This is a genomic window from Deltaproteobacteria bacterium, from assembly GCA_020848905.1.
Classification (GTDB): domain Bacteria; phylum Myxococcota_A; class Polyangia.
Genome location: JADLHG010000038.1, coordinates 57,672 through 115,342 on the forward strand (window position 1 = coordinate 57,672; position 57,671 = coordinate 115,342).

42 protein-coding genes (2 of these 42 cut by a window edge) are annotated in these 57,671 nt (G+C 70.5%); 20 read left to right on the plus strand and 22 right to left on the minus strand.

The genetic code is table 11. The annotated features are described in order from the left end of the window. The 5 genes from IT371_16000 to IT371_16020 form a co-directional block, all read left to right on the plus strand. On the plus strand, positions 1–374 hold the 3' portion of the coding sequence (locus IT371_16000; GenBank protein MCC6749165.1) for a hypothetical protein. The gene continues 166 nt to the left of window position 1, outside the view; only the last 374 of its 540 coding nucleotides appear in the window; the start codon falls outside the window, past its left edge; its stop codon occupies positions 372–374. Positions 375–759: 385 nt separating this feature from the next. Continuing rightward, complete coding sequence (locus IT371_16005; GenBank protein ID MCC6749166.1) at positions 760–1,476, plus strand: hypothetical protein; 717 nt, start codon at positions 760–762, stop codon at positions 1,474–1,476. A gap of 31 nt (positions 1,477–1,507) precedes the next feature. Next, positions 1,508–3,670, plus strand: coding sequence for a TonB-dependent receptor plug domain-containing protein (locus IT371_16010; GenBank protein ID MCC6749167.1), 2,163 nt, complete (start codon positions 1,508–1,510; stop codon positions 3,668–3,670). Positions 3,671–3,784: 114 nt separating this feature from the next. Next, positions 3,785–4,771 carry an NAD(P)-binding protein gene (locus IT371_16015; protein MCC6749168.1) on the plus strand — a complete coding sequence of 329 codons (987 nt, stop codon included), beginning with the start codon at positions 3,785–3,787 and terminating at the stop codon, positions 4,769–4,771. A 134-nt stretch (positions 4,772–4,905) separates the two neighbouring features. Continuing rightward, positions 4,906–7,569: an insulinase family protein gene (locus IT371_16020; GenBank protein MCC6749169.1), complete on the plus strand. Its 2,664-nt coding sequence runs from the start codon at positions 4,906–4,908 to the stop codon at positions 7,567–7,569. Positions 7,570–7,617: 48 nt separating this feature from the next. Here IT371_16020 and IT371_16025 read toward each other — a convergent pair whose 3' ends face one another. The 3 genes from IT371_16025 to IT371_16035 all read right to left on the minus strand — a co-directional run bounded on the left by IT371_16025 (position 7,618) and on the right by IT371_16035 (position 13,149). Beyond that, positions 7,618–9,648, minus strand: coding sequence for a radical SAM protein (locus IT371_16025; GenBank protein MCC6749170.1), 2,031 nt, complete (start codon positions 9,646–9,648; stop codon positions 7,618–7,620). A 64-nt stretch (positions 9,649–9,712) separates the two neighbouring features. Beyond that, positions 9,713–10,642: a hypothetical protein gene (locus IT371_16030; GenBank protein MCC6749171.1), complete on the minus strand. Its 930-nt coding sequence runs from the start codon at positions 10,640–10,642 to the stop codon at positions 9,713–9,715. Continuing rightward, entirely contained in the window at positions 10,639–13,149 is a 2,511-nt protein-coding gene (locus IT371_16035) for a tetratricopeptide repeat protein (GenBank protein ID MCC6749172.1), read from the minus strand. Before IT371_16035 ends, IT371_16030 begins: the two co-directional genes overlap by 4 nt. A 105-nt stretch (positions 13,150–13,254) precedes the next feature. Here IT371_16035 and IT371_16040 point away from each other — a divergent pair, with 105 nt between their 5' ends. The 4 genes from IT371_16040 to IT371_16055 all read left to right on the plus strand — a co-directional run bounded on the left by IT371_16040 (position 13,255) and on the right by IT371_16055 (position 16,668). Next, on the plus strand, positions 13,255–13,596 hold the full coding sequence (locus IT371_16040) for a YhbY family RNA-binding protein (GenBank protein ID MCC6749173.1): 342 nt from the start codon (positions 13,255–13,257) through the stop codon (positions 13,594–13,596). Positions 13,597–13,606: 10 nt separating this feature from the next. After that, the gene (locus tag IT371_16045) at positions 13,607–14,275 is read left to right on the plus strand and encodes a hypothetical protein (protein MCC6749174.1); all 669 of its coding nucleotides are present in this window, start codon (positions 13,607–13,609) and stop codon (positions 14,273–14,275) included. 21 nt (positions 14,276–14,296) lie between these two features. Further along, positions 14,297–15,553, plus strand: a complete 1,257-nt coding sequence (gene murA / locus IT371_16050) for a UDP-N-acetylglucosamine 1-carboxyvinyltransferase (GenBank protein ID MCC6749175.1) — start codon at positions 14,297–14,299, stop codon at positions 15,551–15,553. A gap of 140 nt (positions 15,554–15,693) precedes the next feature. Further along, a complete protein-coding gene (locus tag IT371_16055; protein ID MCC6749176.1) occupies positions 15,694–16,668 on the plus strand; it encodes a M23 family metallopeptidase in 975 nt (324 codons plus the stop codon). Here IT371_16055 and IT371_16060 read toward each other — a convergent pair. The 3 genes from IT371_16060 to IT371_16070 form a co-directional block, all read right to left on the minus strand. Next, positions 16,665–18,341, minus strand: coding sequence for a TldD/PmbA family protein (locus IT371_16060; protein MCC6749177.1), 1,677 nt, complete (start codon positions 18,339–18,341; stop codon positions 16,665–16,667). The genes IT371_16055 and IT371_16060 overlap by 4 nt on opposite strands. Before the next feature lie 101 nt (positions 18,342–18,442). Next, positions 18,443–18,790, minus strand: a complete 348-nt coding sequence (locus IT371_16065; protein MCC6749178.1) for a PilZ domain-containing protein — start codon at positions 18,788–18,790, stop codon at positions 18,443–18,445. A 61-nt stretch (positions 18,791–18,851) separates the two neighbouring features. Continuing rightward, positions 18,852–20,135, minus strand: coding sequence for an adenosine deaminase family protein (locus IT371_16070; protein MCC6749179.1), 1,284 nt, complete (start codon positions 20,133–20,135; stop codon positions 18,852–18,854). Positions 20,136–20,203: 68 nt separating this feature from the next. On the opposite strand from IT371_16070, the gene IT371_16075 reads away from it, so the two are divergent. After that, positions 20,204–21,109 (plus strand): hypothetical protein, encoded by a 906-nt coding sequence (locus tag IT371_16075; GenBank protein ID MCC6749180.1) that lies wholly within the window; start codon positions 20,204–20,206, stop codon positions 21,107–21,109. Next, the gene (locus IT371_16080) at positions 21,084–21,971 is read left to right on the plus strand and encodes a hypothetical protein (protein ID MCC6749181.1); all 888 of its coding nucleotides are present in this window, start codon (positions 21,084–21,086) and stop codon (positions 21,969–21,971) included. The genes IT371_16075 and IT371_16080 overlap by 26 nt, the downstream gene beginning before the upstream one ends. Positions 21,972–21,983: 12 nt before the next feature. On the opposite strand, the gene IT371_16085 is transcribed toward IT371_16080, so the two are convergent. After that, entirely contained in the window at positions 21,984–23,225 is a 1,242-nt protein-coding gene (locus IT371_16085; protein ID MCC6749182.1) for a hypothetical protein, read from the minus strand. 108 nt (positions 23,226–23,333) lie between these two features. Here IT371_16085 and IT371_16090 point away from each other — a divergent pair, with 108 nt between their 5' ends. After that, positions 23,334–25,121 (plus strand): sigma-70 family RNA polymerase sigma factor, encoded by a 1,788-nt coding sequence (locus tag IT371_16090; GenBank protein MCC6749183.1) that lies wholly within the window; start codon positions 23,334–23,336, stop codon positions 25,119–25,121. A 3-nt stretch (positions 25,122–25,124) separates the two neighbouring features. Here IT371_16090 and IT371_16095 read toward each other — a convergent pair whose 3' ends face one another. The 6 genes from IT371_16095 to IT371_16120 form a co-directional block, all read right to left on the minus strand. Further along, positions 25,125–27,182, minus strand: coding sequence for a protein kinase (locus IT371_16095; protein ID MCC6749184.1), 2,058 nt, complete (start codon positions 27,180–27,182; stop codon positions 25,125–25,127). An 18-nt stretch (positions 27,183–27,200) separates the two neighbouring features. After that, positions 27,201–29,039, minus strand: coding sequence for a phenylalanine--tRNA ligase subunit beta (locus IT371_16100; GenBank protein ID MCC6749185.1), 1,839 nt, complete (start codon positions 29,037–29,039; stop codon positions 27,201–27,203). Then, the gene (locus IT371_16105; protein ID MCC6749186.1) at positions 29,030–30,544 is read right to left on the minus strand and encodes a phenylalanine--tRNA ligase subunit alpha; all 1,515 of its coding nucleotides are present in this window, start codon (positions 30,542–30,544) and stop codon (positions 29,030–29,032) included. The genes IT371_16100 and IT371_16105 overlap by 10 nt, the downstream gene beginning before the upstream one ends. Before the next feature lie 96 nt (positions 30,545–30,640). Beyond that, positions 30,641–31,429 carry an SIMPL domain-containing protein gene (locus IT371_16110; GenBank protein ID MCC6749187.1) on the minus strand — a complete coding sequence of 263 codons (789 nt, stop codon included), beginning with the start codon at positions 31,427–31,429 and terminating at the stop codon, positions 30,641–30,643. A gap of 294 nt (positions 31,430–31,723) precedes the next feature. After that, complete coding sequence (argS, locus tag IT371_16115) at positions 31,724–33,679, minus strand: arginine--tRNA ligase (GenBank protein MCC6749188.1); 1,956 nt, start codon at positions 33,677–33,679, stop codon at positions 31,724–31,726. 82 nt (positions 33,680–33,761) lie between these two features. Further along, on the minus strand, positions 33,762–35,423 hold the full coding sequence (locus IT371_16120; GenBank protein MCC6749189.1) for an alpha/beta fold hydrolase: 1,662 nt from the start codon (positions 35,421–35,423) through the stop codon (positions 33,762–33,764). Positions 35,424–35,715: 292 nt separating this feature from the next. Between IT371_16120 and IT371_16125 the strand changes: the two genes are divergently transcribed. From IT371_16125 to IT371_16140, 4 genes are all read left to right on the plus strand, one after another. Beyond that, positions 35,716–37,176, plus strand: coding sequence for a response regulator (locus IT371_16125; GenBank protein MCC6749190.1), 1,461 nt, complete (start codon positions 35,716–35,718; stop codon positions 37,174–37,176). Between the two features lie 107 nt (positions 37,177–37,283). Beyond that, complete coding sequence (locus IT371_16130) at positions 37,284–37,856, plus strand: thioredoxin family protein (protein MCC6749191.1); 573 nt, start codon at positions 37,284–37,286, stop codon at positions 37,854–37,856. 134 nt (positions 37,857–37,990) lie between these two features. After that, positions 37,991–38,404, plus strand: coding sequence for a FixH family protein (locus IT371_16135; protein MCC6749192.1), 414 nt, complete (start codon positions 37,991–37,993; stop codon positions 38,402–38,404). Continuing rightward, positions 38,404–39,342 carry a hypothetical protein gene (locus tag IT371_16140; protein ID MCC6749193.1) on the plus strand — a complete coding sequence of 313 codons (939 nt, stop codon included), beginning with the start codon at positions 38,404–38,406 and terminating at the stop codon, positions 39,340–39,342. The genes IT371_16135 and IT371_16140 overlap by 1 nt, the downstream gene beginning before the upstream one ends. A 6-nt stretch (positions 39,343–39,348) precedes the next feature. On the opposite strand, the gene IT371_16145 is transcribed toward IT371_16140, so the two are convergent. Together IT371_16145 and IT371_16150 are read right to left on the minus strand one after the other, a co-directional pair. Beyond that, positions 39,349–41,442, minus strand: coding sequence for a protein kinase (locus tag IT371_16145; protein ID MCC6749194.1), 2,094 nt, complete (start codon positions 41,440–41,442; stop codon positions 39,349–39,351). Positions 41,443–41,523: 81 nt separating this feature from the next. Beyond that, positions 41,524–42,888 (minus strand): hypothetical protein, encoded by a 1,365-nt coding sequence (locus tag IT371_16150; protein MCC6749195.1) that lies wholly within the window; start codon positions 42,886–42,888, stop codon positions 41,524–41,526. A 243-nt stretch (positions 42,889–43,131) separates the two neighbouring features. On the opposite strand from IT371_16150, the gene IT371_16155 reads away from it, so the two are divergent. Together IT371_16155 and IT371_16160 are read left to right on the plus strand one after the other, a co-directional pair. Then, positions 43,132–45,375: a hypothetical protein gene (locus IT371_16155; protein MCC6749196.1), complete on the plus strand. Its 2,244-nt coding sequence runs from the start codon at positions 43,132–43,134 to the stop codon at positions 45,373–45,375. Positions 45,376–45,402: 27 nt separating this feature from the next. Next, the gene (locus IT371_16160) at positions 45,403–45,828 is read left to right on the plus strand and encodes a hypothetical protein (protein MCC6749197.1); all 426 of its coding nucleotides are present in this window, start codon (positions 45,403–45,405) and stop codon (positions 45,826–45,828) included. A gap of 34 nt (positions 45,829–45,862) precedes the next feature. Here the strand turns inward: IT371_16160 and IT371_16165 are convergent, their stop codons facing one another. Next, positions 45,863–47,824: a hypothetical protein gene (locus tag IT371_16165; GenBank protein ID MCC6749198.1), complete on the minus strand. Its 1,962-nt coding sequence runs from the start codon at positions 47,822–47,824 to the stop codon at positions 45,863–45,865. 116 nt (positions 47,825–47,940) lie between these two features. Between IT371_16165 and IT371_16170 the strand changes: the two genes are divergently transcribed. Then, on the plus strand, positions 47,941–49,293 hold the full coding sequence (locus IT371_16170; protein MCC6749199.1) for a serine hydrolase: 1,353 nt from the start codon (positions 47,941–47,943) through the stop codon (positions 49,291–49,293). A gap of 6 nt (positions 49,294–49,299) precedes the next feature. Here the strand turns inward: IT371_16170 and IT371_16175 are convergent, their stop codons facing one another. The 5 genes from IT371_16175 to IT371_16195 form a co-directional block, all read right to left on the minus strand. Beyond that, on the minus strand, positions 49,300–49,788 hold the full coding sequence (locus IT371_16175) for a TlpA family protein disulfide reductase (GenBank protein MCC6749200.1): 489 nt from the start codon (positions 49,786–49,788) through the stop codon (positions 49,300–49,302). Positions 49,789–49,829: 41 nt separating this feature from the next. Continuing rightward, positions 49,830–50,639 (minus strand): hypothetical protein, encoded by an 810-nt coding sequence (locus IT371_16180; GenBank protein ID MCC6749201.1) that lies wholly within the window; start codon positions 50,637–50,639, stop codon positions 49,830–49,832. Between the two features lie 3 nt (positions 50,640–50,642). Further along, positions 50,643–51,728, minus strand: coding sequence for a hypothetical protein (locus IT371_16185; protein ID MCC6749202.1), 1,086 nt, complete (start codon positions 51,726–51,728; stop codon positions 50,643–50,645). A 74-nt stretch (positions 51,729–51,802) separates the two neighbouring features. Then, on the minus strand, positions 51,803–52,927 hold the full coding sequence (locus IT371_16190; GenBank protein MCC6749203.1) for a hypothetical protein: 1,125 nt from the start codon (positions 52,925–52,927) through the stop codon (positions 51,803–51,805). Between the two features lie 17 nt (positions 52,928–52,944). After that, positions 52,945–54,216, minus strand: a complete 1,272-nt coding sequence (locus tag IT371_16195) for a hypothetical protein (GenBank protein MCC6749204.1) — start codon at positions 54,214–54,216, stop codon at positions 52,945–52,947. A 119-nt stretch (positions 54,217–54,335) separates the two neighbouring features. On the opposite strand from IT371_16195, the gene IT371_16200 reads away from it, so the two are divergent. Beyond that, a complete protein-coding gene (locus tag IT371_16200; GenBank protein MCC6749205.1) occupies positions 54,336–55,709 on the plus strand; it encodes an MATE family efflux transporter in 1,374 nt (457 codons plus the stop codon). On the opposite strand, the gene IT371_16205 is transcribed toward IT371_16200, so the two are convergent. Further along, positions 55,710–57,671, minus strand: partial view of a serine/threonine protein kinase gene (locus IT371_16205; protein MCC6749206.1) — the 3' portion only. The gene runs 360 nt beyond the window's last position; the window shows 1,962 of its 2,322 coding nt (coding positions 361–2,322); its start codon lies off the right edge, out of view — the gene reads right to left on this strand; it ends in the stop codon at positions 55,710–55,712.

Genomic DNA, 57,671 nt, shown 5'->3' on the forward strand with positions numbered 1-57,671 from the left:
GACCGCTGTCGCTGCGCGGCGGCCAAACGCTGACCTTTCCCCGACGGCTCAACGTCGGCACGCACTGGATCGCCGCGGTCTGGTGGCCGCAGTCTCGGCCCAAGGGGTTCGTTCCGCTCCGCTCCGGCGACCTGATCAACACCGGGACCTGCGAGCCGCCGCCCTATCTGGTAGGCGGACCGGCCGAGGAGGCGCTGCACGACGAGTACTACCGCTGTGCGCTCCCCTACGGCAAGCGGGGGGTCCCACGCGTCGTCGTGAAGGAGTCGGACGTGGGCACCACGCTGAAGAACGTGGTCGTGCGGATCAACGCCGAGTACGATCCGCGCTTTGAGGAAGCCACCCCCACGCCCTCCTCGTCCTCGGACCAATGACGCGTTCAGCGCCCCCTCCCGGCGACGGCGCCCCACAGCAGCGCGTCTCGGCAGGCCACCACGCGAGAGAGCTGCGCGAAGCGCCTGCGGCCGGGGTTGCGCTCCCGACCTTCACCCCCCCGCGGAGCGGTCGCAGCCGCTAAGCCCTTGCCGGTGACTCGTGCGAAGCCATCCCCCCGTGCGGGACGCATCCAACGCCTCCAGAGGGCCGCAGACAACGACGACCCACGCCGCCTTCGAGGGGACGACGACGGCCTTACGGCTCTTTGTCGCGACGATGCGCGTCGCAGCCCTCGCAGGCCCCCTCGTGCTCCTGCTCTGCGCGCAGCTTCGTCCAGCGCAGGCAGCGGGGCCTCGGGCGAAGGCCTCGCCACCGCTTCTCGCCATGCGAGGTCCAGCATCGCAGCCGGGCTCGCCGGCTGCCGCAGCTCAGCCTCCCGCGGCGCCGAAGCCGGTCGTCCTCCCGCGCCCGACGGTGTGGGACCGCTTCAGCGGCCTGTACTTCAATCCCAACTACGCCATCACGCACCGCCTCGACTACTCGAAGGACAGCGGATGGAAAAAGTTCGGGAGATTTTCCTGGAACGTCGGCTTGGTTATAATGGGCATCGTCGCCTCCACCGTCTGGCATGAGCTGGGACACTTCATCATGTCGAAGTCCCTCGGGGTAAGTTTCAAGTGGCCTGCCAGCGGGTGGGACGGCATCTTCATCCCGCTCTGGCACATTCCCGACGACACCCCCCGCGACAAGCGCATCGCCATCAGCCTCACCGGTTTCATCTTCGACGCCGTCGCCACCGAAGTTCTGCTCTGGGTGCCCCAGATTCCCAAGGACAACCTGTTCGTCGTCGGCTTCCTGCTGCATTCGATCCTCAACAATCTCCTCTACCCCCTCGTCGACGTGATTCGAGGCGGCTACGGGGACGTTCAGTCGTTGCGGACCGCAGGCATGCCGGTGGTACAGCTCCACGTGCCGCTCGTGCTGCACAGCCTCCTGGCGCTCAGTCGCCTTCTCTTCCTACACACGAAGTTCGCCGCACGCTTCAACCCCTGGGCCGCTCCGAAGTCGGCCGGGGCGAACGTGATCTTATTCAACTGGTAGCTGTAACGAACGTCTGCCGCGGAGCGAGACCATGAAGATAGCCGCCAGGTGGGGGACCGTAGCTCTGCTGATCTCTAGCCATGTCGTGGCCTCCACCGCCTGGGCCGAACCCGTCTCCAAGGAAAAGGAAAAGAAGGCCGACGACACCGCTTCTCTCGTGTTCTCCGCGTCGAAGCTGCCGAAGACGCTCGAAGAGGCGCCGGCGATCATCACGGTCTACGACCACCAGTACCTCTCGAGCTTCGGCTTTCTCACGCTCAACGACCTCCTCAGCACGACCCCTGGCTTCGACGCGCGCCCGGCGAGTTGGTTCGACACCCCGGCCACCCGCGGTCTCACGCACACGGCGCTCCTCCTGCTCGACGGCACGCCGCTCAACTCGCACCTCTCGAACTACTTCCCCGCCGGGCTGGGGCTCGACCTGTCGAACTACCAGCGCATCGAGGTGATCAGCGGCCCGGGCGGCGTGCTCTGGGGATCCCACTCGCTTCTCGGCGTCGTGAACCTGATCAGCCGCAACGGCGCCGACATCAACGGGGTACACGGCCGCGTCGAGTTCGGCTCCTTCGGCTACCAGCGCTATGGCCTAAAGGCCGGCAAGCGGTGGGGAGATCTGGACGCCTATCTCGGGGTCAGCTTCGTCACCGAACGAGGCGCGAACGTCGAGCTGAGCGGCACGACCGCCCGCAGCTTCGCCCACGGAGGCAAGTACCAGGCGGGCACGGACGGCACCACGACGAACAAGTCGGACTACTTCTTCGAGGCCATCGGCAAGGTGAAGTACAAGGACTTCACCCTCTTCGGCCGGATCCCCTACTCGCGGAACTACTTTCAGGCGAGCGAGGAGGGGGGCATCCTCGCCTACCGGGATAACGGCTACCGCCAGAGCGACGACTGGGCGGCCTACCTGATGTACTCCAGCCGGTTCCTGAACGGAGACCTCGGCGTTCTGGCCAAGGGCTACTTCTATCGCAACGTGCTGGCCTTCGATAACCGCCTATGGTCCGCGGGGTCGCCCTACTATCGCGGAGGGTACGGCACCTTCGTTGACGGCGGCACGGCGCTCAAGCTCGGCGGCCTGGCCGAGGTCAACTGGACCTTCTCCCTGCGCAAGATCGTCACGAACACCCTGACCGGGGGTATCGACGCCTTTCGCGAGAGCGTCTCGGGCGCCAGCATTTCCCTGGCCGATGCGAACGGCTACTACGGCACCTTGCAGCCCTTCATCACCGACGCGGCCGCCTTCGTGCTGTCGCCCTACGTCTCCGACGAGGTCCGGCTGCTCGACCGCATCGCCATCTCCGGGGGCCTGCGCTACAACTACTCCGACAGCTACGCCCCCGTCGCGCTGCTTTCCGGCAGCGTCGTCGCGCGTCTGTTCGGGCAGAACTACGCGAAGGTCAACGTCGGCACCGGCCTGCGACCGCCCACGATGAGCGACCGCTTCGGGCGCCAACCCCTCTCCGCGCCGCTCGGACAGTACCAGCGGCCCGACGACGGCGCGGCACCGATGCGACCGTCTACCAGCACGGCCTACCAGTTCGAGATCAACTCCCAGATCCTGCGCGACGTGGGCCCCTTCCGCCGCTTCTTCGTGCGCGGCGACTTCGCAATCACCTCGGTGGAGAGCATCTTCGCGCAGCTGCCGAACCTCTTCGATCCCGAGACCCGCTACGCGCTACCCAAGATCAAGCGCGACATCTTGTCGGCGGAGGCGCGCCTGGATGCCACGTTTCGCGGCGACCACGCGGCCTGGGTCTCCTATGCGTATAACCAGGTACGCCTAAAGGACGTGGAGATCGAGGGAGGCCTGGCGCAGGTGGGACCCCAGCACTCCGTTTCGGCCGGCGGAATGCTGCGCCTCTGGCGCTGGCTGCGCGTGATGACCCGCGCCACGGTGCTGAACGGCATCCGGCGCTCCGTGCTCGCTCTCGACGCCACGGAGACGGCGCGCGGCGGGACGCTGGTACAATCCGACGCGCCGACCGTGTTCCTGCTCTCGGCCGGCTTCACCATCGACAACCTGTACCGCGACCTCTACGTCTCCTTCGTCGGCCACAACCTGGCCAACCAGAAGTACAGCAACTACGCCTTCACCAACCTGTTCGCGGGCGGCGTCGACGACGGCCAGGCGCTCAACTACACGCAACCGGGCATCAGCTTCGTCTTCTCGGCCGGCATGTCTGTCTGGTAGTCGCCGCACCTGGGCTGGGGCTTGAGCGGGACGGTCTTCACTACGGCAAGATGGTGAGGCACAGCTCCGGTTGCACGTGAGCTCGCGACCGGACGGGGTGAGGTGGCAGAGCCAATGGAGCACTACGACGTCGTTGTCATCGGGGGAGGCCCCGCCGGGCTGGCCGCGGCAGCGCGAATCGTCTTTGCTGAGATTCCCGACCACGAGCCTTTCAGCGTGCTGGTTCTCGAGGCGAGCGACGCTCTCGGAGGCGGGTCTCGCTGGAAGCCTCTCTTCATGGGTTCCTCCAAATACTTCTTCACGAAACGCGAGTTAGGACTCCTAATCAAATCCTGCGAGGAGGAGGGAGCCGTCGTCAAGCGGGGAGAGGAAGTCCTGGGCTTTGAGGTACGAGACCCGGATACCTTCTACATCAAGACGTCGCGCTCCGAGTACACCTGCACGGCCGTGGTGTTTGCCTGCGGCTTTCGGCGCTCCCATGCGCAAGAGAGCGAGCTCCACTGGCAAGACCGTGCCCTCTGGTGGGTGCTCGGCGACGGGGCGCTCATTGACAGGTTGCAGCAGCTCCAGGAGGAGCGGCAGGAGGAGGGTGTCGCGATCATCGGTTCGCGGCACGTCGCCCGCCTATGCGCGTCGTGGACGGTGCCGCCGCGTGACGTAAATGTGACCTTCATCGCCGAGCCCCCTGGGGCGGACCCACCAAACCCCTGGGTCCTCGATGCAAGCGTCGTGGACATCAAGGATGTCGACGAACGTATCGTGCTAAAGCTGCGCGATAGCCGCACGGGGAAGGTAGAAGAGATGGCCGTGGGCTCGTTGCTGGTGGATTTCGAATCCTACGAGCGGCAAGGCACCGCAATGCTCTTCGCTGCGGCTCAGCCCTTCGTCGGGCGCGAGGGGTTCATCGAGATCAATCGGCGAACAACGACCTCCGTGCCGGGCGTGTTCGCCGCTGGCGATGTTACGGGGGAACCCTTCTCGATAGCCAAGGCGCTCCACGAGGGTGCCACCGCCGGCTTCGCAGCCTACAGCTATCTCTATGGCAAGAGGCACGGGAGAAAACCCACCCTGTTTCCCTATTATCCAGAATGGACGCACTGAACAAGGGCACCTTGGCCGCGATCCATGTTTGACCACGAATCAACAGCGTCGCGACCGTCACGGAGGTTGCCTTGAAAGACTTGATTCCGGGCACCGGCGGGGCTGCCGCCCACCGCCGGATCCTTCCCAACGGAATGACGTCCTTGCACACCGAGGACGCCTCGACGCCTACCGGAGGGTTCCAGCTCTGGATTCGCGCCGGCTGCGTTGACGACCCCGAAGGCGCTTCGGGGACCGCGCACGCGCTCGAGCACCTCGTCTTCTATTCGGGGGAGGGGCGAAACGACCCCGCACTGGAGGTCGAGCGCTGGGGGGGCTGGAGCAACGGCGACACGGACTACGACTGGACGCGTTACGAGCTCTTCGTCGACTCGGCGCGGCTGCTCTTGGCCGCGAGCACCTTCTGTCGCCGCATCGCGCGACCCGGCTTCCGCGAAGAGGTGCTGGTCGGCGAGAAGAAGGTCATCCAGGAAGAGATCCGCATGTACAGCGCCACCATCCCCCACGTGGAGGCGTTCGATAAGGCGTACGCGCTGGTCTTCCGGCGCCTCGGCTACCGCAACTCGGGGCTCGGAAGTCCCGCCTCGGTGCGAGCGCTGACGCTGGACGGGCTGCGCAGCTATCACCGACGGCACTACGTGCCCGGCAACATGGTGGCCGTCAGCGTGGGGGCCTTTCCCCAGGAGGCGCTCGAGAAAGCGCTGCTCGCGGCCTTCCCGGGAGCCCGACGACGCGCGCCCGCCCCGCTCGAGGTGCCGAACGAGCCGCCTCAACGTGGGGTGCGAGTGGACCTGCTGCGCTCCTGGGCCACGGAACCGCGCCTGACGCTCGCGTTTCGCACGGCCCCGTTTCTCCACCCGGACGCGCCCGGCCTCGAGCTCCTGCTCCGCCTGCTTTCGAAGGGGAGCGCCCCGCTCGTGGGGCAGGCGGTCGTCGAGGCCACCGGGGCCGCACCCTCGCTGACCGGCGAGCACGAGCTCTTTCGACTGAGCGGAGCGATGCGGGTGCTGGTCGAGGCCGGTGGCACCAAGAAGGAGGTCCCCGCCCTCGTCGCCGCGGCCTTGAAAGGAGTCGCGCGGGCCCAGCAGCGTCTTGCGCCCCACGCGCTCGACGATCTGAAACGCGCGCTGCTCATCGAGGGCCTCCTCGACCGCGAGACGGTGGCGCGTCGGACCTACTGGCAGGGCTTCTTCGAAACCATCGCAGGGGACCATCGCCTCGAGCGCTCCTTCTTCGAGGCCATCGTCCGCATCACGCCCGCCGAGCTCCAGGAGCTCGCCCGACGCTACCTGCGCCCCGATCGCCTGACGCTCGTGCTCCAGCTGCCGCGCGGCTGGGTCGGCTCGGCGACGGAGAAGCAGAAGTGGCTCGAGACGCTCCGTCGCGCAGCCGCTCTCCCTGCCGCGACCGACGGCACCGCGCCGGTGCTCCCCCCCTGGGCCACGCCGCTGCCTCCCGAACGCGCTCCGCGAGCGCGCGCTCGAGGGTCGCGCCGACCGGCGTCAGCGGGGCTGAGGTGGAAGGAGGTGAGCCTCCCTTGCGGCGCGCGCCTGGTCACCATGCGACGCACGGCCACGCCCACGGTCGCCCTCGCGGCCAGCTTCCCGGGCGGCCTGCGCTTCGAACGCCGCGGGATGGAAGGGGCCAGCGAACTCCTCGCCGACACCCTGACCGCCGGCGCACGCGGCGTCACCCCGAGGGAGCTCCGCCGGCGCGTCCAGGCCACGGGGTCGGAGATCGCCACCGCCTCCGGCGGCAACACGCTCTCGCTGCAAGGCGTATTCGCGGGGAGCCATTGGCGCGACGGTCTCGGCGCGCTCCTCGACTGCGCGCTCGAGCCCACCTTCCCCGCTCCCACGGTGGCTCGAGCCCGGCTCGCCACCCTGCAGGCGCTCGAGTACCTCGACGACAACATCCTCGGCCTCACGGCCACGCTCTTCAGCCACCGCTTTTATCGCGTCCACCCGTACGGATACGACCCCCTCGGCACCAAGGAGAGTCTCTCGCGCCTCACCCGCGCCCACCTCGCTCGCCTCCACGCCGAGCTCTATCCGCCCTCGCGCCTCAACCTGGCCGTGGTCGGAAACATCGACCCTGGAGAGGTCGAAGAGGTGGTCGCCGCCCGCCTACGGAAAATGAAGCGCAAGGCCACTCCCATGCCCCTGGTCCCGCAGGAGGAGCCGCGGACGGCCTTCGCGTGGACCTTCGACCCCATCGCGACCGACGTGGTGCGTTTCTTCTGGGGCTTCGCCGCTCCCCCCTCGACGGACCCGCACTGGCCGAGCCTTTTGCTCATGGAGAAGGTGCTCGGCTACCAGTCCGGGCGCCTCTTCACCGAGATCCGCGAGCGCCGCGGCCTGGACTACTCGCCTAACATCTTCCTCTCGCAGGCCATCGACCCGGCGCATCTGGCGGTCTCCATCTCGTGCGTTCCCGCTCGCTCGCTCGAAGCCATCCAGGCCCTGACCGCCGTGCTCCGCTCGGCGTTCGAAGAGCCTGCGACGAAGGACGAGCTCGCCGTGGCCAAGGCCTTCGTCCTGGCCGCAGACACCGCGCAAGGCTACGAGACGAACGAGGCCATCGCCCGCTTCCTCGCCATCAACCTGAGCTGCGGTCGCACCGCCGCTTGGATGGCGTCCCTTCCGGCGCGCATCGAGGCGCTCACCTCCGACGGGGTCCAGGGTCAGGCGCGACGCATCTTCGACGCGCGCCGCTCCCTGCTCGTCATCGTGGGTCCGGAAGAGGTCCGGTCGCAGGCCGCGGAGCTGGCCGCCGTGGCGGCGACGCTCGTTCCCTGACGCAAGCTCCCCGACGAGCGCTCCCCGACGAGCGCTCACGCGCACAACCTACTCGTCGCAGAAGAAGGGCCGGTACTCCGGCCGCAGGACCACGTTCTTCTCGTAGAGCAGGTACTCCAGGTAGAAGCTCCCCACGCCCCCGGGGCCACCGCCAACCCTCCGCGCCACGTCGTCACGCAGCTCCTCCACCGTGGCGTAGCGCAGGTAGAGCGCCTGGCAGACCTCCCACGGCGACGGCGCGCTCTCCTCGTCGGTCGGTAGCCCGAGATGCTCCTGCACGGCGTGCACCTCTTCCGGGTGAGTCGCAAAGATCACATAGAGGACGACCGAGGCCACGACGTCCACCAGCTGGCGCTGCTCGGCCGGAGGCGTGAAGAGGAGCTCGAGCTCATCCTCCGGCTCCCCGCGCCGAAGCGGCGCGACGAGTCGCTTGAGCATGCGTCCGGCCTCCGACTCCTCGTCCTCGAAGAAGTCAGCGAGCCCGTACGCCTCGCTCCGCGCGAGAACCGTCTCGAGCAGCGCGCGGACGGCCGGGCGCGAGCTGTGCGCCCCGAGAAACGCGCTCCAGTCCCTCTTCGCCTCGTGACCCGAGGAGAGGAAGGTCTCCGCCGCCCAATCGAAGAACTGCACCAGCTCCGGCCAGCCGCCGAGGCGCTGCACGAGTTCCCTGGGCTGAGCGTAGACCGGCCAGGCCAGCGCGTCCGGGTCGCTCTCGTCGAACGCGAACGTCGCGGCCTTCGTCGGGTCTGTCTCGTCTTCTCGGAAGAGGAGGAGCTCGGAGTCGGCAGGCGCGCAGTTGAGCTTCCCGCCGAGGCGGAAGACCCGCGTGGCCTTCACGACCGCCGCCGCGGGAGCGACCGCGCCGAGGCCCGTCGCGTCAAAGGTGGCGAGCGCTGTCCGCACGTGCGCGGCCGTGGTGAAGGGGGCCCCGAGGAAGTAGAAGATCTTGGCCGAGGCGAGCGCGGGATCGTTTGCCGGTCCGAGCAGGCCCACCTCGTGCACGTCCTTCAGGAACTGCACCACGCGGCGCGCGTCGTAGGGGGCACGCATCTGGCGGAGGTGGTCGTCGCTCAGCGAGTCGATCATGAACATGTCGAGGTGATAGCCCGCCCGCTTGAGGAGCTCGACGGTCTCTCGCTCGAGGGTGGGCAGCAGGTAGCCGGTCCACCACAGCGGCTGCTGCGGCCGACGCGCGTTGAGCTCGATGAAGAGCTCCGCCAGCCGATAAAGGAGCGGTGCCCCCGCGAGGTTATTGAGCTCGGAGGCGACCATGTAGAAGGAGGTCACTCCCCGCGCAGCGAGATACTCAAGGTCGCCACGCACGGCCTCGAGGTCACGCTCGCGCACGGCGCGGCCCTCGACCTCGGGCTCGAGGCAGTAGTAGCAGGAAAAGGGACACCCTCGGCTTACCTCGATCGCCGCCGAATAGCCGTATTGCGCGCTCGGGCCGCCGTAGAAGGCTAGGAGCTCGTTCGTCACCTCGTCGTCGTATTCACGCTCGGCCAATGGAGCGAAGAACCGGCGCGGACTCATGACGTAGCGGTCACCGTCGCGATAGACGAGATTCGCGACGCTCGCCAGGTCGCGCCGCGCCAGAACATCGTCGAAACGCGCGAAGAACTCGTTGGGCTCGCCGCAAACCCCGAAGTCCGGCTCGAGGAGCCGGCAGCAGGCGAGCGGGGAGGCGCTGAAGCCGATGCCCCCCACGACCACGGGCGCCGCCGTCTGTCGCCGGAGGATGGCCATCAGACGGCGCAGGGGCACGAGCGGCAGGTAGCGCGGCTCGTCGGGCGGCGTGAGAAAGCTCGTGCTCGTCGCACCTCCAAGATACTCCTCGATCGCCAGCACGTCCGAGTTGCGGTGGTGGATCCCGACCATCCGCGGTGCGCGAGCGAGCAGACCTGCGATGACCAGCTCCCACTGCGACGGCGGCACCCCGAGCAGGTCGCAGCGTTCGACAGTCAGGCCGTGCTGGCGGGCGAGGGCCGAGGTCTGGACGAAGCCTCCGTAGGCGTAGACGGCCGTCTGCGCGAGGTTCGTCGCGTTGAGCAGGAGCAGGTCCACGGGCCGCTGGCTCACGAAGGCCCTCCTCTCGTCTCGCACCACGCCGCGGACGTAGCGCGGCGGTGCTGCTCGCCGGGCTCTACTCGACCTGGTCCGGCTTCAGGTAGGGCTTGCGAAAGAGGCCGAGCGCCGAGGGGAGCTTCACGTCGGCCTGGTAGTCTGCGAGCACCCGACGCGCCGCCAGCCGGAAGGGCTTCGGCGCCACGGGCGACGGCTTGCGGCGAGGGCGCCCGGTCATGAGCTGCGCCCGCACCGACCCCACACCTCCCTCTTTGATCCGCATCCAGCCGCTGTAGCCGATGAAGTTGCCGGGCCAGGTGAGCAGGGCCTGGAGCACCTGCGCCTGGATCGGCGCCGCGACCTTCGCCACGTTCACCATCACGGGCAGGGGAACGGGCTTCGAGGAGAAGATGGCCGCAAAACCCTCGGCCGACCCCCCTTCGGGCAAGACGGTGCCTTGCGCCTTGCCGAGCTTGAGCGCCTGGATCGCCGACGCCGTGTCGGGGACCTTCAGCCACTCGAAGTACGACGGCGCCACCTCGCCGTCGAGGAGCACGTTGGTCACGAACTCCTTGTCGAAACGACCCACGCGCGCAAGCACGACGGACTTACCGGCGAGCTCGTTCACGCTCTTGATCGGCGCCTTGGCCAGGATCTGCCAGGCACCGGTGGTCGCGCCGCGCCGCGAGAGCGAGGCAAAGGCCACCCACCCCTTGGCCTGCTCGGAGAGCGTCTGCGCCCCCACCACGGCGAAGTGCACCGCCTTCTTGGCCGCCGCGGCGTACAGATCCTTGTCGCTCGCAAAGCTCCGGCCGCTGAAGGAGCGACCGGTCGTCTCCGCTAGATGCGCGGCCAGCTTCTCCACCGCCTCGATGCGCTCGGCGCGACCGACGCCCGCCAGCGTGGGCAGGTACATGCCGACCACCAGCTTCTTCTGCGCGCGAGCCGTGGAGGCGGCCATGGCTCCGACGACGACGACGATTGCCGTGACTGCGATGCGCCGGGTCATCGACCACCTCCGAACCCGAAGATGCGTTCCTTGGTCTGCACCCACTGCCGTACGGCCGGCAAGCCGCGCCCGCCCGCAGCCCGCAGGTAGGCCACGTAGGCCAGGTAGGCCGCCTTCTTGTCCTTCTGCACCTCGTCGTAGAAGATGCCGAGGTTGAGCCGCGCTTCGGGCACCTGCGCCGCCAGCCGCTCGAAGGCCTTCATCGCCGGCCCCGTCTCCTTCATCTGGAACTGGAGACAGGCCTGGAAGAGCTCGTCGGCGGGATTCGGCTTGCCGAGGGTCGTGCGCAGCTTCGTGGCCAGCGCATCCGCACCGCGGTAGTTGGCCGCCGCATAGAGCTTGTGCGCCTGCTGCCGCAGAGCCGCGGTGTAGAGGCCCGAGACGTCCTCGTTGGTCTTGCGCTGGCGGTAGATCGGCTCCAGCACCTTGATCGCCAGGTCGAACGTCCCCGCGCGGTAGTCGAGGTAGGCGCGCAGCAGCTTCACCCCCATGGGGTTCGCGTACGCGCCTGCCATCACCCGCTCCGGCGCTGGCTTCTTGCTCCCCGTGAAGCCGGTGAAGGCGCGCACCGAGAGCTCGCGCTGCCCTTCCTCGGCGGCCGCCAGCGCGGTGAGGAGCCGGCCGCGCTGCACGTCCTCCGGGCCGAGGAGCGCCTTGGAGGCCTCCGCGTCGACGAGGTCCTTGAGCGCGTTCTTGGCCCGCCCCGCCTCCCACTCGAGGTTGGCCCGGCGCACGAGCGCCTGCCCGAGCAGCGCCTTGCCCGTCTCGCCCTGGGCCTCCTTCCCCGGGAGGCGCCGCAAGCGCACGACCGCGCGGTCGGCCTGCTTGGCGAGGAGCTCCGCCGCCGCGGTCGCGAGCTCCACCGCCCCCGCGTCGTCGGCCGACAGCCTCGCTGTCCCCACGCGCGCGAGGACCTTGAGCGCCGCCGCGCCCTTGCCGAGCGCGACCAGCACGCGCCCCTCGAGCAGGCCCGTCTTCCAGTCGCCGCGCTCGTTCGCGGGGATCCCCGCCAGCACCTTCTGCGCCCGCGCGGCGTCACCTTGCTCGAGGGCCACGGCGGCCATCGCACCCCGCACCTCGGCCGGCATGACGTTGTGATCGAGCAGCTTCTCCAGCTCGGCGTAGGCGTCCGCGAGCTTGCGCGCGCGACTCAGCTGGTGCGCACGCGCGAGCCCCACCATCACGAGACCGATACGCGCCTCGCGCGCCTGCGCGTCGAGCTTCACCGCCTTGCGATAGGCTTCGACGGCCTGCTCCTGCTGCCCCAGGTAGTAGTGATCGTGACCGAGCTCGGTCAAAAACTCGGCGTTCGTCGGGTGCTGCTCCGTCAGACCGGCGTGGAGCTCGCGCGCCTTCTTCGGATTTCCTCCGCGCCGCTGGAGCCGCCCGAGGAGCGCCGTCTGCCGGGGATCTCCCGGCGAGAGGCGGGCGGCCTGCTGCTGCATGTGCAGCGCCTGGCGGATGTTCCCCTGCGAGAGATAGGTCCGGGCGAGCGCCTCGTAGGTCGGCGCCGACCGCGCGTCGAGCTGCAGCGCGTACTGGAGCTGCGCCAGGGCCTGGCCATAGTTCCGCATCTCGCGGTAGCACTCGCCCGCACCGAAATAGCCTTGCGCGTCCTTCGGCGCGCGACCGATATAGTCGCGATAGCGCAATAGCGCCTCGTTGAAGCGTCGCAGCACGCGCAGGGTGCGCGCCACGCGCAGGGCCACCTGCTTCCCTTCGACCGAATCGGCCGAGAGACCGGTCTGCGCGCGCCGGAGCACCTCGAGCGCCTCCGCCGCCTTGCCGGACATCACGAGCCCGTCGCTGAGCCCCATCTGCGCCGGCAGGTAGGCCGCCGTCCCCTGCGGCACCTTGCGAAACTCCTCGAGCGCGTCACCGAGCTTGCGCAGCCGGAGCAGCGCGGTGCCGAGCTTCACCCGCTCGCCGTGGCTGTCCTCCTCCTCGTCCAGGATCGCCGTCAGCGCCGCCGCCGCCTTGGCCCAATCCCCCACCTTCTCGTAGTGCGTCGCAAGGACCCGCTGCACGGCCAGATTCTTGGGCTGGGCGCGGACCACCTCCTCGAGCATCGCCACCCCCTCCTTCGCGTAGCCCGCCGCCGTCAGGTGGATGCCGAGCTGCTCCTTCAACGCCGCGCTGGCGGGAAAGCGAGAGACGGCTCCTTTGAGCATCGCCGCGGCCGCCGCGTGCATCCCGAGCACGCCGTACACGCGGCTCAGTCGCAGGTAGGACGGCAGGTAGTCGCGCGCGAGCACCGTGGCCTGCTGGTAGGCCGCCACGGCCTGGCGATAAGCCTTCTGCGCGTCGTCACGCTTGCCCGCTTCGGCCAGGCGATCGCCCTCGCGCTCTTGCTGCTCGCCTTTGGCGAAGACCGCCACGTGCTTGCCCGTCCCTTCGTGGCGCTCCTGCGCGACGAGGGAGTGATCGGGCCAGCTCGCAAGGGTGACGACAACCAGGAGGGTGGACGCGCGGCGGGGTGCCGCCCACGGAAACCGGGCTCTTTTCATCGTTTTTCTTGTCGGCGGTTGTGCGAGCAAGGTACCACGCGTCGACGGAGCGGTCAAACCGACGGCGGGCTTTACTTCCCCGGCGATTTGGTCTGGGATGGGCCCATGAGCGAGCTCCCGCCGAAGCTTCATCCCCCGACTCCGCTGCGGGGCTTCCAGCGCCGCTTCCTGCGCGCCCAGGCGCACGCGCTCCGACCGGTCGTGCAGGTGGGCCGCGCGGGGATCACCGACGGCGTCGTCGAAGCGGCCGGCCAAGCGCTGCTCGATCACGAACTGATCAAGGTTCGCCTCGACGAGCCCGAGGAGAAGAAGGAGATGGCCACCGACCTCGCGTCGCGCACCGGATCGCATCTTTGCGGCCTGGTGGGGCACACGGTGATCCTCTACCGCGCGCACCCCGAGAAGCCGAAGCTGGCGGTACCCACCCGCAGCCGGCCGAAGAAGTAGCGTACCGAACATGGATCCACGGCAAAGCCCCCCGTCCAACCCCTACGCGCCACCGGCCGCCTCGGACACGGCCTGGGAGCCCGCGCCGCATAGCCCCGACACCCCGCCGCTGCCGACCGGCGCACCGAAAGTGTTCGGCGTCCTCTCCATCGTCTTCGGCTCGATCGTGCTCCTCGGCGGTCTCTTCGGCGCGTGCGGGGGCCTCGCCGGCCAGAGCATGACGCGCATGGGCCGCATGGGCTCGTCGCTGCGTGGACGGGAAGCCGAGGCGGTGCGCGCGATGATGGACCAGATCGGCTCCATCTACACCGTGATCGGCGCCCAGAGCCTGGTCTTCTCCGCCATGTCGGGGCTGCTGCTGGCGATCGGCATCGGCCAGCTGCGCTACCGACGGTGGGCCTGCCGCTGGTCGGTCTACTGGGGCTACGCCGCCCTCGCCGTGCTCGCAGGGGTCATCGTGCTCTCGCTCACCGTCGTGGGCCCGGCCTACGCGCGCATGATCGAGACGCTCGCCAAACATTCGCCGTCGGGAGCCATCCCGGCCGGCTTCTCGAGCGGCATGGCCAGCATCTTCGGCGGCACCTCGGCCATCTTGATGATCGTCTTCTACGCCCCCTATCCGATCCTGATGCTGCTCTTCTTCAACCGCGACCGTATTCGCGCGGCGATGAATCAGTAGCGCGCGAGGAGCCCTCGACCTATGGACGCACTCGTAGTGCGAGGCGGGAACCGCCTCACCGGCGAAGTTCAGATCAGCGGGGCCAAGAACGCCGCGCTGCCCCTCATCGCCTCGGCCATCCTGACGGGCGGTCGCAACACCTTCAAGAACGTCCCGGCGCTGAACGACGTTCAGACGATGGCCAAGGTCCTCGAGGGAATGGGGGCCGAGGTCTCCGGGCGGCGCACGCTCAAGGTGGCGACCTCCTCGATCGACACGCTCGAGGCGCCGTACGAGCTGGTCCGCACCATGCGAGCCTCGGTGCTGGTCCTCGGGCCCACGGTGGCGCGGTACGGCCGCGCGCGCGTCTCTCTGCCCGGCGGGTGCGCCATCGGGGCGCGTCCCATCGACCAGCACCTGAAGGGCCTCGCCGCCATGGGGGCCCACATCGACCTGCGCGAGGGCTACGTCGAGGCGCGGGCGCGCAAGCTCCACGGCGCGGAGATCGTGTGCGACATCGTCACCGTCACCGGCACGATGAACCTGATGATGGCGGCCTGCCTCGCCAAGGGGCGCACGGTGATCGAGAACGCCGCGCGCGAGCCCGAGGTGGAAGAGCTCGCCCGCGTGCTGAACAAGATGGGGGGCCGCGTCTGGGGGGCCGGTACGCCGGTCGTGACCATCGAGGGCGTGGACGAGCTCCATCCGATCGAGCACGCCATCATCGCGGACCGCATCGAGGCCGGCACCTTCATGGTCGCGGCGGCGGTCACCGCCGGGGACGTGCTGCTCAAGGGCTGCCTCCCCGAGCACCTGGAGGCCGTGATCGCAAAGCTCCGGCAGGCGGGGGTCCACGTCGAGGCGGCGCAGGACGGAGTCCGCGTGCGCGGGGCGGCCCACTTCGAGCCCGTCGAGATCACCACGCAGCCGCACCCCGGCTTTCCAACGGACATGCAGGCCCAGTTCATGGTGCTCGCTGCGCTGGCCGAGGGGCAGAGCGTGATCACCGAGACGATCTTCGAGAACCGCTTCATGCACGTGCCCGAGCTCTGCCGCATGAACGCGGACGTGCACGTCGTCGGACGCACGGCCATGGTGCGCGGGCCGACGCGCTTTCACGGCTGCACGGTGATGGCCTCCGACCTGCGCGCCTCGGCCGCCCTGGTGCTCGCGGGCCTCGTGGCCAAGACGGGGGTGACCACGGTGCGGCGGATCTATCACCTCGACCGGGGCTACGAGCGTCTGGAGCTGAAGCTGCGGAAGCTCGGGGCCGACGTCCGCCGGGTTAAGGAAAAATAGGCAACACCCCAAACCCCAAGGGTCTTCATTGGTTCGACCGCGCGCCGGTCGCCTCATGTGCGATTCCGCACTACACCCCTTGTCATTTCGCTCACTCACGCTAAGAAGTGGGGCGAATCTCCATCTCTAGGGAGGATCCCGTGTTTGCGCGATGCGTTATTTTTGTGGGCCTCCTCGTGGGCTCCGGGGCGTCGGCCTGGGCTCTCACTGCCCCCAAACCGGGCGGCGTGGCACGCCCCTTCGGCCTGATCCTGCAAGCGCCCTTTCCCTGCGGTACCAAGTTCATGGTGACCACCAACTATGGCCTGAGCACGCGGCTCAACGACCCGGGCTACGCCAACGACTACTACGCGCTCAACTTCGTGCGCGACGAGGTGGGGGGCGGGTTCGGCAAGCCGGTCGTGGCCGTCGCGGCGGGGACGGTGCGCTACGCCGACTGGGCCAAGAATGGCTGGAAGGGCTACGGCTACCTGGTGATCGTCGAGCACGACTTCAAAGACGGACACAGCTACTCCTCCGCCTACGGGCTCCTGAACTCGATTGCCGTGAAGACCGGGCAGAAGCTGACGGCCGGACAGACCCTCGGCACTCTCGGCAAGAGCGGCGAGGAGAAGCTCGATTTCTACAAGAACCCGTCGCTGCACTTCGCCATGTACCGGGACTCGCAGGTCGGCAGCGGGGGTCCGTACGGCGGAGCGTCGATGGTGCCCGAGCCGCTCGGCGGGGCGCAGGATCTGGCGGAGAACGTCAAGGCCGTGGCCTCTTGCGCGACGCTGCCCGATGGGGGCGTGAAGCTCGACGGCACGGTGACCGAGGCCGGGATGCCACCCAAGGACGGAGGCGTGGGCGAGGCGCTTCCGGCGCGCGACCAGGGCCCCGTGGGCGACGGCGGGGGTTCCGGCGACGGCCGGTCGACCGACGCCTCGGCGACAGAGGGGGGCGGACCGGCGCGCCAGGACGGAGCAGCCCCCCCGCCCCTCGCGAACGGCGAGGCGCCGGCCTCGTGCGCCGCGCTGCCCGGGGCCACCGCGGGACGCGGACTCGAACTCCTCGCCGCGCTCGGGCTCGTGGCGCTCTGCGCCCGCCTTGCAGGGGGTCGCCGCCGACGGCGCTAGGAACGCCGACGACGCGCTCGCCCTCGGAGCGCGGCCTTCTTCTCAAAGGGCATCGGCAAGACGTACTGCACGAACTTCCGCTGGTCCCCCGCCTGAAGCTCCAGGTTCGACATCAGGATCGCCGGCGAGGTGGTGCTGACGGGGACGACCCCCGACTCCGCCCCGCAATAGGCGTTGTCGCAGCGCGGGGAATCTCCGGCCGCCACCACGTTGCGCAAGGCCGAGAGCGGCGTGCCGACGAAGTTCACGTTCCGCACCAGGTTCTCGCGACCGTCGGCCCAGACCTGCACGGCCAGCGTCACCTGTCCCATGAAGGCCTGGAAGTCGTACGAGTCGGTCGCCGTCTCGCCCCCTTCGGCCTCGAGGATCATGATCCCGAAGGGGAGCTTCTGCCGGCGGAGCTCCTCGAGGAAGAGGCGCCGCAGCTCGGCGTGGCTCACTCCCTTCTCCGCCTCCACGATGAGGTGCGCCATGCGGGCGATCGGCCGCTCGTGATACTCGTTTCGCGCGTGCCCGTTCGGGGGCAGCTTGGCCTTCGTCACCGGCGATCTGCCCGAGAGGAACCCCACGAGCTTGCCGCGCTCGACGAGGCGCGCGGGCTGTGCGGGCGTCCCCTCGTCGTCGTACCGATAGCAGCCCACGGCGTTCACGCCGCAGGAGCGCCGCATCGTGGGATCGTCGGTGACGCTCAGGAAGGGGGGCAGGATCTGCTTGCCCAGGTCCCGCGAGAAGGTCTGCCCCTCGCGGGTAGAGAGCAGGCGCGTCCCCTCGAGACGGTGGCCGAGCACCTCGTGGAACAGGATGCCCGCGGGCCCCGGCGCGAGGAGCACGGGGCCGGCGTACGACTTGAGCGTGGGCGCCTGGCTGAGCAGGCGAAGGACGTCGATCTTCTGCTCGATCTCGCGCACGAAGGCGTGGAGGTCGGGGAGGTCGTCCACCGTCGGGGAGACGTGCACCACGCGCGTGGCCACCGCCTCCCCCTTCTTCGTCAGCAGCCACAGGTCGCAGGCCAGCTCGCACACGCGCGACTGATCCACCACCTGGGAGCCCTCGGAGCTGACGAAGATGCGCGTCGCGTCGCGCACCCGCACCTCGACCCACGAGTTCTTCACCTCGGGGTAACGCTTCACCACGCGCGAGCTACGCACGATGAAGTCGATCCAGGCCTCCACGTCCACGGGCTGAACGGCACGCAGGCGCACGTCCTTGCGCACCACGCCGCGGCGAAACGAGGCCAGCCCGTCGGTGGGGTCGAGATAGGTGATGTGCTCCGACTTCTTGCGCAGGTAGTGCCGCACCGCCTCGCGATACCGCGCGTCGGTGAGCTTCCAGAGGTGGTACTTGAGCGCGTCGGTGTCGTTGCCGATGGGCATCTCGACGTGCTCGGAGACCTCGCCCTCGGCGTCGTGGTCGTCGAGTCCGCCCTCGGAGATCTGGTCGAAGCGATAGGACCCCACGCGGCAGTCGCAGAAGACGTTGCGCGTGTACTGGTCCGTCACCTGATTGATGTTGCCGAGGCGCCCCCAGATGTGGAGCGAGTGGATGTCCCTGAGCAGGTAGCTCAGGTAGTAGGGGCGCGGGTAGCCCGGCACCTTGAGGTGCTTCACGTTGCGACGACACTCGGCGTCCAGCGCTTGCACGAAACGTCGCGCGGTGCGCGCGTCTAGCGGCATGCTTCGATGACTCCTGCCCCTAGAACACCGATCGGTGTTCTAGTCACTCCGTCGTGACCAGAGCTGGAAACTGGCGGATCGCGACGGGGAACGCTCGCCGGTCAGCTCGTCGACAACTCGGAAATAAGGTCCTGCAGGAAGGTCGTCCGCGCAGGATCCAGGTTGGTGAAACGCACGGCGAAATCCCCGCTGCCCTCTGCGCCGTGGCGCACGACCTCTCCTTGCACGGACATGACCCGCGCCTCGTTCTCTACCACCAGGCGCAACCGCACGCGGCTCCCGACCGCCGGCGGGGTGCTGTCCTGGGCCTTCAAGAGCAGGCCCCCGGCGCTCAGATTCTGCGCCAGGTAGAAGCGCAACCCCTCGTCCGCCACCTCGTTCTCGATCCACGCCCCGTAGGGCACACGAGCGAACTTACGACGATCGGAGGCCGTACTCTTACTGTCCATGTCCACCTATCTTATCGTCCCGCGGGGGCAGAATCCAGCCTCGGCCCCTTGGGGCCAGCCGCTATTCGGTGGGCGCTCCGCGGCGCGACCCCTCCTGAAGCTCGGGGTGCTGCCGCACGACCGCCTCGTAGTAGTCAATGATGCGACGCACGTAGCGCCGCTTCTCGAGGTAGGTGCCCGGAAAGAAGCTCCGCTTGAAGCCATAGATCAGGATGCGCTTCAGGTCCCCGGCGGTCAGGTTGAGGTGCCGCACCGCCAGCTCGATCTCGTTCGACACGTCGGTGTTCGAGACGGTGCGGTTGTCGGTGCAGAAGGTGGTCGAGAGCCGCGCCCCTCGCATGCCGACCCACGGATGGTCGGCGATCTCCCGGAACTTGGGGTTGGTCTGCATGTTCGAGGTCAAGCAGATCTCGACGGTGATGCGCCGGTCGGCGATGTACTGCGCCAGCTCCTCGACGTAGCGCTGTTTGTCCTCGATCCCCGGGTCGCTGATCATGGTCGTGTCCATCAGGAACGTACCGTGACCGATGCGATCGGCGTGCAGGTCGGTGATGGCCTGGAAGATGCTCTCGGGACCGTAGGCCTCGCCCGCGTGGACCGTCTTCATGAGGAAGTTCTTGTGCGCGAACTGGTAGGCCTCCCCGTGATCGTCGGCGGGAAAGCCGGCCTCGGCCCCCGCCAGATCGAACCCCGTGATGGGGATGCCGTGCTCCCGACGGATGCGCACCGCGGCCTGGGCGAGCTCGAACGAAGCCAGCGCAAACACACGCTTCGGCTGCGAAAAGCGGTGCACGCGCAGCATGTTGTCGTAGTAGTCGGAGAGGCCGCGACTGAAGTAGCGCAGCGCGCAGACCACGAGGGAGTACTCGAAGGGAGGCTCGCGCCCCTCCACCACCTCCGGGCGCTGGTTGAAGTCGGTCTTCGCCCGCAAGAGCCCGCGGTTCACGGACTTCAGCACGTTCTCCATGGAGAGGTGCAGGTGGACGTGGAGCTGCGGCGCGAACCGCACCTCCACGTAGCGCACCCCCTCGCGCTGGTTGTCGGCGGCGAGCTCGTAGGCCGCACGCTCGAGCGCCACCTCGCTCTGCAGCACCGCCACGGTGTACTTGAAGCCCTGCAGGTACTCGACGAGGCTGTTGTACTCGTTCTTGAAGACGAGCTCCCGCAGGCCGGCGGTCGTGTAGGACGGCAGGTCCACCCGGTACTCTCTCGCCAGCTCGATGAGCGTTTCGAGCCGCACCGAGCCGTCGAGGTGCACGTGCAGGTCCGTCTTCGGCAGCTTCTCGATGATCTCGCGGCTGATCACGCCAACCCTCCCTGCGCGTCGACGAAATATGCGGGCCATCCTAGCAGATGCCCATCGCGACGCTACAATTACGGTAGGCGCGTTACGCGCCCCAGGAGGGATTCCGGGTGAGCTGTCGGCACCGAGGGGAACGAGCCTTCCTTCGCCGTCGCAGATGGCGGCGCGCAGACCCGACCGAGAGCGTCCCGCTCTGCACGATCGCTCGCGCGGCACAGCGGTGGCCGGTGCTCGGCTTCCTCGACGGACCGTATCGCCACGTGCGCCTGCGCACCGGGGCCGATGGCTCCGAAGGCCCGGCGGTGGTGACGGGGCGCGTCACGGGCCAGGGGGCGCGCGCCGAGCGAGGGCTCTTCTTCATCGGCGGCTCGGTGGGGGTGCGACGCGAATCGGCGGTGGTGCTCTTCGAGCGCGAGAACATCGAGGGCCAGGAGGTCTACGCCGTGGGGGTGCTCGAGCGGCGCCCGGACTCGCGCGGGGACTTCTCCTCGTACCGGCATCCTCCCGCTCTGTCGCTCCTCGGAGACGACGCCTGGGTCATGGACCGCGCGAGCTGGACCTTCTACCGCGCCGGGGCCGTCGGGCGCACGGGGTACCGCCTGCTGGGAGGCCTTCTGGCCCTGGGCGCTGCCCTGCGCGAGCTCTTCAGCGATGGCCGCCGCGCCGCCGCTACCACGGGGGTCTCGCTCCTGGCGGTCACGATGGTCCTCGCCATGGGCATCTCCCTCTGGGCCACCCCGCCGCTCCTCCACGGAGCCCGCCCGGCGGTGCTCGCGGGCGGGGTCGAACCCGGCGACGATGGTGGCTCAACCTACGGATTGCACGAGATTTTCAGGTCCTACCCCCACTACCGATCCCCTGCCGCGACCGCGGCGCCGCTGCTCTGGCCTCCGCTCTGGCCGGCCGGCGTGAAAAAGGCGGATCTCCCCGAGGAGATCGTGCTATGGTCCGCGCCGCTTGAGGATCCCGAGGCGTTAGGATCTGAGCCACATGTCCGAGTCGTCCCGGCCCCCTAGCCCACCTCCCCTGCCGAAACAGGTCGTCGCGGACGCCAGTCAACCGGCCGCGGTCGCCGAGAGCACCGAGCGCTGGGTGGGCGGCAAGGGAGAGCGCGAGCTCCTGTCGGACCTCAAGGTGTACCTGGCCCGCCTGCGCGACGATCCCCACAGCCTTCAAGACCGGTTGCGCGTCGCGGCGATCCAGCTTCGGCTGGGCCGCGTGGACGAGTCGCTGATCCACTACGAAGGCGTGCTGAAGGGGTACGCGGCGTCGGGCCAGATCCCGAGCGCCATCGCCCTCTGCCAGCGCATCCTCCAGCTCTACCCGAATCTGGACCGGCTGCAGCGTATCCTGGCCGCGCTCTACGCCCGCGCGCCGCACGGGGCGACGCCCCTCGCCACCGCCGCCACCCCCATCGCCGGCGGCGAAGAGCGCTCCTTCGTCGTGGACTCCGAGGACGCGCCGACCCGGGAGCGCGTGGTGGTGGACCGCGTCTTCCCCACGCCGCGGCCTCGGCTCGAGACGCCGCCCGCCGCACCCAAGGCCGCGGTGGCTCCTCGCGGCCGGCCGCCTACCTCCCCGACCCGCGTCCCGCCCCCCATTCCGCCGATGCCCCCGCCGCACCCGGAGCTGCGCCAGCGTCCCGCGACCGCGCCGCAGATTGCACGTCCCCCGACCGCGCCGCAGAGCGCGCGTCCCCCGACCGCGCCGCACTTCGCACGTCCCGCGACGGGGCCCGAGGTGCGACGTCCCCTCACGGGGCCCGAGATTCCGCTGCTGCTCACCCGCCCGAAGGAACCGTCCCGCATGACGCCGCGGCCCGTCCCCGCCTCGGACGAGGTGGTGGTGCTCCTGACCAAGCCCAAGCGGAAAGAGTAATCCCGGCGAAGGTCAGCGCACCCGGAAGCGCTGCACCGGGGCGGTGATCTCGATGAGCGCACCGTCGTTCGAGATCAGCGCGAGGGGCGCGTTGCAGGTCACGACCTGACGCCCGACGGAGATGTTCAAGAGCACCACCTCGGGACCTCCCCCGCGAAGCTGCTTCACCACCGAGCGCGGTCGATCTCCGACGATGCGGTAGTGATGCTCCTCGTCGGTGACGAACTCCGAAACCTCCTCGACCGGGCGCGCGTTGAACCCCAGCTCGCGCGCCGCCGTCTGGAGGTAGTGGCAGAGCGTGAGGATCTCGGCCTCTTGCTTGCCTTCGGCCTCCCCGTCGACGAAGGCCTGGCGCAGGCGGGCGAAGCGGCCGAACCCCTCGCCGTACTCCTGCTTGAGCACGCGCTCGGCGGCGCTCGAGTTGGGACGCCGGGCCAGCCGGAAGGGAGAGCCGGCAGCCACCTCCCCCGCCAGTCCCACGCTCGACCGCCCCGCGAGCGAGGTGAAGGTGCGCGCCAGCCGCTCGAAGGTGCGCACCTGCGCGTGCCAGGGAACCGCGCGCTTCGGCACGCACAGCACCCGCACGGGCGAGGTGGTCAGCTCCACCGAGTGGACGCGGTGGCCGACCTTCACGTCGCGGTCCAGCAGCAGCACCCCCTCGGGGGGATGCGCGTTGCCGTAGATGTTCTGGTAGAGGTACCGTCGTCCCCCCTTGGCGTCGGGCTCGGAGATCTGGATCAGCGACCCGCTGAGCGTGAGCATCAGCGCCCCTTGCCGCGCCGTGCGGGAGAGGCGGCGTCGCTCCTTGAAGCCCTCCTGCTCGGCCACGGCCTGGAAGGCGCCGTACTGGGAAAGGTACTCCTCGGCCTTGATGTCCAGCACCTCGTAAAACGAAGGCTCCTCGGGGACGCCCAAGATCGCGGCGAGGTGCGTCCGCACCGTCGGGTCGAGCTGATTGAAGTGAAAGAGCGGATCTATCGGCGAGCGCCCCACCGGGACGCCGAGGCTCGCCAGGCACCCGTCGAGCGCGACGCGGTGGCGCTGCAAGATCTCGAGCAGGTGTTGACGGCGGTCGGAGGCCAGCTCGCGGCTGCTCAGGGCGTACACCACCGCATCCAGGTTCTCGCGATAGTGCTGCACTTGGCGCAGGAGCTCGTCGGTCCGCTCCGAGCTTCCGAGCTGCCGCCGGAGCGACTCGATCTGCAACGGCTGGCGCAAGACCCAGCCCGCTTTTGAGGAGTGGTCGGACGCCATCACGCGCGCATTGAACTCCAGATATGATCGCCCAAAGACCGGTGGTTTTCAACCGCCAGATGTTCGACAATGGAAGGCACGAAGCCAGGTTACGGCTCCCGCCCCAGCATGTCGGCCCATCGCGCGAAAAAGCTCGACGATCTCTTCCGCCGTGGGCGCCGCAAGGGCTACGTGACGCTCGACGAGATCATCTACGCCTCGCCCGTCACGCAGAGCACGGAACAGATGGACGAGCTCCTCACCGAGCTCGCCGACGGCGGCATCGACGTCGTCGGGCTCGAGCGCGAGGAGCAGGAGGAGAGCGCCGTCGAAGGGCCCCCGAGCCCGGCCGGCGAGCCGACCACCGATCCGGTGGCGATCTACATGCGCCAGCTCAAGTCGGTTCCGCTGCTGAGCAAGCGCGCGGAGGTGGACGCGGCGAAGCGCCTCGAGGCCGCGCGGCTCGAGGTGCTCCGCCAGGCGCTCGGCACCGGCGTCGCCGTGGACGAGCTGCTGCGCCTCGGGCAGAGCCTCAAGGCCGGGCGCCTCGACGTCTTCGACGGCAGCGAGGAGGAGGAGCTCGACGCCCCTCCCGGCGAGGAGAGCACCGACGCGACCCGCGCGCGCGAGCGCTTCGTCGAGCTGGTCGAGCGGCTCGCCGCCCTCGACCGCGAGAGCCGTCAGCTATCGGAGCGGCTCTCGTCCAAGCAGGTGCGCGCCGATCAGGAGCGCAGCGAGCTGCGCGACCGCGCCTCCGCGAATCAGCAGGAGATGCTCGACGTCCTCTGCAAGATCGACTTCCGCGAGACCTACGTGAGCCGCGTGGTGGGCCGCATCAAGGAGCTCGCCGATCGCCTCGAGGACGCGGAGGACGAGATCCGCCAGCTCGAGACCCGCGCGCAGCTCGGCGCAGACGACCTCCGGCGCCTCGCGAAGGCCCGCAAGCGCACCTCGAGCTCGCCTGGGTTGTCGGCGATCACCACCGCCGACCTGCAGGTCCCGGCCGACGACGAAGCGCACGCGCCAGAGCACGCCATGAGCGACGAGGAGCTCGCGGAGCACGTGCGGCTGCTCAAGAACGCGGAGCGGCGCATCCGGACGCTCGAGCGCAAGGCGAACACCAGCGCCACGCAGCTCGCGAAGGCCCGACGCGCCATCGAGGGGGCCGAGCTCCGCGCGCAGCGCGCCAAGGACGAGCTGGTGCTCGCCAACCAGCGACTCGTCGTACACATCGCCGCGCGGTACGTGAATCGGGGATTGCCGTTCCTCGAGCTCGTGCAGGAGGGGAACCTCGGCCTGATGCGCGCCGTGGAGAAGTTCGACTATCGGCGCGGCTACAAGTTCTCGACCTACGGGACCTGGTGGATCCGGCACGCCATCTCGCGCGCCATCGCCAACCAGACGCGCACCATCCGCCTTCCCGTCCACATCCGCGAGGCGATCCGCAAGCTCGTACGCGAGAGTCGCCGTCACGTCCTCGAGGTGGGGCGCGAACCGACGGCCGACGAGCTGGCGCTGCGGCTCAAGACGCCGGTGGAGCGCGTCGTGGAGATCATGGAGGCCTCGCGCAAGACGCTGCGCTGGGAACTCCCCGTCGGCGAGGACGGCGAGACCGAGCTCGGGGCGCTGATCGCCGACAAGGCGGTCCCGTCGCCCTTCGAAGAGGTGAGCAACAAGGGGCAGTGGGAACAGATCGCGAAGGCCATGACGACGCTGCGCGATCGCGAGCGCGAGGTGCTCGAGCGACGCTTCGGCCTCGAGCGGCGCTCCGCCCAGACGCTCGAGGAGGTGGGCCGCGACCTCGGGATCACGCGCGAACGCGTGCGTCAGATCCAGGCCCGGGCGGTGCGCAAGCTGCAGATCGCCGTGCGCGGCGCGGGCGGTAGCCGTCGGCTGGTCCTCGACGACCTCTCGTGAAGGCTATTCGACGTCGAAACAGAGCTCGAGGGGGCCGAGCATGAGCTTGTCGCCGGGCGTGAGCTGGACCGCGCCGTCGATGGGACGGCCGTTCACCGCGAGCGGCCGGTAGCCCGGGGCGAGCTCCACCCAGTAGCCGTCGGCGCGCCGCACCACGGTCCCGCCCACCGCCTCCACCTGCGCCTCGCCGATCGAGACGGTGTGTCCGAGCGGCAGGCTGCGCTCCACGGCGAGCACCATCCGCTCGGCGCCGAACTGCAGCGTCACCACCCCCTCCGCGGCCAGCCGCTGCGTCTCGGCGGAGGGCGTCGCGACCATCGGCGGACGCGCCACCTTCGACGACGCGAGCGCGGCGGGCGGCGGGATGGGTGGCATCGGGGCAGCGCCGCTCCGGGCGGCGGGCGGCTGCGGCACGGGGCCGGTGACGGCCGGGTTCGCGCGTTCGGGGCGGTCGGAGCGCTCCGAACGATCCAGGCGCTCCGGGCGGTCGGTCCGCTCCGAACGGTCCAGACGCTCCGGGCGGTCCGTGCGCTCCGAGCGATCCAGGCGTTCCGGGCGGTCCGTGCGCTCCGAACGGTCCAGGCGCTCCGGGGCGAACGGAGGGACCGGCGGCGCCCCTGGCTCCGGCCCGGAGAGCCGCCCTCCGTGCGCCTGACGTTCGAAGCGCATCTCGAAAGGCCCGATGCGGATCACGTCGCCCGGGCTGAGACTCCGCTGCCCCTCGATGCGATCCCCGTTCAGAAAGGTGCCGTTCGAGCTCTGCAGGTCTTCGAGCAGGTAGCGCCCGTCTTCGTGGACCACCCGCGCGTGCCGCCGCGAGACCCGGCCGTCGGCGAGACGCAGGTCGCCGCCGCGACCGATCACGAACTCGGCCCCCAGGTTGAACGGGATCGGGTCGCCCACCTCGGGGATGAGGAGCAGCTGCGCCGGACCGAGCGCGCGACCGCCCCGACCCTCCTCCGCCGCGCCACCCCTGCGCCGCCCGAGGGCCGACGACGACTCGGCCAGCTCCTCGGGGGAATAGACCACGCTGTGGCGGTGCACCGCGAAGTCCTCGCGCTGCATCACGCCCGCCCGCGCCGGAGCCTCTCCCCGCGCCTCCTCCTCTTCCGCCTGGTTGTCGAGCACCGTCTCGACCAGCTGGCCGAGCTGCGGCGCGGAGAAGTCCGGGGCCGTGCGGCGCAGGTACTCGGAGATCGCCGCGCCGAACTCGCGCCCGCTCTGGTAGCGCTCGGCCGGGTTGGGCCGGATGGCCTTCATCACGAGCGCGTCGAGGTCGGGGGAGATCCCGGGCCGCAGCACCGACGGCGGCTTCACGTCTACCTTGCGCACGAGCTCGAGCAGCTTGACGGGGTTCTTCTCGTGGTAGACCGAACCGCCGGTGAGCGCCTCGTAGAGCACGATCCCCGCGCTGAAGACGTCCGTGCGCTGGTCGACGGGATCGCCCCACGACTGCTCGGGGGACATGTAGACCAGCTTGCCCTTGATCACCCCCGCCCGCGTCTTGCTCGAGACGTTCGCCGCCTTCGCGATGCCGAAGTCCACGATCTTCACCTCGCCGTGGCGCGAGAGCAGGATGTTCTGCGGGCTGATGTCCCGGTGGATGATGCGCAGCGGGGTCCCTTCGTCGTCGGTCTTGTTGTGCGCGTAGTCCAGGCCGGCCATCGTCTCGCGCACCACGTAGAGCGCCGCGGCGATGGGCATCTCCTGGTTCAGCTCCGAGACGGCCTTCAGGATCCTGAAGCAGTCGGCGCCGTCTACGTACTCCATCGAGATGAAGTACGTGTCCTCGATCCGACCGAGGTCGAAGGTCTGCGCGATGTTCGCGTGGGTGAGCTTCACCGCGAGCTTCGCCTCGTCGACCAGCATCTGGACGAAGCGCCGGTCGTCGGCGTAGTCGGGGTGAATGACCTTGAGCGCCAGGTGCTTCTCGAAGCCGGCCATCCCCTGCGTGCGCGCGAGGTAGATCTCCGCCATCCCCCCGACGGCGATGAGCTTCACGAGGTGATACGGCCCGAACTCGCTGCCGAGGGGAAGGGTCGGCTTGGGTAGCTTGGCCATCTGGCCGTGATTGTAGCCCTACGGGGCGACCAGCGCCAAGTCCAGCTCGAAGACCGCCGTGGGCTGGGCGAGCTTGAAGCGCTCGAGGACCTCCGGGTGCAGCTCGCCCATCTTCCCGACGACGAGCGCGCGCTCGCCGCGACGGGCGACCACGGCGGCACCGCGGCCGCCGATGAAGCAGGGGCTCGCGTCGGGGCGCGCCTCGAGTTCCCAGCCGAACTCACGCAGCAGCGCCTCGCACGCGGAACGGATCTCGGCGTAGTCGACCCGGGGGCCGATCGCGCCGGCCGCGACCTTGCACCACTCGCGCGCGCCCGTCTCGGCCTCCGCGTCGAGGAGCGTCACGTTCCCCACCTCGAAGATGCGCTGGGGGAGCACGTGATCGGTGTTGATGGAGAAGGTGTCGAGGAGCCCGGCGAGCAAGGTGGTGCGAACGATGGTCTGCTCGACGCTGATCGGGTTCTCGATCAGCACGGCGCGCTCCTCGCGCGGCAGCCGAAGCGCGTCGTACTGCTGCTCCTCCGAGGAGAGGATGAGCGTCAGCACCTCGTGGTAGCCGAGCCCCGTGAGGGAGCGGCGCGCGCACTCCGCCTGGCGCTGCACGGGGAGGTCCGCACCGACGGTGAGGGTCGGCACGAGCGTGGGCACGATGTTGTGGTACCCGTAGGCGATCGCCAGATCCTCGGCCAGGTCCACCGGGTGCATGATGTCGTTGCGGTAGGCGGGGACGAGCACCTTGCACCCGCCGTCGCCGCTGGGCTTCACCTCGTGCCCCATGCGGCGGAGGAGCCGCGCCCCCTCCGCGTCGGAGAGCGAGACGCCCACGCGCCTCGCGGCGGCCTGCACGTCGAAGGTGACCTCCTGCGGCGCGAGGTCCGGCGTGGCGGCCTCACGGTCGGGGTAGACGATGGTCACCGCCTCGAGCGTCGCGTCGCGGTCCAGCTCGGCCAGGCTCGTGACGAGCATGTTCAAGGTCTTGGCCACGATGCGCTCCTCGGTCCCGGTCACGTCGAGGAAGAAGTCGCGGCTCGTGCGGGTCAGACGGGTCTGCTCGCTGTTGATGATCGGCGGGAGGCTGAGCACCTGGCCCTGCTCATCCTCGAGCAGCGGATAGCGCGAGAAGCCCGCCAGCAGCCGGGCGTAAGCCACGCCCTTGGGGTGGCGTTCGAGGATCTCCTGCGGGGTGAGGCGCGCCGACGCGTCGGCCGGGTCGTAGCCGAGGGGCGTGAAGGTGAGCTCCTCGGGAGCCACGCTCCGGTAGCGGAAGGCCGTGCCGTGCAGCGTCGCCAGATCGTAGACGCCGATCGAGGCCCGCTTGCGGTCGCGGCCGAGCGCCCAGTGCAGGTTCTCCTGGAGCTTCATGATCACCTTGATCAGCTCGTCGGAGAGGGTAAAGCCGCGGACCACGGCGCACCCGATCGCGGGGCGGAAGCTCTCCGCGTGGGCGAGGCTCGGATCGACCCAGACGCGCAGCCGCGCCGGCCCGACGGCGTAGCGCACGGGCTCGGGGTCCTCGGCCAGATAGGCCCGGAGCACGCGCGCGAGGCCCCCCGGCTCGAACATGTCGGGGCGCACGGCGAGGAGCTCCATGCGGATCACGTCGCTCTCGCCGAGCGCCGAGAGGAGCGCCGGGGTGGCCTTGAAGTCGGCGGCGCAGCGGTCGCAGAGCACCGGCGGATTCTCGGTCTCGGTGATCTCCGTGATGTTGTCGCAGCGCCCGCAGTGGAAGCGCCGCACCGTCGCGTACCCCTCGACGTCGCACCCGAGGTGCTGCAGGTGCGTCACGAGCGCGTCGCGGGAGAGCTCCCGGCCGAGCCGCGCCATGAGCAGGTGAACCGGAATGCCGACTACCGCCATAGCGGGGTCTCCTTGAGCCAGGCCAGGCGCGAGCGGTAGAGCTCGCCGATCGCCCCGAGCTGGTACCGAAACATGGCCAGCCGCTCGAGCCCGAGTCCCCAGGCCAGGACCGGCGCCGTGCACCCGAGGGGCTGCGTCACCTCGGGCCGGAAGACGCCGGCCCCGCCCATCTCCACCCAGTCGCCGCGACGCTCCGACCAGACGAAGACCTCCACGCTCGGCTCGGTGTAGGGGAAGAAGCCCGGCCGGAACTGGAAGCGGTCGAAGCCCATCTTGCGGTAGAAGGCCTGGAGCGTGCCGAGCAGGCTCGCGAAAGAGGCGTGGTCGTCGATGATCACGCCGTCCACCTGGTGGAAGACGGGCAGGTGCTTGTAGTCCACCGTCTCGCGGCGGAAGACCGGCCCCACGCAGAAGACCTTGCGCGGCGCCTGGGGGTCCGCCGCCAGCGCGCGAATCGTCGAGGCCGTGGTGTGGGTGCGCAGCACGGGCCGTCCGGCGAGCTCCTCGTTCCAGGGGTAGCGCCAGCCGACCGAGCCGGTATCGCCGCCCGTCTCGTGCGTGCGCGCCACCCGCTCGACGAGCGCGCGTTCGGGGAGCCGGGCCCGCGCCGGGCGGGCGATGTAGAAGGTGTCCTGCATCTCGCGCGCGGGATGGTCCTGCGGCTGGAAGAGCGCGTCGAAGTCCCAGAAGCTCGACTCGACGTAGGGGCTGACGATCTCGCTGAAGCCGAGCTCGAGGAAGACGCGACGGGTCTGCTGGAAGATCGAGACCAGCGGGTGCTCGCGACCGGGGTGGACCGGGTCCGCGGCCAGGGTCACGTCGTAGGGGCGCAGCTCGACCTCGCGCCACTCCCCCGTGCGGAGGAGCTCGGCCGAGAGCTGCGTGACCTGCTTGCGCGGCTTGAGCCCGCCCGCGACGAGCGCGCGCCCCTTCTCGGTGAGCGCCACGAGGCGGGTGGTGCGCTCCCGCTCCTCGACGAAGCCCGTCCGGCCGGCGAGCTGCGCGCGGGCGAGAGGGAGGTCGAGCCCTTCGGCGGCGAGCTGCGCCTCGGGTGCTGCTCCCTTCACGAGACGCTCGAGCAGCCGCTCGTCCGCGGCCGGCGTGGCCAGCGCGGCCCGCCCCGCGGGAAGGAGCGTCACGGTCCGCCCCTCCTGAGCCACCCACTCCTTGGCCTTGAGGAACCTGAGCGCCTTGCCGGTCTCGGGGACCTTCTGGCTGAGCGTCGGCAGCTCGAGGCTACCGCCCGCCTCGGAGAGGGCCTGGATCACCGCGCGGTCGGGAAACGGTTGCCCGACGAGCTCCTTGCCCTTCGGGCCGAGGCGCAGCTCGAGCTCGGTCCGCTCCTCGATGGCGAGCTCGCCCGCCGCGGCGCGCGTCAGACAGAGCGCGGTGACCGGCGCCTGGTCGAGGCCCAGCTCTTCGGCGAGCGCGACGACGGCTACCGGCTCCGTCCGCGCGGCGAGCGCGAGCAACACGCGAACGTCGAGTTCAGGAAGGCTCTGCATGGCCGGGGAGCCTAGTGCACGGCCCCGGGGCGCGCAAGGGAAGGCGGTGCAGGGGAAGGCAGCGCCGCAGCGGGAGGGCGGCGCCGCGAGGCAACGCTACTGACCGATGAAGAACTTCACCACGCGCGAGGCCTGGATCGGCTGCGCGTCGATGTCGATCCGGGGTCCGTTCGGAGCCGCGGCCGGAGCGTCCATCGCCGCCTCCAGGCCGAAGGCCCGCGCGCCGCGGTAACCGCCGCCGCCGTTGTCCTCCTCGAGACCGATGTCGGCCACGCCGAGGAGCTTCGCCCCCACGGCCCCCGCCTCGAGGGTCGCCTGCTTCTTCGCCGCGGCCACGGCCTTCACGGCCGCGCGGCGCTCCGCCCCCTGGCGCTTGCGCTCGGTGACCTCCGTGAACTGCTGCACGTAGTCGCCGCCGAGCTGCTCCGTGGCGTACGCGAAGACCTGGCCGAGCAGGGTGTTGTCACGCGCCTGGCTCGGGAGCTTGATCCGCACCGACTGGTTGGCCTCGTAGCCGCTGATGACCCACTTGCCCTCGGCGTTCTGCTGCCAGGACTCGTGCACCGAGGGAGCCTGCCGCCGCACCTGGGTCGCCTTGAGCTGCGGGAAGACGCGGAAGAGTTGCGTGTAGAAGGCCTCGACGGCCTGGGTGTTCCCCTGCTGCGCCGCGCCGGTCGTCGCCCCCTTGTGGCTGAAGTTGATGTGGACGATCCCGTCGGGACGAACCTTGACGAGCCCTTGCCCGCGCACGGTGATCGTTCCCGCAGGCAGGACCTGGCCTTGCCCCTGCCCCTTGCCGACGGTCTGGCGGTCGCCCTTGGCGGCGAGCGCGGGCGTACCGGCGAGCAGCAGCGCGAGCACAGGGATAGTGCGACGGATAAACATGGCGTCCTCCTCCTCACGAAAGTTGGGATGTGGTGGTCTACGCGACGTCGGGGCGACGGCCGTTTGCACGGCGGCCTTCGCCCGGCACGGGCGACGTCACGCGGAGAACAAGTAGCAACGGGTGTGCCGGGACCGCGTCGCGCGAAAGCGACGAAATTGCGAAGCGCTACCGCGGCGTGGCTGGCAAGGCGATCCGCGCTGGCCGGTCGCGAAGCCAAACACCTGTGGGCAGCGCCCCTCGGCGGGCCGCGACGCGACCCCGGGCCCACGACCGTCGGAGGACGGTCGACGGGGCTACATCTCTTCGAGCGCCTCGATGCCGAGGAGACCGAGGCCCGTGCGCAGGGTGTGGCTCACCGCCGCGGCCAGCATCAGGCGCCCTTCGCGCAGCTCGGCGTCCTCGCAGGTCACGATGGGATGGTTCGTCTTGTCGGTGAAGATGAAGGCGAAGCCCTTGCACAGCTCGAAGAGGTACTCGGCGACGCGCGAGGGGTCGTAGGTCTGGGCAGCGCGGGCCACGACCTCGGGAAAGGCGTAGAGGAGCCGCACCACGGCCAGCTCCTGGTCCGACCCCACCCGCGCCGCGGCCTCCGCCCGGTAGACCGGCTCGCCGCCGGCCTTGCGCATGAGCGAGCGCGTGCGGGCGTAGTTGAAGAGGCAGTAGGGTCCCGTCTGGCCGAGGAAGTCGATGCTCTCCTTCGGGTCGTACTCGAACGACTTGCGCGGGCTGAACTTGAGGAGGAAGTACTTCAGCGCCGCGAGGCCGATCTGCTCGGCGCGATGCTCGAGCTCCGCGTCGGAGAGGTCCGCCACGTGGGCCTTCCCCTCCTCGGCCTTGGCCAGCGTCTCCTGCCGCGCCAGCGCGTGGACCTCGTCCATCAGGTCGTCCGCGTCCACCACCGTCCCCTCGCGGCTCTTCATCCGCCCCTCGGGGAGGCGGATCATCCCGTACGAGAGGTGATGGCAACGCTCGGTCATCCCCGGCCGCAACAGGCCGAGCACCTTGAAGAGCACCTCGAAGTGGTAGTTCTGCTCGTCGCCTACCACGTAAATCAGCCGATCCAGGTGGCGGCTGTCGAACCGCTCGAGCGCGGTGCCCAGGTCCTGCGTCATGTAGACGCTCGTCCCGTCGCCGCGCAGGAGCACCTTCTCCCCTTGCAGCCCCACCTGGGCCAGGTCGCAGACCACGGCCCCGTCGGGGCGTCGCGCGAGCACCCCCTTCGCGAGCCCCTCGTGCACCAGCTCCTTGCCGAGCTTGTAGGTCTGGCTCTCGTACTGCGTCTCCTCGAAGGCCACGCCCATGCGCCGGTAGGTGGCCTCGAAGCCCGAGAGCACCCAGGCGTTCATCTTCTCCCAGAGGGCCGTGACCTCGCCGTCCCCCTGCTCCCAGCGCACGAGCATCTGCCGCACCTCCGCCCCGAGCGGCGAGAGCGCGTTGAAGTACTCGTCCTTGAAACCGTCGAAGTAGGCCTTCTCCGGGTCGGGAGCCGACGGGTCCTTGGCCTTCGCCTTGGTCGCCACGAGCCCGTCCGGGCTCTCGAGCCACGCGGCCACCTTGCTGCGCGCGAGGTCGCTCTGCTGCCAGGCGGCGTACTCCTCGGCGAAGCGCTTCTCGAACGCGACGTAGGAGTCCCCCACGAAGTGGTCCCCCTTCACGCCCGCACGCTCCGGGTCGGCGCCCCCGCCCCACTTCTGGTAGGCGAGCATCGACTTGCAGATGTGCACGCCTCGGTCGTTGACCAGGTTGATGCGCGTGACGGCGTGCCCGACGTGCCGCAGGAGCGCCGCCACCGACGCGCCGAGCAGGTTGTTGCGCAGGTGACCAAGGTGAAGCGGCTTGTTCGTGTTCGGGGAGGAGTACTCCACCATCACCTGCTGCGGCGGCCGCGCCTGCCCCGCGCCGTAGCGCGCCTGCTCGGACAAGACCTCCCGCAGCACGACCTGCACCAGCGCCTCCCGTCGCAGCCGCAGGTTCACGTACGCGCCCGCGGTGCCGACCTCGGCCACCAGCGCGTCGGGGGCGATGAGCGCAGCCAGCTCCTTCGCGATGAGGGGCGGCGCCTTGCGCAGCGACTTGGCCAGCGCGAAGCACGGGAAACCGAAGTCTCCCAGCTCCGGCTGCGGCGGGGGGGCGAGCTCGACGGGGGCCTCGGCTCCTAGCTGCCGCAACGCCTCGGCCACGCGGGCCTTGAGGTGCGTGAGAATGCCATCGACGGTCAGGGTTGCTGGATCCAGCGCGGGGGCGTTCATGGGGGAGCAGACTACCGCCAGCGCCTCGCCGAGTCGAGGCGACGGCTCGCGCAATGACGACGGCGCGCGCCCAACCCCGGCCTCACCAGGTGGGGGGCTTCAGCCGCTTCAGGCAGGTGGTGTCCACGGCCGCGAGGTTCCCATCGGCGGCGAGGAAGTCCGAGGCGATCTGCGCGGCGCACGGCACCATCAGGGTGGAGTGGCCAGCGTAGGGCACGACCAGGTGCGTGCCCGCCGAGAGCGTCTTCAAGGTGTGGTCCCCCAGGTGCGGCGGGGTTCGCAGGTCCGCGTCGCCGCTCAGGAGCAGCGTCTTCACCGACGACGTCACCGCGGCGCGATCCGCGCCCGGCAGCGGCGCCACGTTCCAGGCCGAGCAGGCCTCGCCGAAACCGATCATGTACTCGGCCGTGCTGCCGCTCCAGAGCTGCTCCGCGGCGAGCGTGCGCAGGGCCGCCGGTCCGCCGCTCGCGTTCGGCCACCACTCGGCGCAGACCACGGTGGCGTGCATCCCCGGGGCCACGTACGAGGCGCCGAGCCCGCGGCGCCGAAGCGGGCGCATGGTCGGGAGGGGGCCCGGCCCGCGCGGCGAGCTCTTCGGCGGGTCGGTCACCGTCACGCCGAAGGCCTCGCCGATGAGCGCGTTCCACAAGCCGTGCTGGCCGCCTGCCGCCGCATGGATGGCCCGCGGCACCCGGTAGCGCAGCCGCGGGTCGTCGAGCAGGCCGGTGAGCAGGTCCACGAAGGTGGCCTCGTCCTCGAGCATGGTCTTACCGTTGACCAGCATCGGGCGCGGCGCGAGCTTGAGGGCCGCGCGACGTGCGGCGAGGTCGGCGCCGAGGTCGGGCGCGACGCTCTTGCAGTCCGTGCTCTTGCCGCACTCCTCCACGAGGCGAGTCACGGCCCAGTCCCCCGCCTTGACCACCTCGGCGAAGAAGTCCCAGTCGGGGGGCGCCACGCCGTCGAGCACCGCGGCGATCACGACCGATCCGTGGCGGCGCAGCACCTCGAGCCCGAGGCGCGTGCCGTACGACCCGCCGCGCAGGTGGATCTTCGCGTAGCCCAGGCGGCGGCGCACGAAGTCCACGTCGTCGGCCGCGTCGCGCGTGAGGTAGTACCCGAGCGGCTTCTTCGCGTGCTCGCCGGCGCAGACGATCCACTCGGCCTTCGTGTCCGGGTACCCGGCGCTGCAGTCCAGATACCCCGAGCCCCCGGTTCCTCGCTGGTCCACGTAGACGAGGTCGAAGGTCTCGAGGGCCTGCGGCATGGCGTACGGGATGGTCCCGCTCTGGGTCACGGCCGCACCGCCGGGACCGCCCGCGAGGTTGAAGATCGCCTTGCCCGTCGGAAAGGAGCGCGACTTCTGCCGCGCGACGCGCAGCGTGAAGCTGCCCCGCTTCGGATCGGCGTGGTCGAGTGGAACCTCGACCGCGGCGCACTGCACCCCCGCCGTGGGCATCGGATAGCCGGTGGGCCAGCTCGTGGTGTCGCAGGCCCCCCACGCCAGGGACGGCACGGCGGCGTCGGCAAGGACCGGCCCCGCATCGTCGGAAACGCCGCGATCCGCCGGGAGCGACACGGCGTCCCGGCCGGCCTCGCCCCGCACGAGAGCGTCGGAGGCCGCACCCGCGTCGGTCGCCACCGAGGCTCGACCGGCGTTACACCCTGCCGCCAGCCACCCGAGCCCCACGACGACCGCGGGACCGAACAGAAACCGTGACCGCGACAGACCCGCTCTAGCGTGCATTTCCTGACCTCCGGAGGTGCCCCCGGCCTGGTCGTAGCAAGGCCCACACCAAGGCCTACGCGAAACAAACGGCCATCATTTTCGCGTCTTGGTGGGAGGCTGCGAACCTGGACCCGAGCGGCGGCCCCGATCGGTTAGCCGACTGACGGCTGGTCCCGCACGGAATCCGAGCGCGGCGACTCCCTAAAGCCACTCCTTCGAGCGCCGATAGGGATCTCGTGGGCAGCCGGGATAGCCACGAGAGCGTCGGCCGCGATCCGCGCCGATGCGCACCGACCGAGCGTGGGCGCCGATGAGCCGCCGCGTCCTCGTCGTGGACGACAACCGATCGATCCACGAGGACTTCCGCAAGGTCCTCGCCCCACCCCCCGCGGCCCAGGCAGCGCTCGACGACCTGGAGGCTCGCCTCTTCGGGGGCGACGAGCCGAGCGCGCCGACCGGCGACGGCTTCGAGGTAGATTCGGCCTTCCAGGGCGAGGAGGGCCTCGAGCGCGTGCGCCGCGCCTGCTCCGAGGGGCGTCCCTACGCGGTGGCCTTCGTGGACATGCGCATGCCTCCGGGCTGGGACGGACTGGAGACCATCGACCGCCTCTGGAAGGTGGACCCCGAGCTGCAGGTCGTCATCTGCACCGCGTACTCCGATCACTCCTGGTCCGACATCGTGGCCCGGCTCGGACAGCGCGACGGGCTGCTGATCCTCAAGAAGCCCTTCGACAACGTCGAGGTGCACCAGATCGCGCACTCCATGGTGGTGAAGTGGCGGCTGCAGCGCGAGGTGGAGCAGCGCCTCGCCGACCTCGAAACCCTGGTGCGCGGTCGCACCTACGAGCTCGAGGAGGCCAACGCCCGGCTCCGCACGGAGATGGCCGAACGCCAGCGCGTGGAGTCCGAGCTCCGGATGGCGCAGAAGCTGGAAGCCATCGGCCAACTCGCCGCGGGGATCGCCCACGAGATCAACACGCCCATCCAGTACCTGGGGGACAGCCTCTATTTTCTGCGCGGCGCCTTCGAGGATCTCTCGCGCTCGAACGCGCGCACCGCGGAGCTGGCGCTCGGTCTGGCTTCACAGTTCTCCGTCCCCGAGGTGGAGCCGGCCGTCAGCCGAATTCGCGAAGAGGGGGACCTCGACTACCTGGCGGGCGAGGTGCCGAAGGCCCTCGAGCGGGCCGGCGAGGCCACCCTGCGCGTCTCGGCCATCGTGAGCGCGATGAAGGAGTTCGGCCGCCCGGACCACCGCGAGATGGCCGCCACGGACCTCAACCGCGCCATCTCCGCCACCCTCACCGTGGCCAACAACGAGTACAAGTACGTCGCGGAGCTGGTGACGGAGCTGGGCGAGCTCCCGCCCGTGACCTGTCACGTGGGCGAGCTGCAGCAGGTGATCCTGAACCTGGTCGTCAACGCGGCGCACGCCATCGCCGATGTGGTGGGCCAGTGGGGCACGCGTGGCACGCTGACGGTGCGTACGCGACTCGACGCCGCGTTCGCCGTGATCGAGGTGCAGGACACGGGGGGCGGCATCCCCGAGGCGATCCGTCACCGCGTCTTCGATCCCTTCTTCACCACGAAGGAGGTGGGCAAGGGGACGGGACAGGGCCTCGCCATCGCGCGCGCCATCGTGGTGGACAAGCACAAGGGGTCGATCGGCTTCGAGACCGAGGTCGGCCGAGGCACCACCTTCCGCCTCCGCATCCCCATCGGGGGCCAGGCCGGCGTCGAGGTCGCGACCGCCGCCCCCCAGTCGGCGGCGTAGGCCGTCCGTCACCCGTTCAACGTCGCTGTCCCCGCGGGCCGCGCCTTTCGCGCTTGCCGGAATCCCCCGCGGTGGCATCCTTCGGGCCGACGCAGGAGGAGCTCTCGATGGCCCGCACCCCCTCTACGATGGCCCCCCTCGGGATGACCGCTCCCGACTTCCGGCTCCCCGACCCGAGCGGCCGGATGGTCGCGCTCTCGGACTTCGCCGAGGCCAGGGCCCTGCTCGTGATGTTCATCTGCAACCACTGCCCGTTCGTCCGACACGTGCGTGCCGAGCTGGCACGCCTCGGCCGCGACTACTTGCCGCGCGGCGTGGCCGTCGTGGCCATCAACGCCAACGACGTCGCCTCGCACCCGGAGGACAGCCCGGCCCGCATGGCCGAGGAGGCGCGCGAAGCGGGCTACGGCTTCCCTTACCTCTTCGACGAGACGCAGGCCGTAGCGCAGGCCTACCGCGCGGCGTGCACGCCGGACTTCTTTCTCTTCGACGGTGCGCGGCGCCTCGTCTATCGCGGTCAGCTCGACGACAGTCGCCCGGGCAACGATCGTCCCGTCACGGGAGCCGACCTGCGCGCCGCCCTCGACGCCCTGCTCGACGGTCGCGCCGTAGCGTCGGAGCAGCGCGCGAGCCTCGGCTGCAACATCAAGTGGAAACCCGGCAACGAGCCGACGATGTAGTCCGCGCGGGGCGCGGCGCGACAATCCACCGCACCTCGCACCGGTGGCCACCGTCGCGAAGCTGCGCTACAAGCTCCCGCCACGCACGCACGCACGCGATGCGTCGCTCCCGCGGACCTGAACGAGTGATGGCCATGTCGATCCCCCGCTTCCCCGCCTGTCGTGCCCCGAGCCTTCGCCTCCTCCTCGCGCTGCCCGTGCTGCTCGCGGCGTGTGGAGACGCGACCACGACCCCGACCGGCGGCTCGCTCGCGGTCGAGGCGACGATCGAGCCCGATCCCCCCAAGGTGGGGCAGAACGTCCTCCGCGTGACCGTGAAGAACGCGGCGGCCGAGCCCGTGCCGGGGGCGAACGTCAAGGTGGACCCGCAGATGCCGGCCCACGGGCACGGGTCGACCGAGACCCCCACCGTCACCGAGGAGGGGAGCGGCCGGTACCTCGCCTCGCCGGTGACCTTCCAGATGCCCGGGCGGTGGGAGGTGCGCGTCGTGGTCACCGCGGGTGCGGGACAGACCGGCTCCACGGTGCTGTCGCGCGACGTGAAGTGATGCCCGTCGTCGGGCGCCGCGTCGCTCCCGTCACGGCGCTGCTCGCCGGGCTCGCGCTTCTCGCCCTGCCGCGCGTCGCGGAGGGCGCCGCCTGTTGCCTCTCGGCCACGGCCTTCGGCACGGGGCGACTCCTCCCGTGGGAGCGCTTCGCCCTCGGCGTGCGCACCGCGCTGATCAGCACGCTCGGCCAGTGGGACGCCGACCATCGCTGGCAAGGGCGCGGGGCCTACCGGGCACACGACTGGCGCAGCGAGCTCTACGGCATGGTCGCGCTCCCCTGGCGCCTCGAGCTCCAGGCGCGCCTGCCCTGGCTCGTCACCTACCGCAGCACGGCGGAGCTGTCCGAGACCGGCGGCGGCCTCGGCGACGCGCAGGCGGGGCTGCGCTGGGACGCGATCCGCACGGGGAGCTACCCCTACGTTCCCGGGGTGGCGCTCCTCGTGGGCGTGCTCGTTCCCTCGGGGCGACCCTGGTATCGCTCGGGCACCACGCTCGGCGCCGATGTGACGGGGCGCGGGGCCTGGGTCCTCTCCTTCGCCACCAGCCTCGAGTGGGTTCGGGACCCGCTCTTCGGGCGCATCGACCTCGGGGTCACGGTGCCGCTCCCCTCGGAGCGCGACGGACCCACGGGCCCCACGCGCACCCGCTACGGCACGGGGCTGCAGGTGGCGGCCGCCGGCGGCTGGGAGGTGGCGCGCAACACCGTGCTGAGCCTCATCGCGCACACGAGCTGGGAGTCGAGCGTGCTCTATCAGGGAGCGCTGCAGCCCGACTCCGGCACGCTCGAGACCGGCCTCGGCGTCGCGGCGTCGTATCGCGTGCACCCGCACTTCACGCTGCACGCCGCCTTCGACACGGGGCTCTTTTTTCGCGGTCTCGGACGGAACCTGCCGGGACGGATGAGCGGCACGCTGGGCCTGCGCTACGGGTACTTCTGAGGCCGTCTACTGCGTCAGCGAGAGGCGGTGCGTGGCCCGCTCGGTGATGCGCACCGTGGCCTGATGCCGGATGTGACGCCCCCGCGGCTTCACGACGATGCGGTACTCCCCGGGCGGCAAACGCTTGCGGAAGCCCGGCAGGTACCCCGCGAGCTTGCCGTTGATCTGCACCTCGGCGGAGATGTCCCCCTGGATTTCCAGCGTGCCGAAGCGCCGCTCCCCCTCGGGTGGGCTCGGGCGCGCGGGACCGGAGGGGCGCGCGGCCGTGGGCTTGGCGAGCCGCGAGAGCTCGAGCTGCAGCGTGGCCCGGTCCCCGGCGGTCTGATGCACCACCGTGCGCGGCGCGTACCCTTCGGCCTCGAGGACCAGCGTGAAGCGCGCCGGTCGTTTGAGGCGCAGCGTGAGCGGCGTCTTCCCCTGGTCTCGACCGTCGAGCTTCACCGCAGCCCCCTCGGGGGTGGAGCCGATGGTCAGCTCCTCCTCCTTCGGCTTGAGCGCGAAGGCGTACTGGTAGGCGCCCGGGTGCGTGGGCTGGAAGAGCCGCGAGGCCTCGTCGGTCTCGGCGTGCGCGAGGCGCACCTCGAAGCTCTGCCCCACCGCCAGCCCCGGCAGACTGGCCGGCGTGCGCTGCCCGGTGTCCCGGCCGTTGAGCAGCACCTGCGCCCCGGAGGGCACCGACGTGACCTCGAGCGTCGCGGTGGGCGGAGGCGGCGGCTTGCGCCCGAGGTGGCGATACGCGGCCACCGCACCCGCACCGCAGGCCACGAGGACGAGCGCGCCCACGATCCAACCCGTGGCGCCGCCCTTGCGACGCACAGGTGCTGCGACCGCGGGCTCCGCGAGATCCCGCAGGGCCGCCCGCGCTGTGACCTCGCGCGGAACCGCCGTCGCACCTTCGGCTCCCGAGGCTGCACCTGCCTCCGCACCGGCGACCGCACCGGCGACCGGGGCGGCGAGCAGGGCCGGGGCCCGCGCCGCGCCGAGGGCTCCCGCGGCCACGACCCCGGGGGGAAGCGCCGGCGGCGTGGCCCGCGCGGCACCGACCGGCGTCGCGCCGCCTCGACCGTGCGGCGTGGGCGTCTGCACGTGGCGGAACTCCGAGATGCCACCCTCGCGCGCCACCTGCGACATGGCCGGCGGCAGCGAATCGAGCGGCGGGAGCTTGAAGAGGAAGCTCTGACTGCGACGCTCCGACGAGAAGAGCTGGCTCAGGAACTCGCTGAGCTGCCGGTCCCCCACCCGCGCGGCGAAGCTCTGCAGGTAGCGCTCGAGGTCCTCGCGCATCTCGTTGGCCGTGGCGTAGCGCGCGTTTCGATCCCGCTGCAGCGCGCGCACGATGATCGCCTCGAGACGCGGGTCGAAGCCCTTCACCACCTCGCTCGGCCGCGTGTACTGGGCCTCCTTCACCCGCATCACGATCTCGAACTCCGTCGAGCCAACGAAGGGGCGCTGCCCGCAGCACACCTCGTAGAGCACCGTCCCGAGCGAGAAGATGTCCGAGCGACCGTCGAGCTCCTGGCTCTCCACTTGCTCGGGGGAGACGTAGCTGAACTTCCCCTTGATGACCCCCGCGTCGGTCTTGTCGAGGTTGTCGCGCGCCTTGGCGATGCCAAAGTCGCCGACCTTCACCCCTCCTTCGAAGGAGAGGAAGACGTTCGAGGGCGAGACGTCGCGGTGCACGATGTGCAGCGGCTTGCCCTCGAGGTCCACCTTGCGGTGGGCGTAATCGAGGGCCTTGCACACCTCGCAGGCGATGTACGCGGCGAGCTCCTTCGGCACCGAGATGCCGTAGTCCTTCCCCCGCGCGAGCGCCGTGGCCAGGTCGCGCCCGTCCACGTACTCGAGCGCGAGGAAGGGCAGGCCATCCATGCGCCCCATGTCGAGGATCTGGACGATGTTCCCGTGCTGGAGGCTCAGCATGGTGCGCGCCTCGTCGAGGAACATCTGCTCGAAGCGCCTGTTCTGCGCCATCTGGGGCAGCAGGCGCTTGATCACCACCGCCTTCTCGAAGCCCTCCGCTCCCTGGGCGACCGCGAGGTACACCTCGGCCATCCCTCCGACGGCGACACGATCGAGAAAGCGATAGCGTCCGACCTGCATTGGCGGCGCTAGCTTAGCATGGTAGGCGGCTCTGCTCGAAGGACGCACACGCGCCTCCGGGGCTGGACCGGATAGCTGGGGTCAGCCGTCCCCATCCTCGGGGAGCTCCTCCTCCGGCTCGTCGACCAGGATCCACTGCCGCCCGACGGCGTTGCGCCGCAGGAACCCGTAGCCGATGAAGTTCACGAGAAACGCACGCACCGAGACGCCCGGCTCGCCGAGGCGCAGCGCGAAGAGCCCCGTGATCGCGCGCAGCACGCTCGAGGAGACGAAGAGCGTGACGAACGTGGCCCGTCGGTGCACACCGAGGAGCCGCGTGACGAGTCCCCCGAGGAGGCCGGCCGCGAAGGTGGAGACCCCCGTGCCGAGGTTCAGCACGGCCAGCCCGCGCCCGCGGTCCGCCGCCGAGAGGACGGCGATGGGCTGAATGAAGGCCGCCTGGTTGAAGCCGGTCCACAGCACTCCCGAGTAGCAGGCCTCGATCCAGACCGGCCAGATACGCCCCTCCTTGGTCGAGGCCCAGATGAAGGGGGTCAGGCTGATGCCGAGGGCGCAGGCGAGCAGCACGCGCTGGCTCCCGACGCGGTCGATGACGCGGCTCCAGGGGCCGTTCACGAGCAGCCGCACCACGAGCACGATGCTCGTGTGAATGCTGGTCAGAAAGAAGGTCATCTTGAGCTGCGAGAGCATGTAGAGGTTCCAGAAGGGCGACGGCACGCCGACGGCGAAGCTCCAGGCCACGAGGAAGGCGAAGACGCGGCGGTAGCGCTTGCGGCGCAGCAGGCGGCGCGCGGCGGCCACCAGGCCTTCGGCGGGACCGGGATGCGGGGCAGCGTCGGGGAAACGCCGCAGGACGAGCGCCACGCTCACCCCCGCCAGGATCGCCACGCCCCCCATCACCGCCAGCGCCAGGCGCTCGCGCCCGACGCGCTTGAAGTGGTCGAGGAAGAGCGCGCCCCCCTGGACCGACAGGAGCGTGGAGAGGCCCACGGCCCACGAGCGCCGCGCGAAGAGGCGCGCCCGGGCGTGCGGCGGGATGATCTCCGCCATCCAGGAGGTCCAGCCGTTGACCCCCATCATCACCACCATGGCCATGAGAAAGAGCGCGGCCATGGTCGCGACGAGGGGCCCCGCGCCACGCTGACCGAAGGTGGCGAAGACGACGGGCACGGCCCACAGCACGCGCGCCGCGGAGATCGCCGGCACCACGTAGCCTCTCCGCGAGCCGAGGCGCTGCTCCACCGGATGTGCGAGGAGTGCCCCGAGCTGCGCCACGAAGGGGAGCACGACGAGCAGGGCCAGGGTCATGGGACCGGCCCCGAGGTTGAGCGCGAGCCCGGTGAGGAACACACCGCCGCTCAGGGAGACGAAGATCTCCCCGAGAAAGCCCTCGGCCATGAGCAGGCGTGCGGCGCGGGTTTCAGAGAGCCGGGATGAAGGAGACATGCGGTGTCGCTCGGGCCCCGCGTGGCGGGCGCGGGCTGCAGCCAAGGACGCGAGCCTACTCCGCGGCGACGACCCGAGCAACGCGCGGGAGGCCGGAGGTCCGGCCAATGTCGCGACACCCAAGGCGAAAAAACGCGCGTCGGTTGAACGCTGGCCAACGGCGCGGCAACCGATAGGCCGGTTCTCCTACAGCGCGCCAGCCGCACCGGGCGTCGTCACCCTCCATCGGGCGGAGCAAACCCCATGTCGCCGCATCCTGCAGGACGGTCTTTCCAACCTCGCGCCGCCCGCACCATCGCGATCCTCGGGCTGGCCCTGTGCCTCGACGCAGGCTGCGCCGCCGAGGGCGAGCTCACCGACGACGGCTCCGCCGCCAGCGCCACGGACGCGGCGCCTCCGGGTGACGGTGCGCCCGACGGACAACACGCGCGCGACGGCGGGGCCTCGAGCGACGGCGGGGCCTCGACCGACGACGCGGCCCCCTTCGCCGACGGCGCCATCCGATCGGATCTCTATGTCCGCGCGGACGGCAAGCCGGCCCGGGACCAGGCCGTCCTTCGCTGCGATGCCGGGGGCCTCGTGTGCGCCGGTCGCTGCGCCAATCCGCAGCTCGACCCCGCGAACTGCGGCGGCTGCGGCACGGTCTGCGGCGCCGGGACAAAGTGCGTCGGCGGCAAGTGCCAGTGCCCGACCGGATGGCAGCCCTGCGGGGGCCAGTGCACCGACGTGCTCACCTCGTCCACCGACTGCGGCACGTGCGGCACGAAGTGCGGCGCGGGGCAGGTGTGCACCGCGGGAAAGTGCGGCTGTCCGACGGGTACGAGCACCTGTCCCGCGGGCGCCGGCCAGCCCGATCGCTGCATGGATCTGAAGAAGGACCGCTACAACTGCGGGGCCTGCGGCAAGAAGTGCGACGCCTGGCAGATCTGCAACAACGGCACCTGCGAGGGCTGCTCGGGGCCCACGACCATGTGCTACTCGTACTCCGATAGCTGCGTGAATCTCTCGACGAGCGGCAGCGCGTGCGGGACGTGCGGCACGACCTGCGGCACCGGCGTCTGCGTGAACGGCGCCTGCACCTGCCCCGCGGGCACCGCGGTCTGCAGCGGCGGCCAGTGCGTGGACCTGTCGAACAACCCCTCCCACTGCGGCGCCTGCGGCTTCACCTGCAACAGCGGAGAGGTCTGCGTGGGCGGGAAGTGCACGACGGCACAATGTCCCGCCGGCGGCACGAAGTGCCAGTACGGGTGCACCGACCTCCAGCTCTCGCCGGGCAACTGCGGCGCGTGCGGCCACGCCTGCAAGCCCGGCGACGTGTGCGTCAAGGGCCAGTGCCAGGCGAGCTGCCCGGGCAGCCTCTGCAGCGGCATCTGCGTCGACCTCGACACCGATCTCTACAACTGCGGCCGCTGCGGCGAGCGCTGCGACTACCGCCTGAGCGGTGGCGTCTGCACGGCCGGCAAGTGCGGGTGCGCGCCGGGGAAGCTCGCCTGTCGCGACCCGCAGCTCTACGCCGAAGCGTGCGTCGACCCGACGACGGACAATCGCAACTGCGGGGCCTGCGGCGTGGCCTGCGGGCCCGGCTCGCACTGCCAGGGCGGAAAGTGCGTCTGCGACCCCGGCACCGCGTGCGCCGGCAACTGCGAGGGCAAGTGCAAGCCGGGCGAGGTCTGCTCGGCGAGCACCTGCCTCACCGCCTGTCCGAGCGGCGCGACCCAATGCGGAGCCGTTTGTACGAGCCTGCTCTCCGACCCCAGCCACTGCGGGACCTGCGACACCCGCTGCGTCGGAGGTCAGATCTGCACCGCCGGGAAGTGCGCGTGTCCGGCGGGGCAGCAGACGTGCCAGGGGCGCTGCGCGGACCTGACCCTGGACAAGGACAACTGCGGGGCCTGCGGCAAGGGCTGCGGTCTCGGCCGGTGCGTGGCGGGCGCGTGCGTCTGCACCTACGGGCAGATCCTGTGCAACGGGAAATGCCTCTCCGCAGCCGACAACGAAAACTGCGGCGCCTGCGGCACGAAGTGCCCGGCCGGCACGCGCTGCGCGGGCAGCGGCATCTCCGGCACCGCTACCTGCCTGCCCACCGGCTGCAGCGGCTCGCAGACCAAGTGCTCCTCGGGGATGCCCAGCCCGGGAGCGCCCCCGCCCCCGCCGACCTGCGTCGATCTGCAGACGAGCGTCGCGAACTGCGGCGCCTGCGGGATGGACTGCAAGAAGATGGGCCCCTGCGGAGGCTTCTTTGGCGGCGACTGCTTCTGCATCGGCGGACAGTGCCAGGGCAGCTGCCCGGCCGGGCGCACGACCTGCACGGATCCCCTGACCATGACCAAGGTGTGTACCGACGCCCAGGCCGACCCGCAGAACTGCGGCACCTGCGGTACCAAGTGCGGCGCCGGCCTCGCCTGCTACAAGGGGCAGTGTCAGGCCTGTCCGAGCGGCGTCACCTCCTGCGCGGGCACCTGCGTCGATCTCCTGACCGCCGGCTAGCACTGCGGCGCCTGCGGACAAGCCTGCGTGTCGGGCGCGACCTGTCAGGCCGGACGGTGCGTCTGTCCGACGGGGCAGGCCTGGGGGTGCGGAGCCCTCGGCGCGCCGAAGTGTGCCGACTTCTTCGGGCCGACGGATTGCGGGCTCTGCTACAACACCTGCGGGCCCGGAACGACGTGCCTCGGGGGTACCTGCCAGTGCACCGCGCCGAGCCGACTCTGCCGCGGCTCGTGTGTCAACCCGCAGAAGGACCCCGCCAACTGTGGGAGCTGCGATAGCCCCTGCGGCAAGGGCCAGGTCTGTTCCAAGGGAGCCTGCAGCGCCACCTGCGCCTCGGGGCTGAGCGTCTGCGGCGCCAGCTGCGTCGACTTCCTCACCGACGCCGAGCACTGCGGAGGCTGCTACCGGAAGTGCGCGGCCCGCTCCAAGTGCGTGGCCGGGACGTGCAGCTAGCTCCGAGCGCAGCGGGGGCGCAGGGGTCGCGCGGTCAATCCCGCCAGCAGCGCACGCTCGAACACATCAGGGTCGCGATCGGCTGCCCCTGGTGGTCGAAGTATTGATTGCTCCGCACGCGCCCCAGGCCATCCCGCACCAGGCGCACCGCGTGCCACGCCCCGCGCGGGCAATCCCGGCCCGTATAGCACCCCGTGTACTTGGCCGGATTGCCCTGTCCGTCGAGGAGCAGCACCGCGAAGAGGCGGTGTCGCTCGTCGTAGATGCGCCGCTGGATCGCCGAGCCGAACACCTCCTTGCGCTTGCCGTCACCGTCGAAGTTCTCCGTCTCGATCAGGTGATCGTAGGCGTCGTAGCGGTAGCGCCGCACGGCCGTGCCGAAGTTCGTGCCGGGCGCCCCCTTGGTGTCCAGAAAGCGCTCCTCCTTCAGCCTCCCGGCGTCGTCGAAGACCTGGAGCTCCGCGTGGTGCCCGGTGCGCGCGCAGTCGGTCGGCGCGCCGTCGTCCCCGTGGCACGCAATGCGAACGCGGTTTCCAAAATCATCGTACTGATACCGGACCTCGTAGACCTCGTGGACCTCGTGCTTGCCCGGCAGGCCGAAGGCCGTCAGATGGCGCACCGCGATGATTCGCCCCTTGGCGTCTCGCGTGAAGAGCTCGTGCGCTGCCTGATGCCGGCCGCAGGCGATCGGCTGGTCGAGGAGGTTCAGGCACGACCGCCGGAGCTGCTGGCAGGCCTCGTTCAGCTGATAGCGCGTGGCGTGGACGCGCGCCGAGTCGGTCACCGGCTCGCGGTGGGGTCCCAGGTTGCGCTGCACCGCCGTGCAGCCCGCGGCGTCCACCTCGTAGGCCTCGGTGGTGATCCCGTACCGGTTCGCGCCGATGTCGCCGGTCAGCGAGAGGCAGGTCTCCTCGAGCGTCTCGCCCCGGGTCCCGTACCGGTAGCGCTTGCCGGCGCACCCGTCCTCGGTGTTCACCACCGGCTCGCCGTGCAGCCCGAGAAAGAGCTCGGTCACCGTCCGCCCCTGCGCGTCGCGCTCGCTCTTCACCCGGTGCACGCTGTTCGCGTCGAGCACGGCCTCACCCGTCTTGCCGAAGCGCTCCTCGTCGAGGACAAAGCCCTGGGCATTGCGTTTGAAACGGGTGAGCGCCACTCCCCGGAGGTCGTGCATCGCCTGCCCCGACCACTGCAGACACCCCACCTCCTCGGCCAGCCCGCGCGCGTCCAGCTTCAGCACGAGCGCCCCGCATCCGGAGAGCCCGTTCTCTCCGCTCAGCTTCCGCGTGCTGTAGCGCAGCCCCGACGGCTCGAAGGTCCGCGTCCAGTTCAGCGTTCCGTACGCGTCCACCTCGGAGAGGCGCCAGAGCTTGCCCGTGTCGCGCCACTCGAAGACGTAGCTCGCGAGCGCCCTGCCTCCGGGCCAGACCTTCTCGGCGAGGAGGAGCTGCGCCCCTTTGCGGTAGAGGCGCCAGTGTCGCGCGTTCGCGGGGCGCACGGTGCCCCGGCTGCAAACGAAGGTGGCGTGGTCCAGATCGCAATGGGCGTGCACCGACGCGCGGAGGCCCTTCTTGCTCGGCAGCGCCACCGACGTGGGCCGGGGTCCGCGGTCCGGCTCCTCCGCGAGAAAGAGCTGCTCCGTCCCCGCCGCTCGCGGCGTCGGGTAGTCCGGGTGCGGCCCCTTCTCGGGCAGGACCGGCCGCCGCGGGATCGGCGGAGGCAGCGCGCGGACCGGCGTGGGTCGCGCACGGATCCGGCGCCGGGTCTCGTCGAGCTGGCGCTGGAGCTCGGCCACGCGGCGCTTGCGCACCCGCTCTTTCTCCTTCGAGCGACACATGCCGACGAAGATCAGCGTCAGGATGATCGCGCCGAGGATCAGCGGACCGCACCCCGAGCCCTTGCCCTTGGTCTTGGCCTCAGCCGCCGGCGTCGACGACACGTCGTTCTTCTCCCATGTCTCGCGCTCCCAGACCTTCTTCCTGCGACGGCGCTTGCTCACCGCGGACCTCGTCGACCGGCGCATTATACAAGACGCCGTGTCGCTTGCCCTCCCTCGTGCCGGTCGCTAGGCTCCCCTCGCAGCCGCGACCCGACTCCCAGCCCGGAGTTCCCCTCATGCATCGCCCTCCTCGTCTCTCTCTTGGCGTCGGCCCCGCCTGGGCCGTCCTCCTCGCGCTCTCCTCGCCTCTGGCGGCCCACGCCGACTCGGCGCCGCTGGTCAGCGCGCGCGTGGCCGAGCTCAAGCCCCTTGTCGCGGAAAAGCCGAAGGACGTGACCGACCTCTTCGACGGAGCCTTCCTGGCGCAGGTCCCGGCCCCGAAGCTGGTCGAGGTCTTCCAGCAGTTCTACCGGCAGGCCGGCCCGGTGGCCGCAGCGGTACGCACCTCGGTCCAGCCTCCCTACCGGGCCGAGTACCGCTTCCTGACCCGCAGGGGCCGGCAGTTCCCCGTGCGCATCGGGCTGAGCAGCACGCCGCCGCACCGGATCACCACGCTCTGGTTCGGCCCCATCAGCGTCGCCGGCGCCACGATCCAGGATGGGCTCGCCGAGCTGAAGAAGCTCCCGGGAGAGGTCTCCTTCGCGCTCTGGGAGCTCGGCGCCGACGCGCCGCGCCCGGTGGCCGAGCTGAACCCGACGAAGGCGCTCGCCATCGGCTCCACCTTCAAGCTCTACATCCTGGGCGCGCTGATCGACGCCCTGGAGAAGGGGGAGAAGCGCTGGGACGAGCTCGTCCGCCTGCGGCGCGACCGCCGCTCTCTGCCGTCGGGGATCCTGCACGACTGGCCCGAACAGACGCCGCTCACCCTGCAGAGTCTGGCCTCGCTGATGGTCTCGATCAGCGACAACACCGCCACCGACCACCTGCTCTTCGCCGCGGGACGCGAGAAGGTCGAGGCGATGCTGGCTCCGATGGGCGTCGCGGCGCCGGCCCGCAATCGCCCCTTCCTGGCCACGCGAGAGCTCTTCTTCCTCAAGGAGCGCGGCCCGGCGGGGCTCGCCCGTCGCACCGCGTACCTCAAGCTCGACGAGGCCGCCCGCCGCCGGTATCTCGAGCGGGAGCTCGCGCGTCGCTCCCTCGACGGCTTTCTCGGGCTCGACCTCTCCACCCCGACGGCCATCGGGGCGCTCGAATGGTACGCCTCCGCCGCCGACCTCTGCCGGACCATGGACTGGCTACGGCGTCGCAGCGTCGGCCGCGCCTCCCCCGCCCGCGGGCTCCTCCGCATCAACAAGGGGCTCCTCTTCGCCGACGGCCGCTGGCGTTACGTGGGCTACAAGGGGGGCTCGGAGCCGGGGGTCCTGAACTTCACCTGGCTGCTCGAACGCAAGGACGGGAAGTGGTTCGCCCTCTCCGTGGGGTGGAACGACGCGAAGGCGCCCGTCACCGAGACGCGCCTCATCGAGATTGTGCAGGGGATGATCCTGGTCCTCGAGGGGGAGCTGGAGGCAAAGAAGGCGGTCCGTTGAGCGTGCTTATTTCAGGCGCTTGACGATCTCGCGCTCGAGGGGCGCCACCTCGGCGCTCTGCGCCACGAGGCGACCCGCCCCGTCGAGGAGGAAGGCCTGCGGCAAGCGGAGACTCTCCCCCTTCGCCACGCCGAAGCGCTTGGCCACCACCGTGTACTTGTCCCAGACCGCGACGAGCCCGAGTCCCTCGCCCTTGAAGTAGCTCGCCGCCCGCGCCCGCGCCTCCTCGCGATCCGCGTCCCCGGGCGGCACGGCGACCACCACCACGCGCAGCCCCCTGCCCGCGAGACGCCGCTCCAGAGCGGCCCACCGTGGAAGCGCCGCCTTGCAGGGCTTGCAGACCTCGGAGAAGAACTCCACCACCACGAGCCTGGCCTCCGCGCGCACCCGCTTCAGGCTCACGAGCCGGTCCGCGAAGTCGTAGAGCTCGAAGTCGCGCGACGGCTCGCCCCTCGCGCCGCCCGCACCGAGCAGGGAGAACGCGACGCACGCCACCGCGACCGTCTTCCGCGGGGCGCGCCGTTCGCTCCGGCCCATCACGACCCCGCGCGGGGGAGCCGCGCCACGAGCTGTCCCAGGCACTCGTCGAGCGCCTTCTTCACCGCCTCGGCGCGGCCGATGTGGCCGGCCTTGACCGGCCCGAGCTCGGCGCTCGCCTGCACCTTCCCGTCCACCGCGTCCACCAGGCGAAAGCCGCACCGCGCCTCGGCGTAGAACTCCCCGTCCGTGGACGTGAGGAAGCGCGCCCCGAAGGTGGCCACGAGCACCCGCGCCGCGAGCACCCGCGCCGCCGTCTGGAGCGCGACCGGCATCTCCCGCACCTCCTTGACCCCGAGTCGCTCGGGCGCCGGGCTCAGCCCGCGCTCGGTGAGAGCCGCCTCCACCCGCTGCGTGAGGCTCCCGGCGCAGGTCTCCGGCGTGTCGCTCTCGCAGGCCACGCCGAGGAGCACCCGGTTGGCCACCCGCGTCTGCGCCTTCTTCAGCTCCCTGCGCGGAAAGGCGACCAGCACCCACGCGTCCACGATGGTCCCCCCGCCCCCCTCGCGTCGCTCGAAGTACTCGTCCTCCACGAACTTGCCGCCGAGGCGCACCGTCGGATCGCCGACGGTCTGCCGGAGCTGCTGCTCGGCGTCGGCCTGGGCGCACTCGCGGGCCTGCCCCACGCTGGACCGCTCGCGACACGCCCCCGTGACGTAGAAGAAGTCGGGGTGGCTGCGATTCGGGCGCGGCACCCAGGCCGGGCGCACCACGCGCGTCCCCTGCCCCGAGAGCTGCACGTTGCCGCTCGGACAGGCCGTCAAGCCGAGCGCCAGGACCATTACGACGTTCCGTTTTAGTACGTTCATTCGCTATGGCTTCCTTCGGCGCAAGATGAGCCCGCTATCACCGACCACGAAAAGCGTGCCGTCGGCCGCGCCCCAAATAGAATACATCTTCTTGTTCTGCGAGGGCTTGGCCCCCTCGGGCATCACCTGAGCCACGCAGGTGGTCCCGCAGCGCTCGACCGGACTGAAGTCCGCGCCGTAGCCACCCCCCTCGCCCACGACGAAGAGGTCGCTCCCGGGGAGGAGCCAGAGGTCACGGGCCGTCCACCTGGCCCGGGCCGGGGCGGCGACCTTCCAGCTTCCCCCCGCGTACTCGAAGACCTCCGAGGAGGCCCCGACCGCGACGAGCCGCGACCCGTCCCCCGCCACCGCGTCGAGCGCCACGCGCTTGCCGAGGTTCTTCTCCACCCAGACCGAACCCGTGTAGTGCTTCGCGTGGGGCGAGTCCCCGACGATCGCGATCTCGTTCCCTTCCACCCAGAGGTCCACCCCGGAGAAGGCCAGGTTCACCTCGGGCACGGTCTCCCAGCGCGTGCCACCCGCGTGTCGGAAGAGGGCGTGGTAGGGCTTGCCGTTCGTGCTCCCCACCGCGTAGAGCTGCGCCGCCGTCCCCGCGATGGCGGCGATGCCGTAGCCCTCCTTGAGCTCCGTGCCGCTCGTCTTGTCGAAGAGCTGCTGCCTGGTCCAGGCGCGCCCGTCGTAGGCTACGAGGAGCGAGCCTCCCCCGGCGTAGAGCTCGCTCTTCGAGCGGCCCCAGATGGCCACGAGCCCACCGCTGGCGCCGAAGCTGTGCGTCACGCGCGACCAGTCGAGCCCCTGTCCCTGATAGGTGAGGATCGTCGGACCGGGCCCCACGGCCCAGACCTCGCTCGCACTCGCGCCCCAGACGGCCGCCAGGGCCGTATCCACGGGGCTGCGCATCACCTCCCAGCTCGAGGCGGCCGCGCTCTTCGAGCGGCAGAGGCCCTCCTCACAGACGAGGCCCGTCTTGCAGATCCCCTTGTCGTTGCACGGACCGCCCTCCTCCATCCCCGGGATCGAGACGCAGCGCAGCAGCCCCACCGCGAGCAGGAGCCCGGAGAGAAAACCGATCGTGCGGAGACGCTGCATGACGTGGCCCGACGCTGACCCCAGAGTTCACCTGATAGGTGCCGCCTGAGCGGCGAGATGGTACGTGAAGCACCTCAGAACCGTCCACCCCACCGGAGGGCGACACCCGAGGACGCGGCGGTCGCGGAGGGGAGTCGGTCGAGGCGGAAGCGACCCACGGTCACGGGCCGCTCCACGCGAGGCGCCGCGAGGATGAGCCAGAGCCCGATTCCGGCCGAGGCCGCGCCGATCCCCGTCAGCACCCAGCCCGTGGTCTGCGCCGACTTGGCTGCGCCGGCGGCCGTCTCGAGCTCGCTCGGCGAGGCGGCCTCTCGCGCCTTGTTCACCTCCTGCGCGGTCTTGGCGGCGAGGTAATAAGCGCCCGTGGCGCCGAAGACGACGCCCGTGCTGAGCGCGAGGTACCCGTAGATCAGCATGGCCGACCGACGCCGAGCACGCTGGCCGAGATCCTCCTGGCGCCGCGCCTCCTCGGCCGCCACGAGCTGAACCCGGCGCTGCTCCTCGGCCCGACGCGCGCGCTCCTCCTGCTTGCGGGCGAGCTCCTCGGGCGTGTCGGCCGGAGGCGCCGGTTCCGCGGATCGCGCCGCGGCCACACCGTCGGGCTCCCCGGCCCCCTCCGTCGGCGCCGGCCCCGAGAGGTCCCGCCCACGGCCGGTCCCCCCCTCGGGCGCACGCGCTCCCGCCGCACCGCCACCACCGCTCCCCGCGCCGCCGCTCACCAGCTCCGCGACCCGCTCCACCGCCGTGAGCAGCCGATCGTCCCGGGTCCCCTTCGGCAGCGCCGCCGCCTGCGCTTGCCCGCCCCCCGTCACGGCCTCCTTGGCCAGGTCCACCAGTTCCGCGTTCATGAGGTAGCTGCTCCCGACGCGGGTCAGCTTCGTGCGCAAGATGGTGTCCGCGGACACCGCCTGCCCGAGCGGGATCTGGCAGCGCGTGTCGTAGCAGGCCCGGTAGCTCTCGCGCTTCTGCTGCTTGACCAGCCGCCTCAGCGCCTCGGCCTGGCGGGACTTGTCGATCACGATGAAGCGCCCGCTCTGCGCGAGGCGGGCCCGCAGCGCGTCGGTGAGACTCTCGACGAGCGACGGGGACAGGCTGCGCGTCGCGTCCTCGAGGGCCATCACGGCGAGCTTGGGCTTCGACTCCCCGCGTGCCACGCTCGGCGCGCCCCCGACGAGGAGGGCCAGCACCGCGAACCGCATGCCAAGGGCCCGGCGTTTCACGGGAGCGACGACCCACCCCAGGTGGCGGCGAGCCAGGCCTCCGCCCCCTCCGGGGTCCGCAGGCACTCGGTCGCCGCGCCGTCGTCCCACACCAGCCCGGGCAGTCCCCGCATGAACCGATGCGCCACCGACTCGGTGTAGTGCCCGACCCCCGGCACGACGAGGAGCTGCCCCTCGGCCGCCTCGGGGAGCCGCACCTCGCGCGCGAGCACTCCCGCCTCGGAACAGGTCGCATCGCCCACCGCCGCGACCGAAGACGCCCCTCCCGACGCGGCCCCGTCCACGACCAGCATGGAGAAGGTTCGGCCGCCGAAGGGCTGGAGGTAGTTGCAGGCCAGATCCACGATGGCCCACCGCGCCTCCCCCGCGCGACGCTCGCCGAGCACGCGACAGAGCGCCACCGCCGCGTCCTCCACCACGTAGCGCCCCGGCTCGAGCACGAGCTCCACGGGCCAGGGGAGCAGCGACCGCAGCTCCTGCGCCAGGGTGTCGACGAACGCCGCGATCGGCCATCCCGCGCGCTCGAGCGCCGAGGCCGCCGCCAGCCCACCCCCGAGGTTCAGCTGCCGCACCTTCATCCCGAACGCCTCGTGCAGCGCTCGCGCGAAGGCCCCGAGCTCCTTCCCCACCACGACGTGGTCGGTCGGGCTCGTGCGACCGGCCAGGCAGTGCCCGTGCAGCCCCACGAGCTCGAGCGACGGCCGCGCGGCGACGAGCCGCGCCGCCTCCAGGGCCTCTCCGCTCTCGAGGTCGAAGCCGAGACGCCCGTCGCGTTCGAGATAGCCTCGCGCCGTGCCCGGATGCACGCGCAAGAAGATGGGCCGCTTCCGTCCCGCCGCAGCGTGGGCGCGCGCCACCCGCTCGAGGTCCGCCCGCGTGTTGAGCCCCACGAGGCCCACGTCGTGCGCCACGAGCAACCCGAGCTCTTCGTCGCTCAGCGCGACCGCATTCCAGCAGATCTCGGCGGGGGCCACCCCGCTGCGCAGCGCGAGCAGGAGCTCTCCCCCCGAGCAGACCTCGAGCCCCAGCCCCTCGCGCACGACCGTCTGCTGGACCCGCCCCACGTAGCAGGCCTTGCTCGAGAAGAAGCCGCGCCCGTGCCCCACGAGCGCCTCCCGCAGCGCCTGCGCGTTCTTCGCCACGCGCGGCCCCGAGAGCAGCACCGACGGCGTGCCGTACTGCTCCGCCACCTCGCGCAGCACGCGTCCGCGGAAGGCGAGCCCGGCCACCGCGGGGAGCAGCCCCTCGCACTCTCTCGTCGTCCGCACCCGGATTTTCTCAGAGGACAGCGTCACGCGGCCCTACTATCCTCTCCGGCTGCGGGCCACGCAAGGCCCCGCTGAACGCTGAAGGCGGCCCTCCCGCTCCAGCGACCCGTCCACCGCCCATGCCTTCGCACGATCCCTCCGCTGCCCCCGAGCTCCGCATCCCGAGCGACGCGCGCGGCGTCCTGCGCCTCGCGCTCCCCGTCGTGCTCTCGATGCTGGCCCACAACCTCATGGGCATCACCGACACCTTCTATATGGGCTGGGTGGGCAACGCCGCGCAGGCCGCGCTCGGCCTCGGCGCCGTCCTATCGTGGACCCTGCTCTCCCTCTTCATCGGCACGCTCTCGGTGATCAATACCTACGTGGCGCAGCTCTACGGCGCGCGCGAGTACGCGCGCTGCGGGGGCTACCTCTGGCTCGGCCTGCTCCTCGCCGCCGGCTTCTCGCTCCTCGCGCTGGCCGTCACCCCGGCCGTGGATGGACTCCTCCGGCTCCTCGGCACCGACCCGTCGGTCACCCCCATCGCCGGCGCCTACATCCGCATCCGCCTCTTCGGCGCCCCGGCGACGCTCGCCGAGATCTGCTTCGTCAGCTTCCTGCGCGGCATCGGCGACACGCGCACCCCCATGCTCGTGGCCATCGGAGCCGTGCTCCTCAACGTAGTCCTCGACTACTGGCTCGTCTTCGGCGGCCTCGGGATTCCGCCCCTCGGCGCCAACGGTGCGGCCTACGCCACCGTCGTGGCCATCACCCTGCAGGCCACCGTCCTCGGCGCGCTGACCCTCCGGTCCGCGCTACGCCGGACCTACGGTCTCGGCTGGCCGCGCACGCTCGACCGCCGCGCGCTCCTCGAGCTCCTCAAGGTGGGTTCTCCGATCGGCGCCGGCTGGCTGCAAGACAGCCTCATCTGGACCATCTTCACCGGCTTCGTCTCGCGCTCGGGCGACGCGGTGCTCGCGGCGCACAACGTGGTGGTCCAGGTCGTGCTCTTCTCGTACCTGCCGGGGATGGCCCTCTCCGTCGCCGCCACGACCCTCGTCGGGCAGCACCTCGGCGCGCGCGCCCCCGCCCTCGCGCGCCGCACCGGCGTCCTCGTGCTGCGCATCGCCACGGCCTACATGGGGACGATGGGCCTCATCTTTCTCTGCTTCGGCAGCCTCATCGCGCGGGCCTTCAACCGCGATCCCCTCGTGGTCTCGACGGCGCACGACCTCTTCCTCTTCGCCGCGGGCTTTCAGCTCTTCGACGCCATCGGCGTGACCAGCTCCGGCATCCTGCGTGGCGCCGGCAATACCCGCTACCCGATGCTCGTGAGCACCCTCTCCGCCTGGGCGGTCTTCTTCCCGCTCCTATTGCTCTTGCGCCTGCGCTTCGGCTGGGGGGTCTACGGCTGCTGGCTCGCCGCCCTGCTCTACATCTTCGCCCTCGGCGTGGCCCTCTACCTGAAGGTTCGCCGCCTGCGCTGGGACGAGATCGGCTTGCTCACTCGTTGATCACGGCAGGCGATACTTCGCCTCGGTCACCGCACCCGGCTTCACCCATACGATCTTCTTGCGCGTCACGCCGAGCTCGCTGTTGCGCAGGACCAGCGTATGCGGCCCCTCCATCACCGAGACCGGCTCGATGGGGGTCGTGCCGAGCGAGCGCCCGTCGAGGGAGACCGTGGCCCACGGCTGCACGCGGATCATGAGTCGCCCCCGCTGGGGCTTGAGCTCGACCTTGGCGTGCCCTCCGCCGGAGACATGCACCCGGCGCCGGATCGTATAGCCCAGCGTGGGGCTGCGGACCTCGAGGCGGTGTCCGCCCTTGCCGAGCGAGAGCCGCCGGAGCGGAAGCTCTCCGACCTCGCGCCCATCCACGAGCACCGTCCCGGGGCCCGGGGCGCTCACCGAGAGCAGCCCCCGCCGCGCGCCCGCGTGGGGGCGCTTCGTCGAGCCCGCCGAGGGTCCCGGGTCGTCGAGGCTGTCGTCCCCCGGCTCGGTCACCGGGTCGCTCGCGCGCAGGTCGGCGACGACCCCCACGTCGGCAGGTCCGCTTCCCACGTCCGGCGGCAGCACCCCGGAATCCCGCCGGACGGCCACGACGCCGGGCCCCGGACCCAGGTCGGCTCCTCCCACCTGCAGCGCCACGCCGGTGGCCCCACCGTCGGCGGGCTTGAGCAGCACGCGATAGGTCAGGGCCGCGGCGAAGACCAGCACGACGGCCGCGATGCCGAAGAGCAAGACCGACCAGAGGCGCGAGCGCCGGGGCGCCGCGAAGGGCTGCGCCTGCCGCCGCACCTGCGAGGCCGAGGCCTGCGCTCCCGCGTAGCTCGCCGGAACCGACCGGGCCGCCTGCCCGGGGTGCGAGGACCCCCGCGACATCGGGTACTGCACCTCCGCTCCGGCGAGGTCGATCGTCTCGCGCCCGGTGTCGTAGGCCCTGGCGCTCGGAGCCGAGTAGCGCCCCGGCGACGAGGTCTGGAGCTGCGTGTCCGCGAGCGCCCGCTCGTGCGTGATGCGCCCGAGGTCCCCCGAAACGGGAAGATCCTGCGAGTCCCGAAGCGGGTCGAACGGCTCGTAGAAGTCGTCCACCGAGCGATCCGCGCTCTCGTCGATCGAGCGGTCGCCGCTCTCGTCGACCGAGCGGTCGCCGCTCTCCTCGAGGTAGCGCTCCTCGCTCTCCTCGAGCCGCGGGGGATAGATGCCGCGGCTCGACGCGGTGGGGGTCGCCGGTCCCGTCCGCGTCGACGGTACGTGCCGCACCTCGCCCGACCCGAGCGCCCGAACGCCACGCGCGGACGGCGTCGTCGGACCGGTCCGCGTCTCGCGCTGCACCGACGGGTTGCGCGGCGTCGAGACGCCTCCCGAGAGCAGCCGCGCCACCTCGGGGTCGCGCTCGGGCCCCGGCGGGAAGAGGTCGGCCATGTACTGCGCCAGGTGGTAGGGCAGCACGGTGCTCCCGGTCTGCACCATGTAGGCCTCGAGGTCCGACTGGATCTCGCCCGCGTGTTGATAGCGCAGGCTCCGCTCCTTCGTGAGCGCCCGCATCACGACGCGCTCCAGCACCTCCGGAAGCGACGGCACGAGCTGGCGCGGCAGGGTCGGATCGTCGTAGGCAATGCGGTGGATGAGCTGGCCGTAGTTGTCTCCGTCGAAAGGCAAGCACCCGCAGAGCAGGCGGTAGAGCACGACCCCCATGGCGAAGAGGTCGGCCCGTCGGTCGACCGGCTTGCCCTCGATCATCTCCGGGGACATGTAGTTGTACTTGCCCTTGAGCGTCCCCGTGCTGGTGTTGCTGTTGACGTTGCGGGCCTTGGCGATGCCGAAGTCCACCAGCTTGACCTGCCCCGCGTAGGTCACGAGCACGTTCTCGAGCGAGACGTCGCGGTGGATGATCTCGAGCGGGTGCCCGTCGGTGTCCCTCAGGCTATGAGCGTATTCGAGCGCGCCGCACGCGTCGGCCACCATGCGCAG

Bases quoted from the DNA above. Each gene is read 5' to 3' on its own strand.
- IT371_16080 (MCC6749181.1), top strand. From the start codon at position 21,084: ATGTCCGAGTCGTCCCGGCCCCCTAGCCCACCTCCCCTGCCGAAACAG.
- IT371_16095 (MCC6749184.1), bottom strand. From the start codon at position 27,182: ATGGCCAAGCTACCCAAGCCGACCCTTCCCCTCGGCAGCGAGTTCGGG.
- IT371_16170 (MCC6749199.1), top strand. From the start codon at position 47,941: ATGCATCGCCCTCCTCGTCTCTCTCTTGGCGTCGGCCCCGCCTGGGCC.
- IT371_16010 (MCC6749167.1), top strand. From the start codon at position 1,508: ATGAAGATAGCCGCCAGGTGGGGGACCGTAGCTCTGCTGATCTCTAGC.
- IT371_16035 (MCC6749172.1), bottom strand. From the start codon at position 13,149: ATGAAAAGAGCCCGGTTTCCGTGGGCGGCACCCCGCCGCGCGTCCACC.
- IT371_16120 (MCC6749189.1), bottom strand. From the start codon at position 35,423: ATGCACGCTAGAGCGGGTCTGTCGCGGTCACGGTTTCTGTTCGGTCCC.
- IT371_16135 (MCC6749192.1), top strand. From the start codon at position 37,991: ATGTCGATCCCCCGCTTCCCCGCCTGTCGTGCCCCGAGCCTTCGCCTC.
- IT371_16150 (MCC6749195.1), bottom strand. From the start codon at position 42,888: ATGTCTCCTTCATCCCGGCTCTCTGAAACCCGCGCCGCACGCCTGCTC.
- murA (MCC6749175.1), top strand. From the start codon at position 14,297: ATGGACGCACTCGTAGTGCGAGGCGGGAACCGCCTCACCGGCGAAGTT.
- IT371_16190 (MCC6749203.1), bottom strand. From the start codon at position 52,927: ATGCGGTTCGCGGTGCTGGCCCTCCTCGTCGGGGGCGCGCCGAGCGTG.
- IT371_16155 (MCC6749196.1), top strand. From the start codon at position 43,132: ATGTCGCCGCATCCTGCAGGACGGTCTTTCCAACCTCGCGCCGCCCGC.
- IT371_16140 (MCC6749193.1), top strand. From the start codon at position 38,404: ATGCCCGTCGTCGGGCGCCGCGTCGCTCCCGTCACGGCGCTGCTCGCC.
- IT371_16060 (MCC6749177.1), bottom strand. From the start codon at position 18,341: ATGCCGCTAGACGCGCGCACCGCGCGACGTTTCGTGCAAGCGCTGGAC.
- IT371_16130 (MCC6749191.1), top strand. From the start codon at position 37,284: ATGGCCCGCACCCCCTCTACGATGGCCCCCCTCGGGATGACCGCTCCC.
- IT371_16030 (MCC6749171.1), bottom strand. From the start codon at position 10,642: ATGACCCGGCGCATCGCAGTCACGGCAATCGTCGTCGTCGTCGGAGCC.
- IT371_16020 (MCC6749169.1), top strand. From the start codon at position 4,906: ATGACGTCCTTGCACACCGAGGACGCCTCGACGCCTACCGGAGGGTTC.
- IT371_16090 (MCC6749183.1), top strand. From the start codon at position 23,334: ATGTCGGCCCATCGCGCGAAAAAGCTCGACGATCTCTTCCGCCGTGGG.
- IT371_16040 (MCC6749173.1), top strand. From the start codon at position 13,255: ATGAGCGAGCTCCCGCCGAAGCTTCATCCCCCGACTCCGCTGCGGGGC.
- IT371_16185 (MCC6749202.1), bottom strand. From the start codon at position 51,728: ATGCAGCGTCTCCGCACGATCGGTTTTCTCTCCGGGCTCCTGCTCGCG.
- IT371_16105 (MCC6749186.1), bottom strand. From the start codon at position 30,544: ATGCAGAGCCTTCCTGAACTCGACGTTCGCGTGTTGCTCGCGCTCGCC.
- IT371_16125 (MCC6749190.1), top strand. From the start codon at position 35,716: ATGAGCCGCCGCGTCCTCGTCGTGGACGACAACCGATCGATCCACGAG.
- IT371_16045 (MCC6749174.1), top strand. From the start codon at position 13,607: ATGGATCCACGGCAAAGCCCCCCGTCCAACCCCTACGCGCCACCGGCC.
- IT371_16070 (MCC6749179.1), bottom strand. From the start codon at position 20,135: ATGGCCCGCATATTTCGTCGACGCGCAGGGAGGGTTGGCGTGATCAGC.
- IT371_16065 (MCC6749178.1), bottom strand. From the start codon at position 18,790: ATGGACAGTAAGAGTACGGCCTCCGATCGTCGTAAGTTCGCTCGTGTG.
- IT371_16200 (MCC6749205.1), top strand. From the start codon at position 54,336: ATGCCTTCGCACGATCCCTCCGCTGCCCCCGAGCTCCGCATCCCGAGC.
- IT371_16145 (MCC6749194.1), bottom strand. From the start codon at position 41,442: ATGCAGGTCGGACGCTATCGCTTTCTCGATCGTGTCGCCGTCGGAGGG.
- IT371_16180 (MCC6749201.1), bottom strand. From the start codon at position 50,639: ATGAACGTACTAAAACGGAACGTCGTAATGGTCCTGGCGCTCGGCTTG.
- IT371_16100 (MCC6749185.1), bottom strand. From the start codon at position 29,039: ATGGCGGTAGTCGGCATTCCGGTTCACCTGCTCATGGCGCGGCTCGGC.
- IT371_16015 (MCC6749168.1), top strand. From the start codon at position 3,785: ATGGAGCACTACGACGTCGTTGTCATCGGGGGAGGCCCCGCCGGGCTG.
- argS (MCC6749188.1), bottom strand. From the start codon at position 33,679: ATGAACGCCCCCGCGCTGGATCCAGCAACCCTGACCGTCGATGGCATT.
- IT371_16110 (MCC6749187.1), bottom strand. From the start codon at position 31,429: ATGTTTATCCGTCGCACTATCCCTGTGCTCGCGCTGCTGCTCGCCGGT.
- IT371_16005 (MCC6749166.1), top strand. From the start codon at position 760: ATGCGAGGTCCAGCATCGCAGCCGGGCTCGCCGGCTGCCGCAGCTCAG.
- IT371_16085 (MCC6749182.1), bottom strand. From the start codon at position 23,225: ATGGCGTCCGACCACTCCTCAAAAGCGGGCTGGGTCTTGCGCCAGCCG.